At 69.7% G+C, this 55,647-nt stretch carries 52 protein-coding genes and 1 pseudogene (1 of these 53 only partly in view); 24 read left to right on the forward strand and 29 right to left on the reverse strand.

Annotation, left to right across the window (positions count from 1 at the left end):
- The first annotated feature begins 179 nt into the window (after positions 1 to 179).
- Together QZW52_RS00005 and vapC are read left to right on the forward strand one after the other, a co-directional pair.
- The gene (locus QZW52_RS00005; RefSeq protein ID WP_293993793.1) at positions 180 to 410 is read left to right on the forward strand and encodes an antitoxin; all 231 of its coding nucleotides are present in this window, start codon (positions 180 to 182) and stop codon (positions 408 to 410) included.
- A 3-nt stretch (positions 411 to 413) separates the two neighbouring features.
- Complete coding sequence (vapC, locus tag QZW52_RS00010; protein ID WP_293993794.1) at positions 414 to 833, forward strand: type II toxin-antitoxin system tRNA(fMet)-specific endonuclease VapC; 420 nt, start codon at positions 414 to 416, stop codon at positions 831 to 833.
- Here the strand turns inward: vapC and QZW52_RS00015 are convergent.
- From QZW52_RS00015 to QZW52_RS00025, 3 genes are read right to left on the reverse strand one after another with little or no spacing between them, the layout of a single operon-like run.
- Complete coding sequence (locus QZW52_RS00015) at positions 823 to 1,143, reverse strand: type II toxin-antitoxin system PemK/MazF family toxin (RefSeq protein WP_293993920.1); 321 nt, start codon at positions 1,141 to 1,143, stop codon at positions 823 to 825. The two genes, vapC and QZW52_RS00015, sit on opposite strands and share 11 nt — an antisense overlap.
- Positions 1,137 to 1,403: an AbrB/MazE/SpoVT family DNA-binding domain-containing protein gene (locus tag QZW52_RS00020; RefSeq protein ID WP_293993795.1), complete on the reverse strand. Its 267-nt coding sequence runs from the start codon at positions 1,401 to 1,403 to the stop codon at positions 1,137 to 1,139. Before QZW52_RS00020 ends, QZW52_RS00015 begins: the two co-directional genes overlap by 7 nt.
- A 57-nt stretch (positions 1,404 to 1,460) precedes the next feature.
- Positions 1,461 to 4,103, reverse strand: coding sequence for a tetratricopeptide repeat protein (locus QZW52_RS00025; RefSeq protein ID WP_293993796.1), 2,643 nt, complete (start codon positions 4,101 to 4,103; stop codon positions 1,461 to 1,463).
- A gap of 136 nt (positions 4,104 to 4,239) precedes the next feature.
- On the opposite strand from QZW52_RS00025, the gene araD reads away from it, so the two are divergent.
- From araD to QZW52_RS00095, 14 genes are all read left to right on the forward strand, one after another.
- A complete protein-coding gene (gene araD, locus QZW52_RS00030; RefSeq protein WP_293993797.1) occupies positions 4,240 to 5,982 on the forward strand; it encodes an L-arabinonate dehydratase in 1,743 nt (580 codons plus the stop codon).
- A 27-nt stretch (positions 5,983 to 6,009) separates the two neighbouring features.
- Positions 6,010 to 6,720 carry a ribonuclease activity regulator RraA gene (locus QZW52_RS00035; RefSeq protein WP_293993798.1) on the forward strand — a complete coding sequence of 237 codons (711 nt, stop codon included), beginning with the start codon at positions 6,010 to 6,012 and terminating at the stop codon, positions 6,718 to 6,720.
- 155 nt (positions 6,721 to 6,875) lie between these two features.
- Positions 6,876 to 7,373 (forward strand): Pvc16 family protein, encoded by a 498-nt coding sequence (locus tag QZW52_RS00040; RefSeq protein WP_293993799.1) that lies wholly within the window; start codon positions 6,876 to 6,878, stop codon positions 7,371 to 7,373.
- A gap of 18 nt (positions 7,374 to 7,391) precedes the next feature.
- A complete protein-coding gene (locus QZW52_RS00045; protein ID WP_293993800.1) occupies positions 7,392 to 8,591 on the forward strand; it encodes a phage tail sheath family protein in 1,200 nt (399 codons plus the stop codon).
- Between the two features lie 12 nt (positions 8,592 to 8,603).
- Positions 8,604 to 9,083, forward strand: a complete 480-nt coding sequence (locus QZW52_RS00050) for a phage tail protein (protein WP_293993801.1) — start codon at positions 8,604 to 8,606, stop codon at positions 9,081 to 9,083.
- Between the two features lie 13 nt (positions 9,084 to 9,096).
- Positions 9,097 to 10,026: a hypothetical protein gene (locus tag QZW52_RS00055; RefSeq protein WP_293993802.1), complete on the forward strand. Its 930-nt coding sequence runs from the start codon at positions 9,097 to 9,099 to the stop codon at positions 10,024 to 10,026.
- A 4-nt stretch (positions 10,027 to 10,030) separates the two neighbouring features.
- A complete protein-coding gene (locus QZW52_RS00060; protein WP_293993803.1) occupies positions 10,031 to 10,765 on the forward strand; it encodes a CIS tube protein in 735 nt (244 codons plus the stop codon).
- Between the two features lie 2 nt (positions 10,766 to 10,767).
- On the forward strand, positions 10,768 to 12,228 hold the full coding sequence (locus tag QZW52_RS00065; RefSeq protein ID WP_293993804.1) for a phage baseplate assembly protein V: 1,461 nt from the start codon (positions 10,768 to 10,770) through the stop codon (positions 12,226 to 12,228).
- A 14-nt stretch (positions 12,229 to 12,242) separates the two neighbouring features.
- Positions 12,243 to 12,581, forward strand: coding sequence for a hypothetical protein (locus tag QZW52_RS00070; RefSeq protein ID WP_293993805.1), 339 nt, complete (start codon positions 12,243 to 12,245; stop codon positions 12,579 to 12,581).
- Positions 12,578 to 13,009, forward strand: a complete 432-nt coding sequence (locus QZW52_RS00075) for a GPW/gp25 family protein (RefSeq protein WP_293993806.1) — start codon at positions 12,578 to 12,580, stop codon at positions 13,007 to 13,009. The genes QZW52_RS00070 and QZW52_RS00075 overlap by 4 nt, the downstream gene beginning before the upstream one ends.
- Position 13,010: 1 nt before the next feature.
- On the forward strand, positions 13,011 to 15,620 hold the full coding sequence (locus QZW52_RS00080; RefSeq protein ID WP_293993807.1) for a baseplate J/gp47 family protein: 2,610 nt from the start codon (positions 13,011 to 13,013) through the stop codon (positions 15,618 to 15,620).
- Positions 15,601 to 16,146 (forward strand): phage tail protein, encoded by a 546-nt coding sequence (locus QZW52_RS00085; protein WP_293993808.1) that lies wholly within the window; start codon positions 15,601 to 15,603, stop codon positions 16,144 to 16,146. The genes QZW52_RS00080 and QZW52_RS00085 overlap by 20 nt, the downstream gene beginning before the upstream one ends.
- Positions 16,143 to 17,018 (forward strand): hypothetical protein, encoded by an 876-nt coding sequence (locus QZW52_RS00090; protein ID WP_293993809.1) that lies wholly within the window; start codon positions 16,143 to 16,145, stop codon positions 17,016 to 17,018. The genes QZW52_RS00085 and QZW52_RS00090 overlap by 4 nt, the downstream gene beginning before the upstream one ends.
- A gap of 13 nt (positions 17,019 to 17,031) precedes the next feature.
- Positions 17,032 to 17,535 (forward strand): hypothetical protein, encoded by a 504-nt coding sequence (locus tag QZW52_RS00095; protein ID WP_293993810.1) that lies wholly within the window; start codon positions 17,032 to 17,034, stop codon positions 17,533 to 17,535.
- Positions 17,536 to 17,550: 15 nt separating this feature from the next.
- Here the strand turns inward: QZW52_RS00095 and QZW52_RS00100 are convergent, their stop codons facing one another.
- Positions 17,551 to 18,243 carry a hypothetical protein gene (locus tag QZW52_RS00100; protein WP_293993811.1) on the reverse strand — a complete coding sequence of 231 codons (693 nt, stop codon included), beginning with the start codon at positions 18,241 to 18,243 and terminating at the stop codon, positions 17,551 to 17,553.
- Between the two features lie 84 nt (positions 18,244 to 18,327).
- On the opposite strand from QZW52_RS00100, the pseudogene msrA reads away from it, so the two are divergent.
- A pseudogene (gene msrA / locus QZW52_RS00105) lies at positions 18,328 to 18,858 on the forward strand (peptide-methionine (S)-S-oxide reductase MsrA); the annotation flags it as partial.
- Between the two features lie 36 nt (positions 18,859 to 18,894).
- Entirely contained in the window at positions 18,895 to 19,335 is a 441-nt protein-coding gene (gene msrB / locus QZW52_RS00110) for a peptide-methionine (R)-S-oxide reductase MsrB (RefSeq protein WP_293993922.1), read from the forward strand.
- Here the strand turns inward: msrB and QZW52_RS00115 are convergent.
- From QZW52_RS00115 to nhaR, 3 genes are all read right to left on the reverse strand, one after another.
- A complete protein-coding gene (locus tag QZW52_RS00115) occupies positions 19,304 to 19,717 on the reverse strand; it encodes a DUF4870 family protein (protein ID WP_293993812.1) in 414 nt (137 codons plus the stop codon). The two genes, msrB and QZW52_RS00115, sit on opposite strands and share 32 nt — an antisense overlap.
- A 66-nt stretch (positions 19,718 to 19,783) precedes the next feature.
- Complete coding sequence (locus QZW52_RS00120; RefSeq protein WP_293993813.1) at positions 19,784 to 20,962, reverse strand: acyl-CoA dehydrogenase family protein; 1,179 nt, start codon at positions 20,960 to 20,962, stop codon at positions 19,784 to 19,786.
- A 79-nt stretch (positions 20,963 to 21,041) separates the two neighbouring features.
- A complete protein-coding gene (gene nhaR / locus QZW52_RS00125) occupies positions 21,042 to 21,959 on the reverse strand; it encodes a transcriptional activator NhaR (RefSeq protein WP_293993924.1) in 918 nt (305 codons plus the stop codon).
- A gap of 100 nt (positions 21,960 to 22,059) precedes the next feature.
- On the opposite strand from nhaR, the gene QZW52_RS00130 reads away from it, so the two are divergent.
- A complete protein-coding gene (locus QZW52_RS00130; protein ID WP_293993814.1) occupies positions 22,060 to 22,884 on the forward strand; it encodes a TerC family protein in 825 nt (274 codons plus the stop codon).
- Here the strand turns inward: QZW52_RS00130 and QZW52_RS00135 are convergent.
- From QZW52_RS00135 to ilvD, 5 genes are all read right to left on the reverse strand, one after another.
- Positions 22,827 to 23,084, reverse strand: coding sequence for a Txe/YoeB family addiction module toxin (locus QZW52_RS00135; RefSeq protein ID WP_293993815.1), 258 nt, complete (start codon positions 23,082 to 23,084; stop codon positions 22,827 to 22,829). The genes QZW52_RS00130 and QZW52_RS00135 overlap by 58 nt on opposite strands.
- A 5-nt stretch (positions 23,085 to 23,089) precedes the next feature.
- Positions 23,090 to 23,347, reverse strand: coding sequence for a type II toxin-antitoxin system Phd/YefM family antitoxin (locus QZW52_RS00140; RefSeq protein ID WP_293993816.1), 258 nt, complete (start codon positions 23,345 to 23,347; stop codon positions 23,090 to 23,092).
- 53 nt (positions 23,348 to 23,400) lie between these two features.
- Positions 23,401 to 23,808, reverse strand: a complete 408-nt coding sequence (locus QZW52_RS00145) for a type II toxin-antitoxin system VapC family toxin (RefSeq protein WP_293993817.1) — start codon at positions 23,806 to 23,808, stop codon at positions 23,401 to 23,403.
- Positions 23,805 to 24,059: a type II toxin-antitoxin system VapB family antitoxin gene (locus QZW52_RS00150; protein ID WP_293993818.1), complete on the reverse strand. Its 255-nt coding sequence runs from the start codon at positions 24,057 to 24,059 to the stop codon at positions 23,805 to 23,807. The genes QZW52_RS00145 and QZW52_RS00150 overlap by 4 nt, the downstream gene beginning before the upstream one ends.
- 77 nt (positions 24,060 to 24,136) lie before the next feature.
- Positions 24,137 to 25,996, reverse strand: a complete 1,860-nt coding sequence (gene ilvD, locus QZW52_RS00155) for a dihydroxy-acid dehydratase (RefSeq protein ID WP_293993819.1) — start codon at positions 25,994 to 25,996, stop codon at positions 24,137 to 24,139.
- Between the two features lie 71 nt (positions 25,997 to 26,067).
- On the opposite strand from ilvD, the gene QZW52_RS00160 reads away from it, so the two are divergent.
- Positions 26,068 to 27,153: a DMT family transporter gene (locus tag QZW52_RS00160; protein ID WP_293993820.1), complete on the forward strand. Its 1,086-nt coding sequence runs from the start codon at positions 26,068 to 26,070 to the stop codon at positions 27,151 to 27,153.
- 41 nt (positions 27,154 to 27,194) lie between these two features.
- On the opposite strand, the gene QZW52_RS00165 is transcribed toward QZW52_RS00160, so the two are convergent.
- From QZW52_RS00165 to QZW52_RS00235, 15 genes are all read right to left on the reverse strand, one after another.
- Positions 27,195 to 28,211, reverse strand: a complete 1,017-nt coding sequence (locus QZW52_RS00165; protein WP_293993821.1) for a hypothetical protein — start codon at positions 28,209 to 28,211, stop codon at positions 27,195 to 27,197.
- Complete coding sequence (locus QZW52_RS00170; RefSeq protein WP_293993822.1) at positions 28,208 to 29,854, reverse strand: alpha-amylase family glycosyl hydrolase; 1,647 nt, start codon at positions 29,852 to 29,854, stop codon at positions 28,208 to 28,210. Before QZW52_RS00170 ends, QZW52_RS00165 begins: the two co-directional genes overlap by 4 nt.
- 16 nt (positions 29,855 to 29,870) lie before the next feature.
- Complete coding sequence (locus QZW52_RS00175; RefSeq protein WP_293993823.1) at positions 29,871 to 31,553, reverse strand: alpha-amylase family glycosyl hydrolase; 1,683 nt, start codon at positions 31,551 to 31,553, stop codon at positions 29,871 to 29,873.
- Positions 31,540 to 33,153, reverse strand: coding sequence for an alpha-amylase family glycosyl hydrolase (locus QZW52_RS00180; protein WP_293993824.1), 1,614 nt, complete (start codon positions 33,151 to 33,153; stop codon positions 31,540 to 31,542). Before QZW52_RS00180 ends, QZW52_RS00175 begins: the two co-directional genes overlap by 14 nt.
- Positions 33,154 to 33,176: 23 nt before the next feature.
- The gene (locus QZW52_RS00185; protein ID WP_293993825.1) at positions 33,177 to 33,626 is read right to left on the reverse strand and encodes a pullulanase-associated domain-containing protein; all 450 of its coding nucleotides are present in this window, start codon (positions 33,624 to 33,626) and stop codon (positions 33,177 to 33,179) included.
- 35 nt (positions 33,627 to 33,661) lie between these two features.
- A complete protein-coding gene (gene malG, locus QZW52_RS00190; RefSeq protein WP_293993826.1) occupies positions 33,662 to 34,552 on the reverse strand; it encodes a maltose ABC transporter permease MalG in 891 nt (296 codons plus the stop codon).
- Between the two features lie 27 nt (positions 34,553 to 34,579).
- Positions 34,580 to 36,112, reverse strand: coding sequence for a maltose ABC transporter permease MalF (gene malF, locus QZW52_RS00195; protein ID WP_293993827.1), 1,533 nt, complete (start codon positions 36,110 to 36,112; stop codon positions 34,580 to 34,582).
- Positions 36,113 to 36,142: 30 nt separating this feature from the next.
- Complete coding sequence (gene malE, locus QZW52_RS00200) at positions 36,143 to 37,345, reverse strand: maltose/maltodextrin ABC transporter substrate-binding protein MalE (RefSeq protein WP_293993828.1); 1,203 nt, start codon at positions 37,343 to 37,345, stop codon at positions 36,143 to 36,145.
- 42 nt (positions 37,346 to 37,387) lie between these two features.
- Positions 37,388 to 38,485, reverse strand: coding sequence for an ABC transporter ATP-binding protein (locus tag QZW52_RS00205; RefSeq protein ID WP_293993829.1), 1,098 nt, complete (start codon positions 38,483 to 38,485; stop codon positions 37,388 to 37,390).
- Positions 38,478 to 40,184: an alpha-amylase family glycosyl hydrolase gene (locus tag QZW52_RS00210; RefSeq protein ID WP_293993830.1), complete on the reverse strand. Its 1,707-nt coding sequence runs from the start codon at positions 40,182 to 40,184 to the stop codon at positions 38,478 to 38,480. Before QZW52_RS00210 ends, QZW52_RS00205 begins: the two co-directional genes overlap by 8 nt.
- 25 nt (positions 40,185 to 40,209) lie before the next feature.
- The gene (locus tag QZW52_RS00215) at positions 40,210 to 41,460 is read right to left on the reverse strand and encodes a maltoporin (protein ID WP_293993831.1); all 1,251 of its coding nucleotides are present in this window, start codon (positions 41,458 to 41,460) and stop codon (positions 40,210 to 40,212) included.
- Positions 41,461 to 41,622: 162 nt separating this feature from the next.
- Complete coding sequence (locus tag QZW52_RS00220; RefSeq protein ID WP_293993832.1) at positions 41,623 to 42,729, reverse strand: LacI family DNA-binding transcriptional regulator; 1,107 nt, start codon at positions 42,727 to 42,729, stop codon at positions 41,623 to 41,625.
- Between the two features lie 52 nt (positions 42,730 to 42,781).
- Positions 42,782 to 43,876, reverse strand: a complete 1,095-nt coding sequence (locus QZW52_RS00225) for a LacI family DNA-binding transcriptional regulator (RefSeq protein ID WP_293993833.1) — start codon at positions 43,874 to 43,876, stop codon at positions 42,782 to 42,784.
- Positions 43,877 to 43,894: 18 nt separating this feature from the next.
- Positions 43,895 to 44,734 carry a TIM barrel protein gene (locus QZW52_RS00230; RefSeq protein ID WP_293993834.1) on the reverse strand — a complete coding sequence of 280 codons (840 nt, stop codon included), beginning with the start codon at positions 44,732 to 44,734 and terminating at the stop codon, positions 43,895 to 43,897.
- A 110-nt stretch (positions 44,735 to 44,844) separates the two neighbouring features.
- Complete coding sequence (locus QZW52_RS00235) at positions 44,845 to 45,477, reverse strand: hypothetical protein (RefSeq protein ID WP_293993835.1); 633 nt, start codon at positions 45,475 to 45,477, stop codon at positions 44,845 to 44,847.
- A 192-nt stretch (positions 45,478 to 45,669) separates the two neighbouring features.
- Here QZW52_RS00235 and QZW52_RS00240 point away from each other — a divergent pair, with 192 nt between their 5' ends.
- Together QZW52_RS00240 and QZW52_RS00245 are read left to right on the forward strand one after the other, a co-directional pair.
- Positions 45,670 to 46,251: an SCO family protein gene (locus tag QZW52_RS00240; RefSeq protein ID WP_293993836.1), complete on the forward strand. Its 582-nt coding sequence runs from the start codon at positions 45,670 to 45,672 to the stop codon at positions 46,249 to 46,251.
- Positions 46,252 to 46,304: 53 nt separating this feature from the next.
- Positions 46,305 to 48,218, forward strand: coding sequence for a multicopper oxidase family protein (locus QZW52_RS00245; protein WP_293993837.1), 1,914 nt, complete (start codon positions 46,305 to 46,307; stop codon positions 48,216 to 48,218).
- 21 nt (positions 48,219 to 48,239) lie between these two features.
- On the opposite strand, the gene QZW52_RS00250 is transcribed toward QZW52_RS00245, so the two are convergent.
- Positions 48,240 to 49,862: a c-type cytochrome gene (locus QZW52_RS00250; protein WP_293993838.1), complete on the reverse strand. Its 1,623-nt coding sequence runs from the start codon at positions 49,860 to 49,862 to the stop codon at positions 48,240 to 48,242.
- Between the two features lie 158 nt (positions 49,863 to 50,020).
- On the opposite strand from QZW52_RS00250, the gene iolG reads away from it, so the two are divergent.
- Positions 50,021 to 51,016 (forward strand): inositol 2-dehydrogenase, encoded by a 996-nt coding sequence (gene iolG, locus QZW52_RS00255; RefSeq protein WP_293993839.1) that lies wholly within the window; start codon positions 50,021 to 50,023, stop codon positions 51,014 to 51,016.
- Complete coding sequence (locus QZW52_RS00260; RefSeq protein ID WP_293993840.1) at positions 51,016 to 52,050, forward strand: Gfo/Idh/MocA family oxidoreductase; 1,035 nt, start codon at positions 51,016 to 51,018, stop codon at positions 52,048 to 52,050. The genes iolG and QZW52_RS00260 overlap by 1 nt, the downstream gene beginning before the upstream one ends.
- A gap of 31 nt (positions 52,051 to 52,081) precedes the next feature.
- On the opposite strand, the gene QZW52_RS00265 is transcribed toward QZW52_RS00260, so the two are convergent.
- On the reverse strand, positions 52,082 to 55,647 hold the 3' portion of the coding sequence (locus tag QZW52_RS00265) for a cellulose biosynthesis protein BcsC (protein WP_293993841.1). It continues 589 nt past the right edge of the window; the window shows 3,566 of its 4,155 coding nt (coding positions 590-4,155); the start codon falls outside the window, past its right edge; it ends in the stop codon at positions 52,082 to 52,084.

The following is a 55,647-nucleotide window of genomic DNA, read 5'->3' on the forward strand; positions in this document are numbered from 1 at the left end:
TTCCCAGGTGAGGTAGTCGGCGGCGGTCATCGTGGGGTGGCGGGCGGGGTGTCCCATGAGGCGGCTCCGGGGGCGGTGGGTGAGGTCTGGCCTTGGCAACGGGGGGATTCTCGCTTACCGGCTGTGCTGTGCGCAGGGCGGCAATGTATATACTTATTGTATAAACAAGGAGCTTGCCCATGCCCTATGCCCGCGTGTTCCAGTCCGGCAACAGCCAAGCTGTCCGGCTGCCGAAGGAGTTCCGCTTTGAAGTCGATGAAGTCGAGATCCTGCGGCAGGGCGATGACGTGATCCTGCGCCGGCCACAGCGATCCGCCGCCGCGATCTTCGACGCGCTCGCCCGGCTGCCCAGCGATTTCATGGCCGATGGGCGCGGGGACGAGCCGCCGCAGGCCCGCGAGGAGTGGTGAGCGATGGGGACTGCGGTGCGCTATCTGCTCGACACGAATATCTGCATCTACATCAACCGGCACCAGCCGCCCGAGGTCCGCGAACGCTTCGCTCGGCATGGGGCTGGCGAGCTGGCGATGTCGGTGGTGACCTGGGGCGAGTTGCGCTTCGGGGCGGAGAAAAGCCAGGCGCGTGAGCGTTCGCTGGCGGTGCTGGACGAACTGGCGCGGCTGATCCAGGTGGTGCCGCTGCCGACGCAGGCGGGCGAGCACTACGGCCGCGTCCGCGCCACCTTGCAGCGCAGCGGCCAGCCGATCGGCAACAACGACCTGTGGATCGCCGCGCACGCGCTCGCCGAGGGGTGGACGCTGGTGACGAACAACGAGCGGGAGTTTGTGCGGGTGGAGGGGCTGGTGGTGGAAAACTGGGTCGCTACTCGGTGAACACTTCTTGCAGTGTGCTCAGCACGGCTGCCAGCGTCTTGACCGGTACAGCCCCCATGCGCTTGACCAACCGCGTCTTGTCCACTGATCGAAGCTGATCCAGCAGCACCAACCCGATTTTGCCGGCGTGGAGGATGGGGATGCGGAACGGTGCGGCGAAGCCCTTGGAGGTCATGGGTGCGATGAGCACGGTTCGCAAGGCGTCGTTCATCTCGGGCGGCGAGACGATCACGCAGGGGCGGGATTTCTTGATTTCGCTGCCGACGGTCGGGTCGAGGTTGACCAGCCAGATCTCGCCGCGCTTCACCAGACGATCTCCGTGTCGTCGCCCTCGTTGCCGAACTCGCCCATGACCAGCGTGTCCTCGCCGCGTTCGGCGATGGCGCGGGCGGCTTCGGCCCAGCCTGCGCGGACAGGGCGGCGGGGCTTGCGCAGCACGAGCGTGCCGTTCTCGACCGAGATTTCCACGGCGGACTCGTCGATCAGGCCGACCTGGGCGAGCAGCGGCTTGGGGATGACGATGCCTTGGGAGTTGCCGATCTGGCGGAGGGTGACGTGGGTGGGTTTCATGGTGGCAACATTGTTATTCCGTGATGAGGGTGCGTCAAGGCTGCTCGTGGGAATGGCTCAGCCCGGATTCGCCTCGCCGACCACGTCCCGCACCATCCTGGCGATCTGCCGCTGCGCCGCCCCCAGTTGCTCCGGGTCTTGGACTAGCAGCCAGGCCAAATCGCTGAAGAACAGCGAACTGGCCTCCTCGACAGCTTGCAGTTTCCGCAGCATCTGAAACAAATTCCACGCCGCAGTGGTGGTTGTGGGATGTTGCTCGCCAAAGACATGCAGGCTCCTGCCGTGACCCTGACCAGCCCAATGCCGAGCGCAGCCGAAGTCACTCTGGGCAAAGCAGATCGTGCTGAGGTTAATCATGGCGGTGATCGTGTTGGGATTGTCATTGCTAAGAAGTCGCCAGCTCATTTCGAGCACCTGTTCAGCGCAGCGCCGAGCAGCGTCGAGATCGCCCTGAGCTTGAAGGATTTGACCAAGATTGCCTAATGTCACAAGCGTGTGCGGGTGATCCTTGGGGAGGATTCGCCGCCTCGCGCTGAGCACCTGTTCTGCGAGCTGCCGGGCGCCGATGAGATTGCCCTGCGCTTGAAGAATCGTGGCGAGGTTGTTCATGTTGGTGAGCGTGCAGGAATGATCCGGGCCAAGCGTCCGGCGGCTCATTTCAAGCGCCTGTTCAGCCAAAAATCGAGCATTACTGAAATCCCCCGAGTCTTGTAAGACTTGGCCTAGAGCCTCCATAGCGATGATTGTGTCTAGATGACTTTCGCCGAGGATGTGCCTTCTTGCGCTCAGTACCTGCTTCGCCAAGTACCGAGCCTCGCTGAAATTGCCCTGAGCCCTGAGTGTTTGACTGAGGTTGTGCATGGCGGTAAGCGTAGTTGGATGGTCTGCACCGAGGGCCTGCCGCCTTGTGTTCTGCTCCCGAAGAAAGGCGTCACAAGCCAGCCTGTAGTCCCCTCGTTCGTGGTCATGCCGCCCCACCCAGCTCAGTACGGTAGCCATCCGTGCATCTTGAGCTTCCATGCTGACCTGCCGCGCATGGGCTACCCAGTCCTTCAGCGCCTCATGCGTCCGGATGTCCACCACCAGCGGCATCTTGGTCAACAGAACCTCAACCGCCGCCCCCCGCAGCGCCTCGACCCGCTCCGGCCGCCCGTCATGAAACCGCACCGTCCGCACCACCAGCGTGTGGACCGTGAACGCCCCATCCCCCGCCGCGCCGGCCTCATCCGCCAGACTCGTGTCAACCAGTTGCGCCGCCGCCGGATCGGCCACGTCCTGCGCGTCATCGTCGCCCAGCCCATCGGCCAGCCCGATCGTCCGCCACTGCAAGTCCCTCGGAATCGGCGCCGCCGCCAGCACCGACGCCAGCCGCAGCAGATCCCGCGCCGGCTCGTTCAGCTCGCGCAGGCTCGCCAGCAGCGTGGCGGCGATGCTGCGCTCGTGGCCGTTGGGCAGTGCCTCGCGGAATTGCGTCGCGGCGAACTCCAGCGCGTCGCGGTCGGGCTGGCGCAGGTTCTCCAGCACCTTGGCATAACCGCGCCGCCGGATCAGCGCCGCCGTCACGTCGATCGCCAGCGCGTGGCAGCCGAGTTCGGCGCAGATCGCCCGCGCCGTCGCCGCGTCCTCGTCGGACAGCGCCTGTCCGCGTGTCAGCAGCCGCAGTGCTTCGTCCGGTTCGAGCTGCTGCAGGTCGATCGGCTTGACCGACTCGATCAGTCGCGCCCGCGTCGTGATCAGCGTCCGCCCGAGTTCATGCGGCGCGAGCCACGGTGCCAGCGCGTCGGTGCGCTCGATGGGCGGCAAGTCATCGACGACCCACAGGAACGGCTGCCCGATCCCCTGGAAATGCCGGCGCAGCAGCCCGCGCACCTGCGGCGTCTCCAGCCCGTGCGGGTCCAGCCCGAGTTCCATCGCGATCGTGCGAACCTGGCTGTCGCGCTGCGCCTCTCGAAGGGCCGGATCCATCTCGCGGTCGCTGTCCGAGTAGCCATACGCCCGCAGCCAGAACACCCCGCCCGGATACGCCGCCCCAAACCGCAGCGCGTATTCCTCCGCCAGCAGGCTCTTGCCCATCCCGCCCGAGCCGCGCACCTGCAACACCCCCGGCCGCCCCGCGCCGCCGACGCCGGTGAGCATCGCCGCCTGCTCGGCCTGCAAGGTCGCGTGCAGCGCCCACATCTCGCGCAGCCGCCCGACGAAGCGCAACGAGCCGAGGCCCGCCGAGCCATGCCACGCCGGCCGGGCGAGCTTGCGCAGGCTGCCCAGCGGCTCGACCGGCACGCCCGCCGCGTGATCGGCCAGCCGGGCCGCGATCCGCTCGGCCAGATCCTGCGCCGACAGCGCCGCCGCGTTCAGGTGCAACTGGTCGAACAGCTCGGGCAGCACGATGTGCCCCGGCGACGCCTCTGGATTCACCACCAGCACCCGCCGCCGCGGATCACCGCCCGACGCCTGCGCCGCGCTGTAGGCGGTGGTCAGCTCCCACTGGCAGGCCCGCGAGGCGTTGTAGTCCTTCGAGTACCAGACCAGCAGCGCCCGGGCGTTTGCCAGTCCTTCGTTGATGGCGCGCTGGATGCTGGCGTTGTCGCCGATCTCGTGGGCGTCCTGCCAGACGGTGATGCCGCGTGCTTTCAACGCGGAGACGAGCGGCGCGACCCGCTTGTCTTCGAAGCGGCGGTAGCTCAGGAACAGGTCGTGCATCGTGTGTCTCCCCCTGCAAATCTGCTGATTGGTGCAAATCGGGGCAGCGTGACAGCGCGTGGAATGGCTGTCAATCTGGGGTCCGATGGGGTCATTCCGATTGACGCACTGATATATCAGTGCTCCACTGCCGCCCATGACTTCCCGCCGATCCCCTCGCACACCGGACTCCCTGCGCAGCGCCCGCTGGTTCGCCCCCGACGATTTCCGCTCCTTCGGCCACCGCTCCCGCGTGATGCAGATGGGCTTCGCGCCGATCGACTGGAAGGACAAGCCGGTCATCGCCATCGTCAACACCTGGAGCGACGCGAACCAGTGCCACACGCACTTCAAGCAGCGTGTCGAGGACGTGAAGCGCGGCGTGTTGCAGGCCGGTGGCTTCCCGCTGGAGCTGCCGGCGATCTCGCTGTCGGAGTCGATGGTCAAGCCGACCTCGATGCTCTACCGCAACTTCCTGGCGATGGAAACCGAGGAGCTGCTGCGCTCGCACCCGGTCGATGGCGCGGTGCTGATGGGCGGCTGCGACAAGACGACGCCGGGGCTGGTGATGGGTGCGCTGTCGATGGGCCTGCCGTTTGTCTACCTGCCCGCCGGCCCGATGCTGCGTGGCCACTGGAAGGGCCAGGTGCTCGGCTCCGGCTCCGATGCGTTCAAATATTGGGACGAACGCCGCGCCGGCCGCCTGTCCGACCAGGCGTGGCAGGAGATGGAAGCCGGCATCGCCCGCAGCCACGGCACCTGCATGACGATGGGCACGGCCGCGACGATGATGGGCATCGCCGAGGCGTGCGGCTTCACGCTGCCGGGCGCGTCGTCGATCCCCGCAGCGGACGTGAACCACATCCGCATGAGCGCCGAATGCGGCCGGCGCATCGTCGAGATGGTGTGGGACGACCTGACGCCGGCGCGGATGCTGACGCGGGCGAGCTTCGAGAACGGCATCGCCTGCGCGATGGCGATGGGCTGCTCGACCAACGCGGTGATCCACCTGATCGCGATGTCGCGCCGCGCCGGCCACCCGGTCACGCTCGACGACTTCGACGCCTTCAGCCGCCGCGTGCCGGTGGTCGCCAACATCCGGCCGAGCGGCGACCGCTACCTGATGGAGGACTTCTACTACGCGGGCGGCCTGCCGGCGATGCTGGAACAGATCCGCCCGCACCTGCGCACCGACGCGCTGACCGTCAATGGCCGCACGCTCGGCGAGAACATCGCGGGCGCCGAGACCTACGACGACGACGTGATCCGCCCGGTCACGAACCCGATCTACGCCGAGGGCGCGCTGGCCATCCTGCGCGGCAACCTCGCGCCGGACGGCGTGGCGATCAAGCCGAGCGCCTGTGCCCCGCACCTGCTGCAGCACACCGGCCGGGCGCTGGTGTTCGACGACTACCCGGCGCTGAAGCAGGCCGTCGATGACCCGGACCTCGACGTGACCGGCGACGACATCCTCGTGCTGCGCAACGCCGGCCCGAAAGGTGCGGGGATGCCGGAGTGGGGGATGCTGCCGATCCCGACCAAGTTGCTCAAGGCGGGCGTGACCGACATGCTGCGGCTGTCGGATGCGCGGATGAGTGGCACGAGTTATGGCGGCTGCCTGCTGCACTGCGCGCCCGAGGCGGCGGTGGGCGGGCCGCTGGCGCTGGTGAAAACGGGCGACACGATCACCGTCGATGTGCCCGCCCGCACGATCCACCTCAACATCAGCGACGACGAACTCGCCGCCCGCCGCGCCGCGTGGACACCGCCGCCGCCGCGGTACGAGCGTGGCTACGGCTGGCTGTTCGGCCGCCACGTTCTGCAAGCCGACCAGGGCTGCGACTTCGATTTTCTCGAAACGAGCTTCGGCGCTGCAGTGCCCGAACCCGACATCTTCTGACGCTGACGCTCAACCGGACAGACGACCATGAACCCCGATACCCGTGCCAAGCTGCTGACCGTCAGCACCGCCACGCTCTGCACCGCCCTGTTCAAGCGCGGCCTGCGCAACCAGTTCATCCAGGACGTGCGCCCGCTCAACCCCGGCTTGCCGAACATGGTCGGCCCGGCCTACACGATGCGCTACATCCCGGCGCGGGAAGACCTGAACCCGATCGGCGTGTTCCTCGACCCGAAGCACCCGCAGCGCGTCGGTGTCGAGGAGTGCCCCGAAGGCGCCGTGATGGTGATCGACAGCCGCAAGGACGCCCGCGCTGCGTCGGCGGGCGGCATCCTCGTCGCCCGGCTGATGCAGCGCGGCGTCGCTGGCATCGTCACCGACGGCGGTTTCCGCGACTCGCCGGACATTGCCAAATACACGATGCCGGCGTATCACCACCGCCCGAGCGCGCCGACCAACCTGACGCTGCACCAGGCGCTGGACCTGAACGTGCCGATCGGTTGCGGCGACGTGGCGGTGTGGCCCGGTGACACCGTGGTCGGTGATGCGGAGGGCGTGGTCGTTATCCCGGCGCATCTGGCCGACGAGATCGCGGCGGAAGCGGTGGAGATGACCGCGTTCGAGGACTTCGTGCAGGAAGAGGTGATGAAGGGCCGCCCGATCATCGGCCTGTACCCGCCGACGCTGGAGCAGAGTCGGCTCGACTTCGCGGCGTGGCGCTTGGCCCGCGGGCGTTGAGCTGGCACGAACTGCTCCAGTGCTTTCGTTTCCGGTCTGACTTCACAAATTGCCAAGGAACGCGCATATTCAAGGTTCTTTCTTATTTCAGATGAGGATCCGGTGCGCCACGCCATGTCAGGTCGTTGCGCCCCACAGATCTGGCAGGGAGACCCATGTCACGCACCGCACTGCCCGACGCCACGGCACCTCGCCGCCCGCGCGAGGCCATCGACGCGCTGGACCGGCTGGCCGAATGGGCCGGTGCCGCGCTGGGGCCTGAGGTCGGCATCAGCTTCCAGCCTCCCGCCGCCGTGCCCGCTGACCAGCGTCTGGTCAACCTGCACGCCCTCGCGCTGACCCCGTACCCCACCTCGCGCGATTTGCGCGCCCCCCAGGTTCGCTTCGATCTGCGGGTGCTGGTGACGGCCTGGGCCCCGGATTCGCTGGCCGCGCACCAGGACCTCTGCGACTTGGCCTTCGCCGCGACCGATGCGCCGACATTCCAGCTCGACCTCGACGCGCTGACCGACCTGCCCTGGGCGGCCCTGGGCGTCGGGCCACGTCCAGCCCTGCTGCTGCGCGTGCCGCTGCAGCGACAGTGGACGCTGGCAACGGCGCCGCGCGTGCGCGAACCGCTGGTGGTCAGCGCCACTTCCGTGATGCCGCGGTGAACAAGCAGGAGAACGAACATGGCAACCTCTTATCTGGCCCCTGGTGTCTACGTCGAGGAAGTCGCCTCGGGCGGACGGCCGATCGAGGCCGTGGGGACCAGCACGGCCGGTTTCGTCGGCGTCGCACCTGACAGCACCGCGCACCCCAACGAGGTGATGGCGATCAACAACTGGTCGGAATTCCTGCGCCAGTTCGTCAAGCCGGAGACCACGCAGTACAACGCGCTGGCGCAGGCGGTCTACGGCTTCTTCATCAATGGCGGCAGCCGCTGCTACGTCGTCAACGTGGGGGCGCAGGGCGCGATCGTGGGCGATGCGCGCGGCCGGCGCGGACTGGATTTGCTGGAGAGTGTCGATGACGTGGCGATCGTGGCCATTCCGGGCTACACCGACCCGGCCTCGCACGATGCGGTGCTCTCGCACTGCGAGAAGCTGCGTGACCGCTTCGCCGTGCTCGACACCCCACCCCTGCGCGATGGCAACTCGGTCGCGCAACTGACCACGGTGGCGCAGATCGCCGCAGGCGGTGGCAGCGGTCCGACGGATGACATCGGCCGCGCACGCGCATCCAATTACGGCGCGCAGTACTGCCCCCATCTGCTGGTGCGCAGCGCCCTCGACGCCACGCAGACCGTCGAGACGGGGCCGAGCGGCTATGTGGCCGGCATCTACGCCCGCACCGACGCGCTGCGCGGGGTGTTCAAGGCGCCGGCCAACGAGCAGGTCCGCGGCGCGGTGGGGGTCACCTACCGCATCACGCACCAGGAGCAGGAGGTGCTGAACCCGGTCGGTGTCAACTGCATCCGCTTCTTCCACAGCGAGGGCATTCGGGTGTGGGGCGCGCGCACGCTGGCCGCCGATGCGCAGTGGAAGTACGTGCCCGTCCGGCGGCTGTTCAACATGATCGAGGAGTCGATCGCCCTGCACACGCGCTGGGTCGTCTTCGAGCCGAACGACCAGACGCTGTGGAACCTGATCAAGCGCGAATGCACCGCCTTCCTCACCCGCCTGTGGCGCGCCGGGGCACTCACGGGCCGCACCCCGGCCGAGGCATTCTTCGTCAAGTGCGACGCCGAGACCAATCCGCCCGACGAGATCGACGCCGGCCGGGTGGTGATCCTGATCGGCGTGGCGCCCGTCAAGCCGGCGGAGTTCGTGATCTTCCGCATCGGCCAGGGTGTGGAAGGCGCGCAGGCCCAGACGGAAGCCAAGGCATAAGGAGAGCAGACCATGGCAGACAACGCACAAGCCCCCGGGGGGGTGGAGGGTGGTGGCATCGGCGCCGGGCGGGACGATCCGCTGCGGTCGTTCCACTTCGTGGTCGAGGTGCAGGGCGTCGCACAAGGTCGCTTCGTCGAGTGCAGCAGCCTGGGCGTGCGGGTCAACGTGATCCGCCAGCGCGAAGGCGGCAACAAGGCCATCACGCACCTGATTCCCGGCTCGGTGGACTATGCGCCCGTGACGCTGCGCTACGGGCTGACCCGGTCGCGCGAGCTGTGGGACTGGATGCAGAAGATCGTGCAGGGCACCGTGGAGCGGCGCAACGTGTCGATCGTCATGCTGCAGCCCGACGGCAGCACCGAGGCGATGCGCTGGAACCTGTTCGACTGCTGGCCCTCGGAGTGGGTCTCGGCCGCACTCGACGCCAGTGGCAACACGCTGGCCATCGAGAGCATGACGCTGGTGTTCGAGTCGCTCGAACGTGCCTGAGCGGGCCGCGGCCATGGCCATGGAACTCCCGCGTCGCCTGCTGGACCGCCTGGGACGGCAACTGGAGCGGCTGGGACAGCGGCTGCGTCGGCGTGTCGCGCCTGTGCCGACCCCCGGTCCGGAGCCGCTGCCGCCCGAGGACGCCCACGCCGTCTGGCGGGCGCAGGTCGCCCACCTGTCCCCCGAGGCATGGAGTGTCGTGGCGGCACCGGTCTTGGCCGACGGCTGTGCGCCGATCCCTTTGGCGCCTGGCTCCAACCGCGTGTCTGCCTGGCCGTCTCGTGCCCCGTTGCCGTTGCCTGCCTTGCCGACCTGGCAGACCGTGCCCTCCGCCGTGCCGTCCGTGCCATCCAGGGAGCGTCCTGCTCCCCAGGCACAGATCGACGTGGCGCAACAGCCATCGCCCGCGTTCCCCTTGCATCCGACGACAGAGGAGGGCGTGCGCTGGCCTGCACCACTGCCCCTGCCGCCAGTCTCCGAGCCGGCTGCCGCACGGCCGGTCATGGACGATCCGGTCGTGCCCACGCCTGCTGCTCCCGACTGGCGGCCTGCTGGGGCGGGCAGTGACGTCGGTCATGCCCTGCCGCTGCCTGTCATCGCCCATGCCAAGGCGGTGTCCCGGCCCCTTGCGTGGCCCGAGCCGGATCCTGTGCCCGTGCCTGCCTCCCGCGGGACTGAGACCTTCACCCCTGCGCCGGCTCGGCCGACACCCGCGCCTGCGCCGTGGCCACGGCTGGCGCCGGCCGATGCGCCGCACGCGCCGCAGTGGTGGCCCCGTGACGTGTCGCAGACGCCCGCCCACACCTGGCCGCCCGCGGCGGCGGGGCACCGCTGGCCGAGTCTGCCGCCCCGGATCGAGGTGCAGGCCGACGCCGCACCGGACCTGCCCGGACGGCTGATCGCGCACCGCCACGCCCGGCTGACCGCCGAGCAGAGGGGCTAGCGGTATGGAACGGGTGGCCTTCCTCCTTGAACGCTCGGGTGAACGGATCGAGTGCCTGATCAACCCCGACACCTTCACCGTCACGCGGCAGGCCGGTCTGCGGCCGCAGTCCACGCTGTCGGGGGTGGTCGGGGGGCGCAGCCAGGGCGACCATCCGCTGCTGGCCACGGGTGGCGGCAGCACCGAGCTGCACCTGGAACTGCTGTTCGACATGTCCAAGGTGCCGCGCGCCCAGCCGGACGATTCCGTGCAGACGCTGACCGGGCCGCTGTGGGCCCTGGCCGAGAACAGCGACGCGCCGAACGGGGCCGGCCGGCCGCCGCAGGTGCTGTTCTGCTGGGGCAAGGCGTGGAGCCTGCCGGTCGTGGTGGCGGCGGTGGCCGAACGGTTCGAGCAGTTCACCGCTGGCGGCGTGCCACGCCGTTCGTGGATGACCCTGCGGCTGCTGCGGCGTCCCGACGACGGGCCGTCGGCCGCCGCGCCGGTGGCGGGAGACCGGCCGCTGCCCGGGTTCGACCAGGTGGCGCCCGAGGCTCTGCAGGTACACGAGCTGGCGGGTGAACTGCAGGGCGGCGGCGACCGCACGGGCCAGGTCGAGCGGCTCGATGCGCTGGCCCATCGCCTCTATGGCGATGCCTCGCTGTGGCGCTGGATTGCCGCGTTCAATGACATCGCCGATCCGGCGCGCATGGCACCCGGCACCCGGCTGCTGCTGCCCCCTGTGGTGCCGGAGCCTTGACGGTGGCCGCCGCCCTGCACATGCCCCGCGGCATCGAGATCCGCCTCGACGGTCAGGCGCTGCCGGAACGCGCGCTCGGCAGTGTCGTGGCCGTGCTGGTGCAGCAGCATCTCTCGCAGCCGAGCGCCTGCGAGCTGAGCCTGGTCGGCCCGGACGCCGCTGCACTTGCGCCGCGTCTCGCACCGGGCCAGTCGCTGCGCCTGAGCCAGACCGGTGCCACCGCCGCGTGGTTCGAGGGACAGGTCACGGCACTGGAGCATGTGCATGCCGCCGATGGCCGCTACACCCTGGTGGTGCGGGCCTACGACGCGCTGTGCGTGCTGCGCCAGCGCCACCGCGCCCGGGTGCATGTGGACATCACCCTGCCCGAACTGGCCCGCGAACTGGTGGCCGACCTCGGCCTGTCGGTCCAGGCGGAGGTGCCGGGTCCGGTCTGGCCGCGCGTGGTGCAGACGGGCAGTGACTTCGACCTGCTCGCCGACCTGGCCCGGCGCTGCGGCCTCCACCTGCACGTGCAGGCCGGCGTGTTGCAGTTGCTGCCGGCGCAAGGCGGTGGTGACACGGTCGAGCTGGGTCTGCATGACCACCTGCTCGACGCCGCGATCGAGCACAACGACCACGGCACCTGTGCCCGGGTGCAGGCACATGGCTGGAATCCGTGGCGCGGGGCGGCCTGGCAGGCGCAGGCCGGGGGCACGGGCACGGGTGCGGTGCCGGGCGATGCCGTTCGCCTCCTGCTGGGCCTGGCGGCGCAGGACATGGCCGGTGGTGAAGCGGCGGCGCAGGCCGAGCTGGACGCCCGCCAAGGGGTCGCGCGGGTGCTGCGGGCCACCGCACGGGGCGATGTGCGGCTGCGCCCCGGGGTGCCGGTGCGGGTGACCGGTCTCCTGCCCGGGGTCGAGACGGCGTTCGTGCTGGCCAGCGTGCGCCACACGCTGGACGCGCAGCGCGGCTTCCTGTCGGAACTGTCGAGCGAGCGGCCCGCCCCGCAGGCCCGCACCCCCTCGCTCGCGATGACACCCGGTCGCGTCACCCAGGTCGATGACCCGGAGCGCCTGGGCCGCATCAAGGTGGCACTGCCCGCATACGCCGAACTCGAGAGCGACTGGCTGCAGTGGATGGCGCCCGGCGCCGGTCGGGCCAAGGGGCTGGTGGCGCCGCCGGACATCGGCGACCTGGTGGTGGTGCTGCTGGACCCGTCCGATCCGGCGCAGGCGGTGGTGATCGGCAGTCTGTGGGGGGAGTCGGGGTTGCCGGCGGGGTTCAGCTTCCTGTCGCCCGGCGGGCAGCGCATCCACCTTGACGACACAGCGCAGCGGCTGCGGCTCGAAAGCGCCGATGGCAGTTGCCTGGAACTCGCGCCCGGGCGCACCCTGCTGCAGTCCAGCGGCCCGATGACGCTCGAAGCCCCCGGGCAGCGGCTCACCCTCCGGGCGCAGTTCATCGATTTCGAACGCACCTGAAGGAGGGCCGCACCATGTACTGGATCACCGAAGACGCGCATGTGGTCTGCAACCACAAGCTGGGCAAGGTGCAGAACCGGCCGTCGCAGGACCTGGTCACCATCGCGCGGCGGCGCGTGCTGGTGGCGACCGATCCGGAGCACTGCACCATCGGCGGCTGCCCCAACCTCGGACCCGGCATCCAGCCCTGCCTGACCACGCTGCAGGTGCAGCGCGGCTACTCCGACTGGATCCGCATCGACGGCCGCCCCCTGTGCCTGGACACCCTGGCCGGATTCACCAACGGCACGCCCCCCGGCGCGGTGCTGTACGTGGTGGACCAGCCGGGGCAGACCTGGGTCTGTCAGCCATGAGCGCGCGGTACAGCGCGCTGCGCTTCGCCTTCCGGGAGACGTCTGCGCCGCTGGAACGGGCCGGGCTGGTCGTGAGTCCGCGCGGCGGATTGGACCTGGCGGCCGACGCCGACGCCGTGCGGCAGGCGATCCTGATGCTCGTCGCCACCCGTCCGGGCGAGCGCGTGATGCGACCCGACTATGGCTGCCACCTGTTCCGCCTGGCCTTTGCCCCCAACGACGACACCACCGCCGGTCTGGCCATCCATTACGTGCGGCGCGCCCTCCAGCGTTGGGAGCCGCGCGTCGAGACCGTGCGACTCGATGCCGGCGCGCACCCCGAGCAGGAAGGGCGGCTGGACATCGACCTGCAATACCGCCTGCGCGGCAGCGTGCACACCGAACGGCTCGCACTCGTGTTCGACCTTGGCAACGGACGGGTGACCTGACATGCCGATCCCCTCGCCCCTGCTCGATGACCGCGGTTTCGAGGACATGCTGGCCGACGCCAAGGCGCTGATCCGGCGTGCCGACTGCGGCTGGACGGACCTGTCGCCCGGCGATCCCGGCACCGTGCTGCTCGAAGCGTTCACCTACCTGACCAGCATCCTCCTGTACCGCGTCAACCGGGTGCCGGAGAAGGTCTACGTCGAGCTGCTGCGCCTGGTCGGCGTGAAGATGGCGCCGCCCACGGCCGCGCGCGCGCTGCTGCGGTTCTCCGTGGCCAAGCCGCAGGACAGCGACCTGGTGCTGCCCGCCGGCACGCGGGTGACGATCGGGCGGGTCACCGGCAGCGGCGGCCCGCCCCCGGTGTTCACCACCGTGGAGCCCGCCACCCTCCTGGCGGGCCAGACCGCCGTCGAGGGCGTGCTGGCCTGCCACTGCCAGTCGATCCAGGGCGAGCTGGCCGGGGTCGGCACCGGGCTGCCCCGCCAGTCGGTGCAGGCCGCCCATGCGCCGATCGTCGCGCCGATGGCAGACCGGCTGGATCTTCTGGTAGGGGTCGAGGCCACACCGGACGAACTCGACGAGCGCGCCCCCGCCGTGTCGTGCGATGGCCGCAGCTTCCGCCTCTGGCGGGAGGCCGAGTATTTCGGCGAACACGGCCCCGACGCCTTCAGCTACGTCGTGGACCGGCTGGCCGGTCGCATCGACTTCGCGCCCGCCGTCCAGGCCGTGCGCGACGACGGCAGCCTCGAACCCCGCGCCGCCACGCTGGCGCGGGTGCCCGCACCGGGGCGCCAGATCCGCCTGTGGTACCGCACCGGCGGCGGCCAGTCGGGCAATCTGGCGGCCCACACGCTTGGGGTGATGCGCGACGCGGTGCGCGGCGTGCAGGTCACCAACCCCGAGCCGGCCACCGGCGGCACCGACGCCGAGACGCTGGCCAATGCCCTGCTGCGTGGACCGCAGGAGATGCACTCGCTGCGCCGCGCCGTGAATGCCCGCGATTTCGAGACCCTGGCCTTGCGCGCCAGCGGCACGGCGGCACGCGCCAAAGCCTTCGCCAAGGCGCAACTGTGGCGCCACGCCACGCCGGGCACGGTGGAGGTGCTGCTGGTGCCGCGCCTGGGGACGGAGTCCGAGCGGGGCCACGGCCGCGTCACCGTCCAGGCGCTGCAGGCACTGGAAACCGAGGACGCACGGACGCAGATCCGCGACCAGCTCGAACTGCGCCGCCCGCTGGGCATCACCTGCCTGGTCCACTGGGTGCGCTACAAGGAGGTCAGCGTGTGTGCCCGCGTCGTGGTGCATCGGGGCGAGGATCCGCAGGCCGTGCGCGAGCGCGTGGCGGCCCGGCTGCACGAGATGGTCAACCCGCTGCCCTCGTCGCCCAGCCGGCGTGGGTGGCGGTTCGGCGAGCCGCTGCGGGTGTCGCACGTGTACGACGTGGCCCTGGGCGAGCCGGGGGTCAGCTATGTCGATCGGGTGCGGCTGCGGGTCGGCGAAGTGCCCGACCAGAACGTGCTGGCACTGGCCATCGACCCTTTCCAGCCCGCCACCTGGTATGCCGGCAGCGGGGCGATCCTGTTCCGCTCGCTCAATGGCGGTGACGGCTGGGAAGCGGCAGGGCGCTTCCTGAACCAGGCCGTGCAGACCGTGGTGCCCCATCCGGCCCGGCCGGGCTTGCTCGCGTTGGGCACGCGGCTGACCGACGGCAGCGCGCAGGTGCATGTGTCCTGGGACTGTGGCGAGTCGTGGCCGGCGGAGGTCCGCACCAGCTTCGCCTTCGCCGTGCAGGGCCTGGCGTGGCAGTTGCGCGACGCCGTCCCGGTGCTGCTGATCGCGACCACCAAGGGACTGTACGAGTGGAGCATGGTGCCCGCGGCCACGCCGGTCCAGCTCACCGTGGACGCGGCGCAACCCGCGCTGGGCTACTACGCCGTGGCGGCCTTCGTGGACGGGCGTGGTGGCAGCAACGTGGCGGTGGCGGCGATGCAGTCGGGGGGCGTCTACCTGTCGCGCATGGGTGGCCGGTCGGAGACGTTCACGCGCATCCTCGACCCCGGCGAAGACGTGCGGGTGCTGTCGCCGGAACGTGCGGGCATGCGCAGCTTCCTCTGGGCCGGGATCACCATCGCCGGCAACGAGCAGGGCAAGGGCGCCCTGCGCTGGGAACTGCCGTCGTCGCCGCAGCAGATGCAGTCGCCCGAAGGCTGGCGCGCGATGTCGGCCAACTGGCAGGGGGGCAGTTGCCGCGTGCTGGCCATTGCAGGCGGGATGGTCTACGCGGGCACGCACTTCGCTGGCCTGGCGGTGCTCGATCCGGCACATGCCGACCAGGGCTGGGTCACTTCGCACTTGCAATGCGGGTTGCCGATGCGGGGGGCCGAGCGCCTGTTTGCTCCGGTGCCTGCGCTGGCGGTGGCCGAACCCGATGGCCCGGTGATGGCCGGCGGCGAGCGCGGCGTGTTCCGCAGCCGGGACCAGGGCGTGGTGTTCGAGAGTGCGTCGCGCCGCGAGTTTCCCGACAAGGTGGCGCTGCCCCCGAGCTGGCTGTTCTGCTCGGGCACCCACGAGATCGAAGCGGTGAACGCCGATGACGCCGAACGAGATTGAGGCGCTGTTGCCGGAGGTGCTGCGCAGTGCGTTGACCGACGACGGGCCGCTGCGCGCGCTGGTGGCCGTGATGTCGCAACTGCATGCGCCGGTGGAGTCGCTGCTCGGCGACATCGACACCGTCTTCCGTCCCGGTGCCACGGACGATGCCTTCGTGCCCGTGCTCGCGCAGTGGGCTGGCATGGACCGGCTGCTGGTCCCGCCACTGCCCGCGGACGCGGTCTCCACCGGCAACGGCCGCCTGCGTGCGCTGTTGATGCGGGCGGCCTGGCTCTCGCAGTGGCGTGGCACGCGGGCCGGGCTGGTGGCCTTTCTCGAAACGGCCTGCGGCGTGCAGGGTGTCGAGATCGACGAACACGTCATCGGCCCGGACGGCCAACCGATGCCATTTCACCTGCGCGTGCAGGTGCCTGCGTCGATGCTGGCCCACCGGCCGCTGATCGAGCGCATCCTGGAGGCCGAGAAACCGGCCTACGCGACCTGCGAACTTGTCTTCAAGACCCACTCCGAGGAGCCATCCCGATGACACGACTGTTCGACATCACCACCACCCAGGACGCGCTCGAACTCGACCGCCAAGGCCAGGGCAAGGTCGTGTTCACCGTGACCAACGTGACACGGCAGCCCCAGCGTTGCGGCTTGCGGCCCCGGGGACTCGATGCAGGCAAGGCCGCCTGGCTCCGTCTGGTGGGGGAGGCCGAGCGCGATTTCGTGCCCGGCATGGTCCACCAGGTGGAAGTCGGCATCGCGGTTCCTCCCGGTACGCCGCTGGAGAAATTCCGGCTGAGGCTGGATGCCTATTCGGTGGCCAACCCGGATGACGACTTCACGGAAGGCCCGCTGGTCCAGGTGCTTCCACCGTCGGTGGCCCCCGTGGCACCCGGCGGTGGCGGGCGCATGCCGTGGTGGGTCTGGCTGGCGATCGCGCTGGTCGTGCTGGCGGTCGGCGGGCTGGTGGCTTATCTGGTGAACCGCAAGGCCCCTCCTGTCGACAGCCCGGTGGCCCCAGCCTCGGCACCCGCTTCAACCCCCACCCCGCCGCCGCCTCCACCTCCACCGCCGCTGGTCGAGTTCGACAACCCGCGGATCGATGTGGGTGGCCGCCAGGTGGGCCTGGACGTGTGCCGCGAATGGGGCGCCAACTGCGGGCAGGCGGCGGCCAACGCCTTCTGCCAACAGCAGGGCCACAGCGCGGCCCACAGCTTCAAGGTGACGCAGGACGCACCACCGACCGCCATCATCAGCACGAAGCAGATTTGCGACGCCCCCGGCTGTGACCGCATCAACTGGATCCAGTGCGGGCCGCGCCTGACCAGACCGATCCACCTGTCGGCCGAGACCTTGATGCAACTGGAGGGGATGCGGCGCAGGGGCAAGCACATCTCCTTGCCTGAGTGAGGAGCGGCACGGCATGGGTCGCAACCAGAAACTTGCCTTGGCCTTCGGGGTGCTGCTGCTGCTGGCGCTGGCGGCGTGGATGGCGCTGCGCGGCAGTCCGTCCGGCCGGTGCGGGCCTGACACCCCCCGCTGCGACACCAGCGCGCACCTCCAGCCAGAGGGTTGGATGCGTGCGCTGGGGGGGCTGCTGGAGACCCCCGCCCAGCGAGCGCCAGTGCGCCAGGGGCGGCAACTGCGTGTCGCCGGCAGTGGATTCGCGTCCTTCGATGTCGCGCCGGCGGTAGACGGTCAACCCGCGCTGCGCACGCTGCGGCTGCGGCTGGTGGCGGGCGGACCGGCCACCCTGCGGCTGCGCAACCTGGAGCCGCAGGGGCAGGGGATGGCCGAACAGGAACGCGACCAGTCCTTGCCCGATGGGGGCCGCAGCGATCCGCGTGCCCTGTCGTATGCCATCGGCAAGGCGGGCGCGCGCCTCGCCATCCTGTGCCAGTCACCCTGCACGCTGGTCGCCGAGTAGACCGCGCCGGAACACTCAGCCCAGCGCCCGCCCGACCGACCGCAGTGACAGCAGGACCGCATGGATGGCCCACAGCACGGCGACCACCGCCACCACGATGGCGCCGACCAGGTCGGTGACGCTGACCAGCGGGCCTGGCACCATGCCCTGCAGGAAGGCCACCAGCAAGCCGGCGACGACCGACGTGCTCCACAGCAGCACGAGGCCCTTGAGGAGCAGGAAACGCGGGTGGGCGAGCAGCAGACAGAGGCCGCAACCCAGTTTCATCAGCAGCAGCATGGCCAGCACCAGCGACGCTGCGGAGCGGTCGAAATGGCCCCAGACCGCCAGATACGCCAGGGTGCCGAACGGAGGGGCGAGCAGCAGGGCCAGCATCACGCCCAGCAACTGCAGGCCCGTGACCACCAGCGCCAGGGCCCCCAGCAGCACCAGCAACGACACCACCAATGTGACGATGCCTTGTGCGCGGCCATGCAACTCCTGGGAGAGCAGGAACTGCATCCCCATCAGCCCGAGGGTCAGCATCAGCAGGGCATCGACCAGCACGATCGACTGCACGCCCCAGCCATCGGCCTGGTGCTGCATTCCCGGCACCGACACCACCTGCGCGGGGCCGAGCAACAGGGCAGAACCCATCTCCAGCAACACCGTCAACACCACCAGCACCAGGGCCAGCACGAAGAAGGGCTTGCGAATGGCATCGGACATGTGAAGATCCTCGCAGTCGCTGACGTTGGCCTGTGCGCGTCATGCGTTGCCGATTATGGCCCTGCCCGATGAGGAACCCGCACCATGACGACCACCCCGCCCCCCCCGACCACTTCCGCCCCCACCGAAACCGCCATCCTTGCCGGCGGCTGTTTCTGGGGCATGCAGGAGCTGATCCGCCACCTGCCCGGCGTGCTGACCACCCGCGTGGGCTACAGCGGCGGCGACGTGCCAAACGCCACCTACCGCCACCACGGCACCCACGCCGAAGCGATCGAGGTGGTGTTCGATCCGGCGCGGCTGTCCTACCGCGACCTGCTCGAAGTCTTTTTCCAGATCCACGACCCCACCACGCCCAACCGCCAGGGCAACGACCGCGGCACCGCCTACCGCTCTGGCCTCTACTACACCAGCGAGGCCCAGCACCAGACGGTCCGCCAGACCATCGCCGAGGTCGAAGCCTCCGGCCGCTGGCCGGGCCGCGTCGTCACCGAGGTGCAGCCCGCTGGCCCGTTCTGGCAGGCCGAGCCGGAGCACCAGGACTATCTGCAGCAGTACCCCGATGGCTACACCTGCCACTACGTCCGCCCGCACTGGCGCTTGCCGAAAGTTGGTCAGCCGGAGCCGCCGCGCCTGATCGACTGGGCCGAGGTGTTGCGCCGGGGCCGTGGCCACAACCTTCCACCGACGCACCGCGTCGAGCGCACCGAGGCCGAGTGGCGCGCCCGGCTCACCCCCGAGCAGTTCCACGTCACCCGCCGCCACGGCACCGAGCGGCCCTTCAGCTCCGCAATGTGCAGCCGCTTCGAGCCGGCGCGTTACCACTGCGTCTGCTGCGACACGCCGCTGTTCGACGCCAGCGTCAAGTTCGAGAGCGGCACGGGCTGGCCGTCGTTCACCCAGCCTGTGGAATCGGCGGTGGTGGCGTACCAGCTCGACACGTCCTACGGCATGGAGCGCGTCGAGACCACCTGCGCGGTCTGCGACGCCCACCTCGGCCACGTCTTTCCCGATGGACCGGTGCCGTCCGGGCTGCGTTACTGCATCAACGCGGTGGCGCTCACTCTGCCGGCATCGCCTGCCCATCCTTGAGCCGCAGCCAGCCACGGGCGATCCGGTAGATCGCCCACACGCCTAGCAGAAACATGCCCAGCGGCAGCGTGGCGAATCCGATCAGCAGCGCCATGAGCGGCACCGACACCACCAGCACCAGCAGCGACCAGGCCAGCGCGATCCAGAACGTGCGGATCACCCAGTCGATGTGCGAGGACATCCAGGTGTTGGCGACCTTGCTGCGCTCGATGTAGCTCAGCACCACCGCGATGATCGACGGCCAGCCAAACAGGAAGGAGCCGACCACCGTGGCCGCGCCGAACGCCCCCAGGCCGAGACCCAGTGCGTGCAGCGCATAGATGATGTGCAACATGCGCTGCGAGCTGCGCAGCGCGTCGTCCTGGAGGATCACGTTGTTCATGGCTGGAGTCTCCGATGCCGGCGAGGGGCTGATGGGGTGTGAAAACTTTAACGCAATTGGCCGGGTTCAGCGGTGGACATCGAACAGCGCGGCCCCTTTCTTCAGCACGCTCTTGGCGATCACCGTGCGGTGGATTTCGGACGTGCCGTCGAAGATGCGGTAGATGCGGGCGTCGCGGTAGTAACGCTCGATCGGCAGCTCCTTGCAGAAGCCCATGCCACCGAAGAGTTGCACGGCCCGGTCCACCACCCGCCCGAGCATCTCGGCCGCGTGGACCTTCACCATCGCGATCTGCTCGCGGGCGTCGAAGCCCTGGTCGAGCATCCACGCCGCCTGGTAGACCATCCAGCGCGCCGCGTTGATCTCGATGACGCTGTCGGCGATCTGCTGCTGGACCATCTGGAAGTCGCCGATGCGGGTGCCGAACTGCTGGCGCTCGCGGGCGTAGTCCACCATCAGTTCGCACACATGGCTGGCCTTGCCCACTGCCCGCGCCCCGACCTGCGCCAGCCGCACCACGTTGAGCGCGCCCATCGCCAGCTTGAAGCCCTGGCCCTCGCCGCCCAGCAGGGACAGCGGCTCCAGCGGCACGTTGTCGAAGAAGAGTTCGACGTGTGGCGTGCCGCGCAGGCCCATCATCTGCTGGTCCTTGCCGACGGTGAAACCGGGCAGGCCCTTGTCCACCATGAACATCGAAATCTCCTTGCCGCCCGCCTCACCGGTCTTGGCCGAGACGAGGAAGAAGTCGCTCCACAGGCCATCGCTGATGAAGTGCTTGCTGCCGTTGAGCACCCAGCCGCCATCGGCGGATCCGGTGCGTTTCGCGTGGGCGCGGATGCCGGCGGCGTCGGATCCCGCGCCCGGCTCGGTGATGGCAATGGCGCAGGTGCGCGCGCCCGCCACGGTCGGCGTCAGCCAGCGTTCGACCTGCGCGCCCTGGCAGTGCAGCAGGGGTTCATAGACGTTGCCGAAGGCGCGGCGGATCAGATAGTCGCTGGTGTGGCCGAACTGCTCCTCGCACAGGATGCGGTCCAGGTTCGACAGCCCGCCGCCGCCGAGCGCCTCGGGCATGTTCAGCGCGTACAGGCCGAGCGAGCGGGCCTTGTCGTGGAGGGCGCGGGCGGTGGTGTCGTCGAGCCTGCCGTCGTGTTCCAGCCGGTCCTCCAGCGGGCGGAGTTCTTCGCGGATGAAACGGCGCACCGTCTCGATCACCATTTTCTGTTCGTCGTTGAGGTCGAAGTGCATGGGACAGGTGGCGCTCGCCGCCACTGGAGCGATGAAGAGTCCGCATTGTGGCGCGCCGATCGACCACCGCCCCCGTGCGTCAGCGGCCCTGTCCCGCCCCGGCCTGGGCGAGGAACTGCCCCCGCGCCGCCGCCGTGATCGCCACGACGCAGGGATGCGTGATGCGCCGCTCCACCGAGATGGCGAAGAACGCCTCCACCAATGTGTCCGAACGCCCGAGCACCTCGACGCCGTACTGCGTGCAGGTCTGCAGCTCCAGCACCGTCGGCGACATGAACACGCCCCGGCCCTCGGCGCCAAATGCCTTCAGCAGCGCCGCATCGTCGAATTCACCCACGCGCTGCGGGCGGATGCCTTGTTCGACGAGCCAGCCGTCCAGCCGTTGCCGCATCGCCGACGCCGCGCCCTGGATCAGCATCGGCGCGCCGTCGAGGCATTGCGGGAACGCACCTTGCAACGTGGCTTTCAGTGCAGGGGTGGCGAAGAAGCTCATCGCCGTCGTGCCCAGCGGGTGGCTGTAGGCTTTCACGCTCAGGTTCGGTGCCATCACCTCGTCGGCGATCACCAGGTCGAGCCGGTGGACCGCCAGTTGTGCGAGCAGATCGGCCAGCGTGCCTTCATGGCAGAGCAACCGCACCGGCTCCGGCCCGTCGAGCGCCGGCTCCAGCAAGCGGTAGGCGATCGACTTGGGCACCTGGTCGGCGATGCCCACACGGAATTCTGGTCGCATCTGGCCGCGCCGCGCTGGTCCGATCGCCGCTTCCAGTTCGGCCCCCAGCGCGAAGATCTGGTCCGCATACCCCAGTGCCGCGCGGCCGTCGTCCGTCAGCTCCAGCCCGCGCCCGCGCTTGCGGAACAGCGCGCAGCCGAGGCTGCCTTCCAGCAACTTGATCTGTGCCGACAGCGTCTGCGGCGTCGTGTGGAGCTGTTCGCTGGCGCGCATCACGCCGCCGGCCTTGGCCGTCGCCCAGAAGTAGTGGAGGTGGCGGAAGTTCAGCATGGTGCGTACATGGCGGGAAAACACTTCCATTTTTGCGAAGTAATCCTTCGGATCAAACGACTGTACGCGAAGTATCTCGGTCCTTAGAGTGCGGCCCATGGACACCTTCAACTTCCTCCTCGATCCCAACCTCTGGATCGCCTTCGCGATGTTGACCACCCTGGAAATCGTCCTGGGCATCGACAACATCATCTTCATCTCCATCCTCGTCGGCCGATTGCCGCCCGAGCAGCGTGACCTGGCGCGGCGACTCGGCCTCGGCTTCGCGATGGTGTCGCGGCTGATGCTGCTGTTCTCGCTGAGCTGGGTGATGGGTCTGAAGGAGGATCTGTTCACCGTGCTGGGCAACGGCATCAGCGGGCGTGACCTCGTGCTGCTCGGCGGCGGTCTGTTCCTGCTCTACAAGGCGTCGCACGAGATCTTCGTCGAGGTCGAGGCCCGCGAAGACGATGGCCCGCCGCCCCCGGTGACCGACGCTGCTGCACTCAAGACCGCCAGCCAGCGTGCGCTGTGGGCGACGATTGGCCAGATCGGCGTGATCGACATCGTCTTCTCGCTCGACTCGGTGATCACCGCGGTCGGCATGGTGGACCAGATCGGCGTGATGGTGGCGGCCGTGGTCGCGTCGGTGGGCGTGATGCTCTTCGCCGCCAAGCCGATCGGCGACTTCGTGGACGCGCACCCGTCGGTCAAGGTGCTGGCGCTGGCCTTCCTGGTGATGGTGGGCATGGCGCTGACCGGCGAGGCACTGGATGTCCACATCCCCAAGGGCTACCTGTACGCGGCGATGGCGTTCTCGCTGGGGGTGGAGGCGCTCAATATCCGGGCACGGGGCAAGCGGTTGAAGCTGCGGGAGGCTGCGCGTCAGTCGTCATGCCCCCGCAACTGCGCCAGCACCACCTCGTCCCCCAGTACCTTGTAGACCACCCGGTGCTCGTCGTCGATGCGGCGTGACCAGTAACCGCTGAAGTTGAATTTCAGCGGCTCCGGCTTGCCGATGCCATCGAAGGGATCGCGCTGGATGTCGCGGATCAGGGCGTTGATCCGGCGCAGCGTGGCCTTGTCGGTCTGCTGCCAGTAGAGGTAGTCATCCCAGGCTTGCGGGTGAAACGACAGGATCATCACCGTCAGTCCTCGATCAGCTCGCGGCGAACGAGGTTGCGGCGCGCTTCGATGTCCTCGATGGCCTTCATCAAGCGCATCGCGTTCTTCGGATGCCGCAGCAGGTGCGCGGTCTCCATCAGCGATTCGTACTCCCGCAGCGACATCAGCACCCCCGGCTCGGCCTTCTGGCGGGTGATGATGGTCACGTCACAGTCGTTGTGGACACGGTCGAGTTCGCTGGCAAGGTTGTTGCGGGCGTCGGTGTAGGTGATGGCGCGCATGGCGGGTTCCTGGGGATGAAGCTGTACAGATCATTGCACAGATTGGCACGCTGTCAGTCCCGCCAGACCGGCTCAATGTCCGTCTGTGCAAAGTCCTCACCCTTGTAGAGCAGCGGCAGGCCACGCCCCTTGGCCAGTGCGTAGCTGAACACATCACCGAAGTTCAGCCCGGCGGAATGGCCGCTGCCCTTGCCGTAGGTCACGAAGGCGGCGTAGGCGGTCGCGATGGCGGTGTCGTCCGGGGCCACGGTCTCGAACATCGGCAGCCGCAGGATTTCGTCGATCAGGATGACCGCCCGCTGTCCCCGCCGACCCTGCACCACCATGCGGGTTTCGAGCACGGTCGGCGTGCTGATGAACACCCGTTCCGCCTGCTGGATGAGCTGAACGAATGTGGCGCGCTCCGGCTCCGCAAAGGCAATCGCCACCAGCGCCGACGTGTCGATGACCATGCGGCTCATGCCGGCAGCCCCAGATCGTCCCAGCCCAGTGCCTCACCCGCCTGGGGCAGGTCCGGGATGCGGTCCATCTGGGCCAGCAGTGCGGCGAACCGATCCTGCGGCCCGGCGGTGCCCGCGATAGGCCGGCTGTCCACGTCACGCAGCAGTTGGTCCACGGCCCTCTCGACGGCGGCGGTCTTGTTCAAGCCCGTGACGAGCGCCAGACGTTCCACCTTGTGGACGACGACGGGGTTGGCGATTTGCAGCGGCATGGCAGGGTCTCCGGGCAGGCATGTAGCAGATGTTGATCATCAATATACATGCTGCACCGGAGACCTGCCCGATCGTCTCAACCCTCCAGCTTCGACAGATCCCGCACCGCCCCCTTGTCCGCCGACATCGCCAGCAGCGCATACGCCTTCAGCGCCGCCGACACCTTGCGCGGACGCGGCAGCACCGGCTTCCAGCCCTTCGCGTCCTGCTCGGCGCGGCGCAAGGCCAGTTCCTCGTCCGACAGCAGCACGTTGATCGAGCGGTTCTTGATGTCGATCAGGATGCGGTCGCCCTGGCGCACCAGCCCGATCGCGCCACCGGCCGCCGCTTCCGGCGACACATGGCCGATCGACAGCCCCGACGTGCCGCCCGAGAAGCGCCCGTCCGTCAGCAGCGCGCATGCCTTGCCCAGCCCCTTGGACTTGATGTAGCTGGTCGGGTAGAGCATCTCCTGCATCCCCGGCCCGCCCTTCGGCCCTTCGTAGCGCACCACCACGATGTCGCCCGCCTTCACCTTGTCGGCCAGGATGTCGGCCACCGCCTCGTCCTGCGACTCGGTGACATAGGCCGACCCCTCGAACACCATCAGGCTGTCGTCCACGCCAGCCGTCTTCACCACGCAGCCATCCAGCGCGATGTTGCCGTGCAGCACCGCCAGACCGCCCTCCTGCGAGAACGCATGTTCGCCCGAGCGGATGCAGCCCTCGGCGCGGTCGAGGTCCAGGCTCGGCCAGCGGGTGTCCTGGCTGAACGCGACCTGCGTCGGGATGCCCGCAGGCCCCGCCTTGTAGAAATGCTGCACCGCGGCGCTCGGGTTGCGGGCGATGTCCCACTGGTCGAGCGCGTCCTTCATCGTCGGCGCGTGGATGGTCGGCACGTCGGTGTGCAGTCGGCCGGCGCGGTCGAGTTCACCCAGGATGGCCATGATGCCGCCCGCACGGTGGACATCCTCGATGTGGTACTTCTGCGTGTTCGGCGCCACCTTGCAGAGCTGCGGCACGGTGCGCGAGAGGCGGTCGATGTCGGCCAGCGTGAAGTCGATCTCGGCTTCGCTGGCGATGGCCAGGATGTGCAGGATGGTGTTGGTCGAGCCGCCCATCGCGATGTCGAGCGTGATCGCGTTCTCGAACGCCTTGAAGCCCATCGAGCGCGGCAGCACCGAGGCGTCCTCGTCCTCGTAGTACCGCTTGCACAGGTCCACCGCCATCCGGCCGGCGCGCTTGAAGAGCTGCTCGCGGTCGGCGTGCGTGGCCAGCACGGTGCCGTTGCCCGGCAGCGCCAGCCCCAGCGCCTCGGCCAGACAGTTCATCGAGTTCGCCGTGAACATGCCCGAGCAGGAGCCGCAGGTCGGGCAGGCCGAGCGTTCCACCTGGGCGACGACTTCGTCCGACACGTTCGGGTCGGCGGCCATCACCATCGCGTCCACGAGGTCGAGCTTCTTGAACTCCATGACGTGCGTGGTCGGGTTGGCGAGCTTGGTCTTGCCGGCTTCCATCGGGCCGCCGCTGACGAACACCACCGGGATGTTCAGCCGCATCGCCGCCATCAGCATCCCCGGCGTGATCTTGTCGCAGTTGGAGATGCACACCAGCGCGTCGGCGCAGTGGGCGTTGACCATGAACTCGACCGAATCGGCGATCAGGTCGCGGCTGGGCAGCGAGTACAGCATCCCGTCGTGGCCCATGGCGATGCCGTCATCGACCGCGATGGTGTTGAACTCCTTGGCCACGCCGCCCACCGCCTCGATCTCGCGGGCGACGAGCTGGCCGAGATCCTTCAGGTGGACGTGGCCGGGCACGAACTGGGTGAAGGAGTTGGCGATGGCGATGATCGGCTTGCTGAAGTCGCCGTCCTTCATGCCGGTGGCACGCCACAGGGCGCGGGCACCGGCCATGTTGCGGCCGGCGGTGGAGGTCTTGGAGCGGTAGGCGGGCATGGGGAACTCTCTTGCGGAAGTCGGTGGGTTCGGACAGGTCGCTGATTTTCGCCCATGCGATCATTCCTGCCATGTCGAAGTCTGTTTTCTCTCGCGGGTCGGGGTTGGGATCGCGTCGCCCGGTGTTGCTGGGTGGCGGGCTGGCGCTGCTGGCGGCCGTGCTGTTCGGTGTCAGCACGCCGCTGCTGCAGCGGCTGGGGGTGGGCGTCGGCAGCCTGACCACGGCGGCGCTGCTGTACGCGGGGGCGGCGGTGACTGGGGTGCTGCTGCGCCAGCCGGTCGAGCGCGAGGCCCGGGTGCGGCGGGGTGACCTCGGGCCGCTGCTGGCGATGGCGCTGTCGGGCGCGGTGATCGGGCCGGTGGCGCTGGCCTGGGGCGTGCAGCACACCAGCGCCACGGCGGCGTCCCTGATGCTGACGCTGGAGGCGGTGTTCACCGCGGTGCTGGCGTGGCGCTGGTATGGCGAGGCGGTCGATCGCCGGGTGCTGGCCGCGATGGCGCTGCTGACGCTGGGGGCTGTGGCGCTGGTGCTGGACCAGGCCGACGCGGGCCGGGCGGCCGGATGGGGTCTGCTGGCGGTGCTGCTGGCGACGGCCGCCTGGGGCGTGGACAACACGGTGTCGCGCCGGCTGGCCGACCGCGATCCGGGGCAGGTCGTGATGCTCAAGGGTCTGCTGGGGGCGACCGCGACCGCGGGGCTGGCGGTGGTGATGGGCGAACCGGTGCCGCAGTGGCCGACCGCGCTGGGGCTGTTCCTGGTCGGGGCGACGGGGTACGGGCTGAGCCTGCGCTTCTACCTGCTGGCGCAGCGCACCTTCGGGGCCGCCCGGACGGGCTCGGTGTTCACCTTCGCGCCGCTGATCGGGGCGCTGCTGGCCTTCCTGATGGGCGAGCGCGGTGGCGGGGTCGGTCTTGGGCTGGCGGTGGTGCTGATGGTCGCCGGCCTGGTGCTGCACCTCGCCGAACACCATGAACATGCCCATGTGCATGACCCGCTCGACCATGAGCACGCCCACACCCACGGCGACGGACACCACCTCCACCACCACGACCCGATGCCGGTCGGCCCGCACAGCCACCGGCACCACCACGCACCGATGCACCACCTGCACCCGCACGCCCCGGATGAGCACCACCAGCACGCCCATGCCCACTGAGCACGACGCTGCTGACTCGGCGTGCTGGCGCTTGCGTTGGGTCAATCGCGGCTGAAGGCCGGCGCTGGGGGTGCCCGGCGCTGACCGCCGCCGCCGACACTGCGCGGCGCGTGGTTGATGACCACCTGCAGCCGCTCGACCAGCGTGCGCAGCGCCTCGGGGCGGATGCGGGCCGCGCTGTCGTGGACCTCCGGCTCGCCCTGGAAAGCGACCGGGCCACCTTCGCGCACCGTGTCGGTGAGGCAGGCGCCGAAGTCCTGCAGCGCCCGGGCGAGCACGGTTTCCGGCCCGGCTTGCAGGCCGAGCGTGTCCAGCGCCAGATCGGGCGGCAGCGCCAGCAGGCTGCCGAGGTGCAGGTTCCCGGCCGTGCCGTAGCGCCGCCCGTCGCCATCGTCGGCGGACGCGGCCGGCCAGACCCAGGCGTTGCCCTGCGGCCCGAGCCGGTTGAGCGCCTGCGGCGGCACGGCCAGCGCGAGCACATGGCCGAGGCCGCGTTCCAGCTCGCCTTGGCGGATCAGGCCACCGAGCGCCGAACCGCCGCTGGCCCGCACCCCATGCCACGCGCTGTCCAGCCCCATGCCGGTCAGCGCATTGACGACGACCGCCTCCGCCACGATGCGATCCGACCCGACGCGCTCCGCCCGCCACAGCTCGACCACGCTGCGCCGCGGCACGTCGATCAGCAGCAGCGAGCCATCGGCCATCGGGTCCGGCTGTGCCTGCGGCGGCACACGCTGCACCCGCACGGGTCGGCTCTGGCCACGCAGGTGCAGCGCCACGGTCGGGTCGTCGGCCTGGGCGATGAAGACCGGGTGGCTCCACTGGCGGGTGTTGAGCCGGGCGCCAGCGGTCGGGTCGAAACCGGGGCTGCGGATCGCCGTGTAGCGAGCGCCATCGCCGAGCGGCGTGTTCCATGGGCTGTCCGAGGCGAACGGCCACAGCGCCGGGTCGCGGGTCGGGCGGGTGTTGTCTGCCGTGCCGGGTGCATGGCCACAGCCAGCGCCCGCACCCAGCAGCGCCGCGCCAGACGCCGACAGCAGCCAGTGGCGGCGGTTCATCGCGCTTGCACCGGCACCGCCTGCAGCACCGCGAATGAGCCAGCCGGCAGCGTCACCTTGGCGCGGCCTTGGGCGTCGAGCATCACGTCCTCGGCGCCAGCGGGCCAGCGGCGGCGCAGCGTCATCCCGGCGGGCAGGTCGGCGAGGTCGAGCGTCGCGGCCCGGTTGCCGTAGTTGAAGCCGACCCAGACCGTGTCCGTGCCCTTGCCGGTGGTGAGCACGCGGCGGAACTGCATCCGCGTGTCCTGCGCCTGTGCCCCGGCGTAGCGGCCGTGCATCAGCGCAGGCAGCGACTTGCGCAGCGCGATCACCGCTTTGTAGTGCGCCCGCAGCGAGTGCGGGTCGGCGAGCTGCGCGGCGGCGTTGCGCTGCGCCACGTTGGCCGACAGCGCCCGGAATGGCTCGCCCGTCGTGAAGCCCGCCGTTTTCGGATCGGCGGTCCAGCTCATCGGCGTGCGCAGCTTGTGGTCGCCCTTGAGGTCGCGGGCGCCGGCCATGCCGATCTCTTCGCCGTAGTAGAGGAACGGCGTGCCCGGCAGCAGCAGGTAGGTGGCGGCGGCGAGCTTCATGTGCCGCTCGTCGCCGCCCACCTGGTCGTGCAGCCGGTCGCCCGCGAAGGCGTCGTGGTTGGAGGCGAAGGTCGCCATCGACGGCGGCGCGGTGGTGAAGTAGGCCGAGGCGTCGCGCACCGAGTCCGGATCGCCCGCCGCCGCGCCGACGACGTTGAAGTTCTGGGTGAACGCGAACGACGCACCGCACACGTCCGGCGACGCCAGCGCGATCGGCCCGCCCGGCGCCTCGCAGACCATGTAGCGGTTCGGGTAGCCCATCACCACCTGCCGCACCCGGCCCATGAGCTTCAGGTTCTCGGGCTGCATCTCCCAGGCGTCCGGGCCGTTCTCGACGAGGTTGCCCACCGCGTCGAAGCGGAAGCCGTCCACGCCCCGGTTGAGCCAGAAGCGCAGGTTGTCGAGGTGCCAGTCCACCACCTTCGGGTTCTTCAGGTTGAAGTCGGGCATCTGGTTCCAGAAGCCGGCGAAGTAGGCGCCGCTGTCGGTCTCGTACCAGGGCGTCTGGTTGTAGATCTGCCAGCCGTCGGGCTTGGTGGGCTGCCAGACGTACCAGTCGCGCCACGGGTTCGGCCGGGCGGCACTGTCGCTGGCGATGAACGCGGGGTGCTCGGCGGCGCTGTGGTTGAGGAGGTAGTCGATCACGACACCGATGCCGCGCGCGTGGGCCTGCTTCAGCAGTTCATCGAAGTCGGCGAGCGTGCCGTACTCGGACTCGATGGCGCGGTAGTGCTTCGTCGCGTAGCCGTGGTCCTTGTCCTGGCTGTCCATCACCGGCATCAGCCACAGGCCGGTGATGCCGAGGTCTTTCAGGTAGTCGAGCCGCGAGGTCAGTCCCTTCAGGTCGCCGATGCCGTCGCCGTCGCTGTCCTGGTAGCCCCGGACGTAGATTTCCATGAAGGCGCCGTGCTGCCAGTCGGCGGGCAGGGGGCTGGCGATCTGCGCGGCGCTGGCTTTCGGCACCCGGCGGGTGTGGGTGTCGGGGACGGTGGGCGGTGCGGCCAGCGCCGCAGCGGCGGCCAGCAGCAGGCCGGCGAGGGTGGTCGTTCGGATCAAGGGCCGGATCAAGGACATGGCTTCGGTTCAGACCTCAGAAATTGACGTTGGCCTGCAGCACCGCGAACGAGCGTGCCGGTAGCGTCACCGTGGCGCGGCCCTGTGCGTCGAGCGTCACGTCCCCGGTGCCCGCAGGCCAGCGGCGGCTCAGCGTCATCCCGGCCGGCAGGTCGGCGAGGTCGATCGTCGCTGCCCGGTCGCCATAGTTGAAGCCGACCCAGACCGTGTCGGTGCCCACGGCGGTGGTCAGCACGCGGCGGAACTGCATCCGCGTGTCCTGCGCCAGCGCGCCGCCGTACTGGCCCAGCGTCAGCGCGGGCAGCGACTGGCGCAGCGCGATCACGTCGCGGTAGAACGACCGCAGCGAGGCCGGGTCGCTGCGCTGTGCCGCCACATTCGCGCTGGCGACGTTGGCCGACAGCTCGCGGAACGGGCGCCCGGTGGTGAAGCCGGCGTTGGTCGTGCTGCCGGTCCAGCTCATCGGCGTGCGCAGGGCCGGGTCGCCGCTCAGGCCGCTGGCGCCCGCCATGCCGATTTCCTCGCCGTAGTAGACGAAGGCGGTGGGCGACGACAGCAAGTAGGTCGCCGCCGCGAGCCGCATCTTGGCTGCATCGCCGCCGAGCTGGTCCCACAGCCGCTCGCCCGCGAAGCCGTCGTGGTTGGATGCGAAGCCGGCCAGCGTGTCGGACGCGGTGGTGCGGTAGGCGGCAACGCGGGCGATGGCCGCCGTGTCGCCCTTGGCAGCAGAAACGATGTCGTATTGCTGCCCGAACGCGAAGGCACTGCCGCAGGAGTCGGCCTCGGCGTAGCGGCGCGGCTGCCCCGGCGCCTCGCAGACGAGGAAGCGCCGCGAATAACCGGCGAGCACGCCTTGCACCGCCGCCATCAGCGCGTGGTTGTCCGGCTGGTTTTCCCAGGCGGCCGGGCCGTTCTCGACAAGGTTGCTGACCGCATCGAAGCGAAACCCGTCCACGCCCCGGTTCAGCCAGAAGCGCAGGTTGTCCCGGTGCCACTCGGCGACGCGGGCGTTCTTCAGGTTGAAGTCCGGCATCTGGCTCCAGAACCCGGCGAAGTAGCTGCCGAGGCCGCTGCCGCCGTTGGTTCCGGCGCCGTACCACGGGTTGCTGCCGTAGATGTTCCAGCCGGAAGGGGTCGAGTTCTGCCACACATACCAGTCGCGCCACGGGTTGTCCGCCGCGCTGCGCGAGTTGGCGAACAGCGGGTGGGCGGCGGCGCTGTGGTTCATCACGTAGTCGATGACGACGCCGATGCCACGGGCGTGCGCCTGCTTCAGCAGCTCGTCGAGATCGGCGAGCGTGCCGTACTCGGGCGCCACGGCGCGGTAGTCGGTGACGGCGTAACCGTGGTCACGGTCCTGGCTCGGGTGGATCGGCATCAGCCACAGGCCGGTGATGCCGAGTTCCTTCAGGTCGTCGAGGCGCGAGGTCAGCCCCTTGAGGTCGCCGATGCCGTCGCCGTTGCTGTCCTGGTAGGCGCGGACGAAGATTTCCATGAAGACGCCGCGCTGCCAGTGGGCGGGCAGGGCGCTGCCGGGATCGGACGCTGCGACGGCGCTGACGCTGGCGGTGTCGATGGCCGGCGGGATGGCGGGCGTGTCGCTGCCACCTCCACCGCCGCAGCCGGCCAGCAGGGCGAGCGACAACAGCGCGGCGTGGGCGTGGGCGCTGCTGGCGCCGTGCCGGTTACTTCGCAGCATCGACGGCATACACGGCGAACGATTGCGGCCCGAGCTTGACCCGCGCCTGTCCTTGCGCATTGCTGCGCGTGGCACGACCTGCAGCAGGCCACAGCGGACGCAGCGCCTGTTTCGCGGGCAGACCGGCGACGGTCGTGGCGGCGGCCTGCAAGCCGTAGTTGAGGACGACCACCGTGCGCTCGCCCGCGTGGACGCGCTGGAAGCTGATCACCCAGCCGGTCGATGTCGGCGCCTCGTAGCGGCCCTGCTGCAGCGACGGCCGGCTGTTGCGCAGCGCGATCACAGCTTTGTAGAACGATAGGATCGAATTCGGATCGCCAACCTGCGCCGCGACGTTATGCGTCGTCACGTTGCCCGACAGGGCGCGGAACGGCTCGGCCGTCGTGAAGCCACCCGTCTGCGCGTCCGCCGTCCAGCTCATCGGCGTGCGCAGTTTGTGGTCGCCGCTCAGACCCTTGCCGCCAGCTATACCGATCTCCTCGCCGTAGTAGAGGAAGGGCGTGCCGGGTTGCAGCAGGTAGGTCGCGGCCACGAGGCGGTAGGCGTTTTCATCGCCGCGCATCCGGTCCCACAGCCGGGCGCCCGCGAAACCGTCGTGGTTTGAAGCGAAGGTGGCCATCGTCGCCGGGGCGGTCTCGAAGTAGCTGGCGACCTGCTCCAGCATCGCCGGGCTGCCGAGCGCACCGCCGACGAGCTTGTTCTGGTGCCCGAAGGCGAAGGAGCAGCCGCAGGAATCGGGTTGGCCGAACGCCAGCGGGTCGCCCGGTGCCTCGCAGACCATGTAGCGGTTCGTGTAGCTGTCCACCAGCCGGCGCACGCCGCGCATGATCGCGTGGTTCTCGGGCTGGCCTTCCCACGCGAGCGGGCCGTGTTCGACGAGGTTGCCTACGGCGTCGAAGCGGAAGCCGTCCACGCCCCGGTTGAGCCAGAAGCGCAGGTTGTCGTGGTGCCAGTCGAGCACCTTCGGGTTCTTCAGGTTGAAGTCCGGCATCTCGCTGTAGAAGCCGGCGAAGTACCAGCCGTGGTCGGATTCGTACCAGGGCGTGTTGCCGTAGATGTGCCAGCCGGCCGGCTTGTCCTTCTCCCACACGTACCAGTCGCGCCACGGGCTTTTGGGCGACGACTCGGCGTGGCGGAACAGCGGGTGGTCGGCGGCGCTGTGGTTGATGACGTAGTCGATGATCACGCCGATGCCGCGTGCATGCGCCTGTTTCAGCAGCTCGTCGAAGTCGGCGAGCGTGCCGTAGTCCTTCTCGATGTCGCGGTAGTCGCTGGTCGAGTAGCCGTGGTCGGCGTCCTGGCTGCGCATCACCGGCATCAGCCAGATCCCGCGGATGCCCAGCGACTTCAGGTGGTCCAGCCGCGAGATGACACCGCGCAGGTCGCCGATGCCGTCGCCGTTGCTGTCCTGGTAGCCCCGGACGTAGATTTCCATGAAGGGGCCGTGTTTCCAGTCCGGTGACAGCGTGCTGCCCGGATCGGCGGCGGCGACGGGGGAGGTGTCGGTCGGGACGGGTGGCGCCGCCTCGACCGCACTGACCGCGCCCACGGCGAGGCTGGTGCTGAGGAGCAGGCGGGTCGAGAGGCGGCGCAGGGTCATGGCGGGCTGAGGCTGGGCGGGGCTTACTTGCAGGGTTTTTCTTCGCGGGCCTTCTTCGCCTCGTCCAGCGAGGTGTAGCTGCGGCGGTCGCCGTCCAGCACCCAGATTTCCTTGATTGCCTTGCCGTCGAACTTCATGTCCCGGCCGCCCTGTTCCTTCGAGTCGCCCTTGTGGATGATGTAGTTGACGGTGCCTGTGCTGCCGAACTCCGAGATGTCGGCGTGCCAGTGGACGCCGAAGTCGGTGTTGCCGGTCGGCGGCATCGGCTTCTGCCAGTCCACGCCGGGCAGCGGGATGCCGGGGTTCTTCCAGATGTGCAGGCCCCAGCCCTCGAAGTTCTTGTCGCAGCGGCTGTAGTTGATGGCGATCTTGCCTTCGCCGGGGTTGGACGTGGCGTGGGCGGGCAGCATCGCGGCCAGGGCCAGCGTCAGGCCGGCGAGCAGTCGGGTGGCCGTGTGGGTGCGGGTGTGCATGAGCGTCTCCTTCGAGGTGGGTGGCGTGGTGAAAATCAACCCTTGATGCCGCCGGCGGTGAGCCCGGCGATCATCCATTTCTGGGCCAGCAGGAAGACGGCGGTGATCGGCAGACCGGACAGGATCGCGATCGCGGCGAAGTCGCCCCAGCGGAAGTTGTGCTCGTGGGCGAGCATCTTGGTGCCCACCGCCAGCGTCAGCATCTCCTCGCGGTGCAGCAGCACGGAGGCGACCGGGTATTCGATGACCGTGCCGATGAAGGCGAGCAGGAACACGACCACCAGGATCGGCAGCGCCATCGGCAGCAGCACCAGCCGGAACGACTGCCACGGCGTCGCACCGTCCACCTTGGCGGCTTCCTCGACCTCCATCGGGATGGTTTCGTAGTAGCCCTTGATGGTCCAGATGTGCATCGCGATCCCGCCCGAATACGCCAGCAGCAGCGCCCAGTGCGTGTCCAGCCCGAAGGCGGGGAAGGCGGCGCCGATGCGGTCGAAGATGGCGTAGATCGCCACCAGCGCCAGCACCGACGGGAACATCTGCATCAGCATCATCCCGGTCAGCACCTGCTGGCGACCCCGGAACTTCATGCGCGCCACGGCGTAGGCGCCGGTGGTGGAGAACAGCAGCGTGACGCAGGCCGACAGCGTGGCGATCTTCACCGAGTTCCACAGCCACTTCAGCACCGGCAGCTCCGGCTCGATCAGCGTGCCGTCCGGGCCGGGGTAGGGCAGGCCGAGGGCGAACTTCCAGTGTTCGAGGCTGAGGGTGTCGGGGATCAGGCTGCCGGTGGCGAAGTTGCCGGGCCGCAGCGACACCGACAGCACGATCAGGAACGGCGACACCACGAGGAGGCACAGCGCGATCAGGAAGACGTGCGCGGCGATGACGCGCCAGCGTTGGGACTTGTCGAGGACGATGGCCATGGGGAAAGGCTCCTGTTCCGTTCCGGTTCAGCGGCTCGACTGCTCGGCCAGCTTCGTGAACCGCATCTGCACCAGCGTGATGGCGGCGACGATGAAGAAGATCACCGTCGAGATGGCCGAGGCGAGGCCGAACTGCTGCCCCGAGTCCTGGAAGGCCATGCGGAAGGTGTAGGACACCAGCAGGTCGGTGGAGCCGGCCGGCACGCTGATGTCGAGGAAGTCCGGCCGCCCGCCCGTCAGCAGCGTGATCAGCACGAAGTTGTTGAAGTTGAACGCGAACGACGAGATCAGCAGCGGCGTCAGCGGCTTGAGGATCAGCGGCAGCGTGATCTGGGTGAAGTTGGTGATCGGACCTGCACCGGCCACCGCCGAGGCTTCGTACAGGTCGGCCGGGATCGACTTGATGAGTCCCATGCAGACGATCATCATGTAAGGGAAGCCCAGCCAGGTGTTGACGATCAGGATCATCGCCTTGGCCAGGAACGGGTCCGAGAACCACGCCGGCTTGACCCCGAACAGCGCGTTCAGCACCAGGTTCACCTCGCCCATGTTCTGGTTGAACATCCCCTTGAAGATCAGGATCGAGATGAATCCGGGCACCGCGTAGGGCAGGAACAGCGCCAGCCGGTACGCGCCCTTGAAGCGCAGGCTGTCCCAGTTCAGCAGCACCGCCAGCAGCATCCCCAGCGACGCGGCGAACAGCACGGTCAGCCCCGAGAACGCCACCGTCCACAGGAAGATGCGCCCGAACGGCTCGCGGAACTTGCTGTCCGTGAAGATGCGGGCGTAGTGCGCCAGACCGACACCGACCTTGAAGCCTGGCGCCACCGGCTCGCCCGCCGCTGTCTCGAAGAAGCCAGTCTTGAAGTTGGGCGTGAGCACCACGTCGTCGCGCAGGCTCTTCAGCGTGCCGTCGGGCTGCGCGGCGTAGAGCGGCTGCACCGGGCTGAACTGGCGCAGCGAGGCCATGCGCACCTTGACGCCGTCGGGCGTGACCAGCGTCAGCGGCTTGAGCAGCTTCTGGCGGGCGATCACCTCGGTCAGCGGCGCGGCGTCGGCGCTGGCCGTGGCTTCGTCGGCTGCGCTCAGGCGGATCTCTGCGGCGGTGCCGTCCAAGGTCAGCGGCGGCGAGGCGAAGACCTTCTTCTCGTCGTCCTGGTCCTGCAGGCGCAGGCGGAACGTGCCCTCCGAGCCGATCAACGCGAACGAGAACACCCCGCCCTCGGCCTGGTAGGTTTCATCCACCAGATACTGCCGCGCCCGCTCGAAGTCGAGCAGGTTGCGCGAGCTGTAGTTGGTGAAACCGATCGACACCGTGTAGAGCATCGGGAAGACCACGAACACCGCCGCCGCCGCGATGCCGGGGAAGAGGTAGCGCAGCGCCATCGTCTTCGCCGAGGTGTAGGTCCACGCCGCCAGCGCGACCAGCACCAGCAGCATCCCCGCCAGCAGCGTCTCGCCGACGGCGTACATCAGCGTGACGAGGTAGAGCGCGCCCAGCACCAGCACGGCCAGCAGCGCGGGGCCGGTCCAGCGGCGAACGAAGTGATCGAGTCTCATGCGGGGCCGATGCTCACGGGGTCACGTCGATCACTTGCTCAGGATGCGCTTGGCGGCGGCGTCCATCGCTTCCTTGGGCGACTGGCGGCCGTCCATGAGGTTGCCCAGCGACGAGACCATGGCCGACCAGAAGCGGCCCATCTCGGGGTTGTTGGGCATCGGGGCGCCGTCCTGCGCCGAGGCCATCGTCGCGGCGATGTGCGGGTTGGACTTCACCTCCTCGAAGAACGCCTTGCTGGCGGGCACGGCGATCGACTCGGCGTCGTTGAGCGCCTTCAGCCCCTTGGGCGTGAGCATGTAGTTCTCGATGAACTCGACCGCCAGGTCCTTGTTCGGCGACGCCTTGTTGATCATCGCGCCCTTGACGCCGACGAAGGGCGCCGCCTTGTGGCCGTTGACCGCCGGGATCTTCGCCACGCCGTAGTCGATGTTGGCCTTCTTCAGGTTGTCCCACGACCACGGGCCGTTGATCATCATCGCGACCTTGCCCTGCGCCATCGCGCCTTCCATCTCGGCGTAGCCAGATTCGAGCGGCATGTATTTCTCGCGCAGCAGCTTGTTCAGCAGCTCGACACCGGCCACCGCGCCCGCGTTGTTCACGCCCACGTCGGTGCCGTCGTAGGTGCCGTCCGCCTTCTGCTTGAACGCATACCCGCCGCCTGCGGCCAGCAGCGGCCAGGTGAAGTAGGTGTTGGTGTAGTCCCAGAGGATGGCGCGCTTGCCCTGCGGCTGGAGCTGCTTGTCGAGCGCGAGCACGTCCTCGAAGGTCTTCGGCGGCGTCTTGACCAGCGCCTTGTTGTAGACCAGCGAGATCGCCTCGATCGAGTACGGGTAGCCCCAGGTCTTGCCGCCGATGCTGAACGCCTTCCACGCCAGCGGGTCGATGTCCGCCTGCACCTTCTTGCTCGGCGTCACCGGGACGATCAGGCCGCCCGCGATCCATTCGCCTGCGCGGTCGTGTGCCCAGATCCAGATGTCGGGGCCTTTGCCGCCGGCTGCGGCCTGCTGGAACTTGCCGGGGCCGTCTTCGGGCGCCTCGACGGTGACGGGGATGCCGGTCTTGGCGGTGAACTCGGCGGCGACCTTCTGCATGCCCTTGGCGCCGTCGGTGCTGTACCAGATCAGCAGCTTGCCGGGTTCGGCGGCGAGCGCGGCCGGAGCAGTGAACGCACCCGCAGCGAGCAGGGCGGCGCCGAGGGTGGACAGCGCGAAGGTGGAGCGGGTGGAGGGCATGGCGGTTCCTTGGAGCTTGAATCGATGACGGGATCGGCGGGATCAGGTCCGGCGCGGCAGGGCCAGCCCTTGCGCGTCGAAGAGGTGGCAGCGGTGTGGCGGCAGCACGAGGTGCGCCGTGTCGCCGCTGTTCAGCGGATTTTCAGGATCGGTGCGGGACACGACGGTCTGCGGCACGCCGGCCACCTGCAGGTAGAGATAGGTCACGTCGCCGAGGTGCTCGGCGGCCTGCACTGTGCCGCGGACCTCGTTGTCGCCGGCTTGCGTGCTGGCTTGCAGATGCTCCGGCCGCACGCCCAGCGTCACCGCCGCGCCGCGCTGCAGCCGGCTGGCATCGACGTGCGCCGTGACGAGGTGGCCGCTGTCGAGGCGGACCTCGGCGCGCTCGGCGGTGGCGGATTCGAGCTTGCCGGGCATGAAATTCATCGTCGGCGAGCCGATGAAGCCCGCCACGAACAGGTTGGCCGGCTGGTGGTAGAGCTGCATCGGCGTGCCGACCTGCTCGATCACGCCGGCGTGGAACACGGCGATCCGGCTGGCCAGCGTCATCGCCTCGACCTGGTCGTGGGTGACGTAGACCATCGTGGTCTGGAGTTCGCGGTGCAGCCGGGCCAGCTCGACGCGCATCTGCACCCGCAGCGCGGCGTCCAGGTTCGACAGCGGCTCGTCGAACAGGAACACCCCCGGCTTGCGCACGATGGCGCGGCCGATCGCGACCCGCTGGCGCTGGCCGCCGGAGAGGTCTTTGGGCTTGCGCGCCAGCAGCGGCTCGATCTTGAGGATCTGCGCGGCGCGCTGCACGGCGGTGTCGATTTCGGACTGGTTCATCCCGGCCAGCTTCAGCCCGAACGCCATGTTCTTGGCCACCGACATGTGCGGGTAGAGCGCGTAGCTCTGGAACACCATCGCGATGCTGCGTTTCGAGGGCGGGATGTCGTTGACGCGCTGGCCGCCGATGTGCAGCTCGCCCGAGGTGATCTCCTCCAGCCCGGCGATGCAGCGCAGCATGGTCGATTTGCCGCAGCCGGACGGCCCGACGAAGACCATGAACTCGCCATCGGCCACGTCCAGGTCGATGCCGTGCAGGATCTCCGTCTGGTCGAAGGACTTGCGCAGCGCCTTGAAGTGCAGATCAGCCATGGGGTGCGCCTTCCAGTGCGCCGAAGTAGATGCCGTGGACGGGCAAGGAGAACTGGTGGCCCGTGCGGCGCGCGCGTTGGGCATCGGGCAGGCCCGGCACGGTCATGGGGACGCTGGCCGGCGCGTTGTCCAGCGTGATCTGGACCGGCGCCGTGCCCAGGTTGAGCACGATCAGCAGCGACGGGCCGAGGTTGCGGGCCGGCGCCTCGCGCACCAGCGCCATCACCGGCTCGGGCGCGTCCAGGAAGCGGATGCCGCCCTTGACCAGCGCCGGGAACGAGCGCCGCCAGGGCAGCAGGCTGCGCATGTAGTGCAGCGGTGCGTTCGGGTCGGCTTCGCTGGCGTCCACGGCCAGCCGGCGGTGGGCCTCGGGCACCGGCAGCCACGGTGTCACGTCCTGCCCGCCGCTGAAGCCGGCGTGTGGCGCGTCGGCCTCCCACGGGATCGGCGTGCGGCAGCCGTCGCGGCCCTTGTACTCGGGCCAGAAGGCGATGCCCGGTGGATCGACCAGCGCCTCGAAGGGCAGGTCGGCCTGTGGCAGCGCGAGTTCGTCTCCTTGGTACCAGCACACGCTGCCGCGCAGGCTCGCCAGCATGGTCAGCATCACGCGCACGAAGGACTGTGGCGATTCGGTGCCTTTCCAGCGCGTGAGCACGCGGTCGGCGTCGTGGTTGCCGATGGTCCAGCAGGCCCAGCCGCCCTGGCCGGGTGCTGCCGCCGCGGCCTCGAACTGCTCGACCTGCTTGCGCAGGTGCGCGACGCTCGCGTCCGGCGACAGCATCGAGAAGCTGTAGGTCATGTGCAGCCGCTTGTCGCCGGCGGTGTAGTCGAGCATCGTCGCCAGCGCGTCCGCATCGCCTACCTCGCCGACGGAGGTGGCCCCATAGACGTTCAGCAGCGCCCGCACTTCCTCCAGGAACTGCACGTTCTCCGGGCGGTTCTTGTCGTGGACGTGTACCTGCATGTCATACGGGTTGTGCGCGTAGGCGACCGCATCGGGTGCGTCCGGGCGCAGCGCCGCGTTCGGCCGCAGCGCAAGGTCGTGGAAGTAGTAGTTGGTCGTGTCGAAGCGGAATCCGTCCACGCCACGGTCCAGCCAGAACCGGATGTCGTCCAGCACCGCGGCGCGCACGGCCGGGTTGTGGAAGTTCAGGTCCGGTTGCGCGGCCAGGAAGTTGTGCAGGTAGAACTGCCGGCGCCGCGTGTCCCACTGCCACGACGAGCCGCCGAACACGCTCAGCCAGTTGTTGGGGGGCGAGCCGTCCGGCTGCGCGTCCGCCCAGACGTACCAGTCGGCGCGCGGGTTGTCGCGGCTCGACCGGCTTTCCCGGAACCAGGCGTGGGTGTCCGCGGTGTGGGACACCACCTGGTCGATGAGCACCTTCAACCCCAGGGCGTGGGCCTGCGCCACCAGCCGGTCGAAGTCGTCCAGCGTGCCGAACAGCGGATCGACGGCGCGGTAGTCCTCGACGTCGTAGCCGAAGTCCTTCATCGGCGACTTGAAGAACGGCGAGATCCAGACCGCGTCCACGCCCAGCCCGGCGAGGTAGCCGAGCCGGTCGAGGAGGCCCGGCAGATCCCCCACGCCATCGCCGCTGTGGTCGGCGAAGCTGCGCGGGTAGACCTGGTACAGCACCGCGCCGCGCCACCAGTCGGCGTCGGGCGGGCTGCGTTCTTCCCTGAGGTTGGTCGTGTTCATGCGGTGCTGACTGGGCTGACCGTGCTTACCACCACACCTCGGCCTGGAAGCCGTAGGTCGTGCCGCTCTTCTTGGTGCCGAAGACGCCGTTGGCCTGGGTGCCGGCCGCGTCGTTCCACTTGGCGTGCGTCACGAAGGCCCGCAGCGCCGGACGCGCCCAGAAGCCGCTCTGCAGCGTGAGCTGCTGCGCCACGGTGACCTTGGCGATCTTGGGCTTGCTGCCGCCGTCGGTCTTGCCCTGGTCGTAGCCGATCTCGACGGCGGTGCTGTGCAGGTCGCTGTAGTTGTACTGCGGGCGGATGCCGACGCTGGCCCAGACGTTGTCGTTGTCGCCGCCGAAGTTGGCGCGGCCGTAGCTGGCGGTCACGACGCCGCTGACCTTGGTGCCGGCCGGCGAGAAGTAGAAGTGGTCATGGAGGCGCCACGACTTGCCCTTGGCCACGCCGCCGCCCTGGTAGGACGGCAGCCACTCGAAGCCGCTGCCGAGCTTCTCGCCGATGACCAGGCTGGCCTTGTTCCAGCCGCCCACCAGGCCGGTCTGGGTGTGCTGCAGGAACAGCATCGTGCCCTTGCCGGTTTCCTTGGTGGCGTCCTTGGAGGCGGTGCTGCCGCTGAGCAGGACGAGTTCGCCTTCGAGCTTGCCGTTCGGGTTGACGTTCACGTCGTAGAAGCGGGCCGAGACGCGCTTGCCGACGATGTCATCGACCGCGTTGGCGTTGCCGCCGTTCTGGAAGTAGGCCAGCGACACCTTGGCCGCGCCGAGGTTGATCTCCTCGATGCCGGCGCCGGTGCCGTTGTTGCCCCAGTAGTAGTAGTCGCTCATGTGGATGTCGTGGCGGTTGTAGAACCGCTTGCCCACCCAGAGCTTGGCGCCGTCGAGCGCCGGGCTGCCGTCGAAGAAACCGCCGGCCTCGATGTACGCCTGCTCGCTGGCGATGTTGAAGTTCTTGTTGTCGGTCGTGTCTTCCCAGGGCTGCTTGCCCTTTTCCTTGAACGACAGGGTCTGGTGGAACTTGGCCCAGGCGCCGTCGGACTTGCCGAAGGGCACCGAGGTGGTGATGCTGGCGAAGTTGTCGCACTCATTGCCGAGGCGGTACTTCGAGCGGATCGGCCAGGTGCCTTCGCCGAAGCACTGCAGGTTGCCGCCCGCGGTGGTGCCGCCGACCTGGCTGCGCACGTAGCCGTGAACGTCGATGCCATCGGCGCGGACGGCCGTGGCGGTGAACAGGCTGCCGATGGCCAGGGCCAAGGGCAGCAGTGCCTTGTTGCTTTGCATGTCGATGCTCCTCGTGGGTGTTTGCCGGTGTTCGTGCGAACTAAATCGATTCAGATGACGCATGGTTGCCATTCTGAATCGGTTCAGACGATCGTCAAGTTGTGCAAAGTCAGGTTTTTCCCTAGGTGAGGGAAAACCTGATCCGGCCGCAATCCCGGCAGATCAGGTGTCGCGCACCACCAGCTCGACCCCCAGCAGGGAGGGGCGCAGCCCGTCCAGCAGGGCCTGGACGGCCAGCACACCCTTGCGGTGCGCGTCCTGGCGGACGGTGGTGAGTCCGGCGGCGTGTGCGGCCGGGATGTCGTCGAAGCCGACGGCCGCGGCCAGCACCATGTCCTGCCACTGGCGCACTTCGGCCAGCGCGGCCAGGGCCATGCGATCGGTCATTGCCACAATGGCGAGCCGGCTGCCCGACGGCAACGACGGTCGCAGCGCGGCCAGTGCCTGTGCGGAAAATTCCGGGCGCGTGTCGTCCACCTCGATCCAGTCGATCGTGTCGATCGGGCGGCCCATGCGGCGGGCGGCCTGCACGTAGCCGATGCGCCGCTCGATCGCCACCGACGTGCTGCGTGGCTGCACCTTGCGCCCGCTGGCCATCGCGTGCCGGCGCTGCTGGCCGTTGAGCGTGAAGCACACGGCCAGCACGCGGTCGGGCTGCTTCGACAGCGCATACGCCATGGCCTGCTCGGCGCCGTTGCGGTCCTCGATGCCAATGGCTGGCACACCCTCCACCACCGTGTCCACCAGCACCAGCGGCTTGCGCGCGGCCACGACTTCCGGCACGAGGTTGGGGCCGATCTCCGCATGGACGATGAGTGCGTCGGCGGTGGTCTGGAAGGCGGCGGCGAGCTGCAGGTCGCGGCCGAGCTTGGGGATGAGCTGCAGCGACAGCGCCCGCTGGTCGAGTTCATGGCTGACGCCGCGCAGGAAGTCCAGGCTGATCGGGTCGCTGAGCGCGAACTCCAGCCCGTGGTGGTAGACGACGGCCACTTCACGTACCTCGTCGCGCCGCCGCAGCGCACGGGCCGCCGGATCCGGGCCGAAGTAACCCAGCTCGCGCGAGCGGCTGATGATTTCGGTGCGCAGCGTCACCGAGAGCTGGTCCGGGCGGTTGAAGGCGTTGGAGATGGTGGCCGGGCTGACCCCGAGCGCCTTGGCCACGTCGCTGGCGGTCACCTTCGGTCGCGTGGGCGGCTGGGTGGGCACAGGCAGGGTGGTCGGGTCGGGGATTGGATCGGGGGGCGTCGTTGCCGTGCGCTTGGAAGCCATGGGGGGTCGCGTGCTCTGAGACGGGCGCGATTGTCGGCGGCATTGGCGCCCATCAGCCCGCCAGATACGGCCCGCCGCGGATATTTTCAGCGCAGAACAGGCGAAACTCGTTCGGCTCGGCCGGTGCGGGCTGCTCGACATGGCCGCTGGCGTGCAGCAGGTGGTGCAGCGCACTGGCGATCTGCCCGTCCGGATCCTGGTCGATCACGAGGTCGAGCAGACCCAGGCGCAGCAGCGTGCGGTGTTCGTCGCTGAGTTCGTGGCCGACCCAGACCGGGCGCTCGGCCGGCGCGAGCCGCTGCAGTTCGGCCGCGATGCCCGCCGAGCCGGCACCGCTGTGGTACAGGCCGACCAGCGGCACGCCGTCGCGCTGTGCAGCGGCCAATGCGTGGCGCAGCGCGAGCTGGCAGCGGTCCGCGTCGTCGTGGCAGGGCACGGGCGCACCAGGGTCGATCAGGGGATGCCGCTCCGCCAGCACCTCGGCGCAGCCGCGCAGCCGGTCGGCGTGGGCGCGGTAGTCGAGCGTATTCGTCAGCCGCAGCACGCGGCCCGGCCGTTGGGCGAGGCGGCCGATGAAGTGCCCGGCGGTGCGGCCCGCGGCGAGGTTGTCGATGCCGGCGTAGTGCAGCCCCGGCACGTCGCCCATGCCCCCGATCCCGCTCATCAGCGTGACCACCGGCACGCCCAGTTCGATCTGGCGGCGCAGCATGGCGCGCACCGGCGGCGTGTCGTGCAGCGCCACGATCAGGCCGTCGCGGCGGTGGCGCGGCCGGCTGAGGAGGTCTTCCACCTGTGCAGCGTGGGTGGCCTCGACGGTGTGGCGGTGGACCAGGATGCGCCGGTCCAGCATCTGCGCCGAGCGGGTCAGCGCCAGTTCCAGGCGGCGGAAATAGGGGGTCGTGCTGCGCGCCAGCACCACGTCGAAGCGCGTCAGGCCATGGCGCGGATCGGGCAGCACCCGCGGCACGCCGAGCTGGCGCGCCGCGGCGATGACGCGGGCCGTGGTGTCCGCCGAGACACCGCCGTGTTCGTTCAGCACGCGGTTGACGGTGGCCATGCTGACACCGGCGGCGGCAGCAATCTCGGTGAAGCGGGCGCCGCGCTTGCGGCGCACGGCGGGGGCAGGGGGCGGGACAGCGTCAGTCATCCCGCCTTGATGCCACGCTCAGGCGGCGTTGGCAAGGGCGGCGACGCCCGCTTGCAGGTGCGCCATGCTGGCGGCCAGACGCGCTTCGATGTCGGTGGCGGCGGCGATTTCCTCGGCAAACGGCTCGTAGGAGACGAAGCCGGTATAGCCTGCGTCCAGCAGCGTGCGCAGTTGCGGGATATTGCCCAGGCGGTCCTCGCCGCCGACCAGCACGCGGTGGCCGTCGCGCATGTCGGACACGGGCACGGCCGCGTCTTCCACGCCGGAGATGTGGACCAGACCGGTCCACGCGGGGAAGAACAAGCCTTCGCCGGCGAGGTGGTGGTGGAAGGTGTCATGCACGACGCGGAAGGTGCTGTCGGCGCCGATCTCCTCGAAGGCCCGCACGGCCTGCGACTTGCGGCGCACGGCGCATTCCTCGAAACCCAGCGGCTCGACCAGCCCGACCAGGCCGTGGTCGTTGAGGATCGGCTTCAGCGAGGTCAGCGCGTGGACCAGCGCGGCGTGGCGCGCCTCGGCCGTGCGCTTGTCGCCGCGGTTGTTCGTCGGGCACAGCACCAGGGCTTCGGCGCCGCAGTCGCGGGCGTATTGCGCCATGGCGATGGCTTCGGCTTCGCGCTCGGGGGTGAACTGCTCGAAACGCTGCAGCGCGTTGATCGAGCGGATCGTCAGGCCGTGGGCCTTCGCGATGGCGCCGATCTCGGTGGCCGGCACGCCGTCGCCGATCTCGATGTCGGGCAGGTCGTTGCGGATCTCGATGGCCGTTACGCCCAGGCGGCGCGCCATGGCGGCGAAGTCGGCGAAGCGAGCGCGCGGCACGGCCATGCGGTTGAGGGCGAAGTGGAGGGTCTGGGTCATGGGCGGTCTCGGTCTGTCTCGTTCGGTGGGGGGATCAGCTCCGGCACTCTAGGGACGCCTCGCACCGGCTGCAGCAGGCGCGTTGACCATTTTTGATCATTGCCCTGCGCTCAGGGCGTACCGGTGGCCGTGCGCTGGCGGCGCACCGCGACCTGCATGTCCTCGGGAAGCTTGCCGGGCCGGTCGGCGTCGCGCTGCACCAGCAGTTCCGCGGGGGCCAGGGCCGGCGGGAGCGGGCGGTCGCTGGCGCGCTGGGTGCGGGCTTCGGCCATCAGGCGTGCGGTGTCGGCGGCCGAGGTCACGCGCAGGCTGTACGGCGGCGGGCCGTCCTGCAGGCCGAGCGTGATCCCCTCGGCCGTGATCTCGCGCACCCGCAGGCCCGAACCCGCCACGGCCGAGCCGAGGGCTTGCGACTGCAGCCTGCCGTCCAGCAGCAGCGTGGCCAGCGGTGGCTGGGCGCTCGGAGCGGTGCCGACCAGGGCGAGGCCGGGTGGCAGGTTCGCGGGCAGCTCGGCGCCGGAGGGCAGCGTGCCGGGCATCGCCACCACGGGCAGCCCCGGCCCCGCGGGCGTGGCCGTCGGTATGGGTGCCGGGGTGGCGGTGTCGCCTGGCGCGGTGCGGTAGAGGCTGCTCCCGATCCAGACCGCGGCCCCGACCACCACGGCGAGTCCCGCCACGCCCCGCAGGGGCCAGGAGGTGCCGGTGGGCGTGGTGTGGCGTGGGGGTTGTCCTGCTGGCTTCATGGTGATTTCCTGGGGGCTTGACAGCGTTGTCCGTGGTTTCAGTGCTTCGATCAATTTTCAGCGATTGAGACGAATTTCGATCGCCTTAACCCCCTCTATTCCCGCTGCCGGCTTGAGGGGCACGGGGTGTTCAGGGGTTTGCACCGTCCTTTGGTCTTGTTAATATGAATCAAAATGTAAATTTGTAAACAAATGAAGACTTTTTTGTACCTGTTGACCCGCGTGCTGTCTGCTGTTCTGGCCGGTGTGCTGGCCACGGCGGCCCACGCTGAATCCGCCGCACCCTCGGGCGTGCGCCGCACGGAGCAGACCTACCAGGTGCCCGCCGTCAAGCTGCTGGCCGCCGATGGCCGTCCCCGGCTGCTGCGCCCGCTGCTCGACGATGGCCGGCCGGTGGTGATGACCTTCATGTACAGCTCCTGCACCACGGTCTGCCCCGTGACCAGCCAGGTGATCGACGAGTTCGTGCGCGCCCTCGGCAGCGAGGCGCGGCAGGTCAACGTCGTGTCCGTGTCGATCGACCCCGACCATGACACCGCCACCCGGCTGGCCGAACACGCGCGCAGCCGCGGTGCCACTGGCGCCTTCCTCACCGGCGATCCGCAGAGCGCCGAGACCGTGCAACGCGCGTTCGGCGCCTGGCGCGGTGACAAGATGAACCACGACCCGGTGGTCTTCCTGCGCGCGCCGGCCAGCCCGGTCTGGGTGCGGCTGGAGGGACTGGTGAGTCCACAGCGACTGCTGGACGAATACCGCCGACTCAAGCCCGCCTGACCTCCCGATTCCCCTTCCATCCCTGCCAACACACCATGCACGACCACCCTGACATGCCTTCCAGCCGCCGCCGTTTCCTGCGTTTTTCTGCCGGAGCTGCAGCCACCGCAGCCACGGCGGCGGTGTTGCCACTGGTGCCGGGCGTGGCCCGTGCGGCGGTGCAGGGCACCAACACCCGATGGGCCATGACCTCGGACCCGGCGCTGTGGCAACAGGCGTGGGCGCGGCGCTTCACCAACGTGCTGCCCAACCCGCTGGCGGCGGCGTCCATCTACAAGCCCACCGTTGGCGCCACCGACTACACCATCGGCGCGGGGCAGGCCACGGCGGACGTGCTGGGCGTGCCGGGCATCGCCACCACCATCTGGGGCTATGCCAACCAGGAAACTGGCCCGACCTTCCCCGGCCGCACGCTGCAGGTCAGCAAGGGCGTGCCGATCACCGTCCACTGGGTCAACCGGCTCGTCAACGCCAGTGGCCAGGCGCTGCCGCACATCCTGCCCATCGACCAGACGATGACCCTCCAGACGCCGACGACCGGCGTGCCGCTGGCGGTTCACCACCATGGCAGCAACTCGGCGGCCGAGTTCGATGGCGGTCCCGACCAGTGGGCCACCCCGCTGCGCCGCCAGACCGGACCCGGCATCACGGGCAACGCCGTGCAGGTCGGCACCGCCGAGGCCGTCACCTACGTCTACGACAACACCCAGGAAGCCTCGCTGCACTGGTACCACGACCATGCCGAAAGCCTGACCGGCGTGAACGTGCAGGCGGGTCTGGCCGGGCTGTACGTCGTGCGCGACGCCAATGAAAAGGCGCTGCAGTCCGCCTGGAGACTCCCGGCCGCGCAGCACGAGGTGGCGCTGGTGCTGCAGGACCGCACCTTCGACGCCCAGGGCCAGTTCGTCTACGCGTCCAACCCGGCCAACTTCGCGCCGCTGAACCTGCCGCTGTCGGGCGCCTTCCCGCCCGGCAGCCCGAGCCACATGCCCGAGGTGTTCGGCGACGTGATCCTCGTCAACGGCAAGGCGTGGCCCAGCCTGTCGGTGGAGCCGCGGCCCTACCGCCTGCGCCTGCTCAACGCCTCGGACTCGCGCTTCTTCACGCTCAGGAACTCGGCGCCGAGCTGGGTGCCGATGTCCGTCATCGGCACGGATGTCGGTCTGCTCAACAACCCCGTGCCGGTCGGCGCGGCGGGCCTGACCATCGCGCCGGGTGAACGCTACGACGTGGTGATCGACTTCTCGTGGGCCTGGCTCCTCGGGGGGCAGATCGACCTGTTGAACTCGGCGCCCACGCCCTTCCCGGCGGGCGGGCCGCCGTCGGCGGGGGCGGCGACGGTGATGCGCTTCAAGGTGGGTTTGCTGGCCAACCTGCTGGTGCCGAGGGCGGTCATGGGCAGTACCACGGCACTGCGCGGCAGCAACGGCACGGCACTGCTGCCCGCCGCACTGGGCGACACGGCGGCCACGCCCGTGCGCCGCATCCTGCTGGGCGAAGGCTCGGACGAGTACGGCCGCATCAACCCCATGCTCGGCGTCTACGACCCGACCGGCGCCAGCAACCTCGGCACCCAGGGCTTCAACGACCCCGTGACCGAGACGCCCCGCCTGGGCAGCACCGAGGTCTGGGAGTTCTGGAACACGACGCTCGACGCCCACCCGGTCCACCTGCATCTGGTCAAGTTCCGCATCAAGAACCGCCAGGCGTTCGATCCCGCCAACACGCAGCCGACGGCCATGCGCAATGGCTGGACTGGCGTGAAGCTCCTGCCGGGTGCGCCGCTGCTGGGGGCGGCCGTGGCACCGGCGGCTACCGAGAGCGGCTGGAAGGACACGGTGACCTGCCCGCCGGGGCAGGTCACGCGCATCGTCATGACCTTCGACCGGCCAGGCAAGTTCGTCTACCACTGCCACATCCTGTCGCACGAGGACCACGACATGATGCGGTGGTTCCTGGTGGCCTGATCGCCCTGCCGCAGGCGCCGGTCAGCGGTTGGCGTTGAGCACCGGCGACAGCGGCACCAGGGTCTGGTGGAGCGGCGGTGCCCAGCCCTGCATCTGGCCGAACTGGGCGGCGATGCGCTGGCCGGGTCCGAGCGACAGGCGCACGAAGCGGCCCGCCGCTGCCCGGTTGTTCACGCCCGATTCGAGCCGCTCCAGCACATGCTCGACCGACCACGCTCCGCGGCTGCGGCGCAGCGCATCGGTGAAGAAGAAGGCCGCGGCGTAGACCTCGCCCTGCAGCACGGTGGCACTGGCGGGGTCCAGCCCCAGCGTGCGCAGCCACGGTTTCAGGCCGGTGGCGGCGGCGGCGTGGAACTGCGTCGGGGTGTTCTGCACCGAGGCCCAGCGCACCTTCGGCCGCCACACCGCCGGCAGCCCCAGCGCGTCCAGGGCCTCCGGTGGTGCCAGGTGTGCGGACAGCCACAGCGAGGGCCGGCTGTCGTCGCCGGCCGCGCCGCGTGCCGCGAGCAGGGCGCCGACCTGCGGCGTGGCCAGCCAAGCCACCACCAGCTCCTGCGCAGCACCGAGCGGCTCACCCGGCGCCAGCGGCTGCACGCGCAGATCCCGCAGCCGCACGGGCACGGCACTGTCCGTCCGGGTCTGCAGCGCCTGGAACTCCCGCGCCGCTGCGGCCCCCAGTTCGGTGTCGAACCAGAGGTGCAGGCGCGACGGCGGGGTGCCCAGGGTGTCGAGCGCCCGTGCGGCCACGCGCGCTTCGGCGAGAACGCCTTCCGACAGGTAGAGCGTGTGGTGGCGCGGCTGGGCGGCGGTCGTGGGCGGCACCTGGTCGATCAGCGGAAACACGCAGGGCAGCGCCTGCGCTTCGCAGAACGCCTCGACCGGCGCCCATTGCGCCGCCCCGGCACCCGACACCACCGCGTACACCGGCTGCGCCCGCAGGTGCTGCTGCAACTGCGCGGCCCACTCGGCGGGTGGGCCGGTGAGGGTCCAGACATGCAGCGCCACGCGGACCTGGCCAAACGTCTGCTGGCGCGCCCAGGCCGCCAGCGTCGTCTCCACCGCCTCGCGCCGGTCGGCTGGCGCATCGGGCGTGACGATGGTGGCCAGGTGCAGCCGGGTGCCGTCCAATCCGCGGAGCACCGTGTCGCCGACCGGCCCGAGCCGCTCCAGCCAGGCCAGCAGATCGGCCACGGCCGCCTCGTCGAGGTCGTAGCGCGGCATCCAGGAACTCAACGCCTTGCCATCCGGGTCCACGCCGCTGCGCAGCGCGCGCGCCAGGGTCTCGGGGGTGTAGGCCGAACGGGATTCGACCCGCGTGCCGGGTGGTGCGCTGCCCGTGGCGGTGCGTCGGATAGTGAGCGGCTGGCCGGGCGCGAACAGGCTGGCGGCCGTGATCGGCGGAATGCGCAGCAGCCCCTCCTGGTCGCCCAGCCCGCTGCGCCGGTGGCACTGCACGCACGCCGCCGCCGTTCCCGCCATGTCCGGCGATTCCGCGCGGCGGGCCTGCAGGGCGCGGCCATCCTGGAGCCGGCCTTCGACATAGAGCGCCTGGCCGCGGGTGGCATCGGGTGCGGCGTGGGCCAACCCTGCGGCCAGCGCGAGCAGCACCGAGGGCAGGCAGAGCATGCGGTGGTGGGTCTTCATGGGCCGCAGTCTGTGGCGCGGTCCTGTGGCGTGATCGAGTAAAAAGATGTTCTATGGAAAACACCGATGGAAAATTTTTTCCAAAATAAGGAACCCATCGCTATAGTTCACCCCCGATTCACCACCCTGCCGCACCTTCCGTCCGCCTAGGAATTTCCATGAAAAACGTCGCCGTTTTCGGTGCTGGTCGCATCGGCCGCATCCACGCCACCAACCTCGCCAGCCTGCCCGGCGTCAACCTCCAGTTCATCTGTGATCCCTTCGGCGACAGTGCCAGCCAGCTCTCGCAGCAGCTCGGTGCCCAGGTCTCGACCATCGACGCCGTGCTGGCCGACCCGTCGATCGACGTGGTCGCCATCACCTCGCCCACGTCCACGCACTCCGACCTGATCACCCGTGCCGCCGCCGCCGGCAAGCACATCTTCTGCGAGAAGCCGGTGGATCTGTCGGTGCCGCGCGCCATCGCCTGCGGCGAGGCGGTCAAGGCTGCGGGCGTGGCCTGCATGATCGGCTTCCAGCGCCGCTTCGACCCCACCTTCAACGAAGCACGCACCCGCATGGACCGTGGCGACATCGGCAACCCCGAGATGCTGATCATCACCAGCCGCGACCCCGGCGCCCCGCCGGCCGAGTACATCAAGGCATCCGGCGGCATCTTCCGCGACATGCTGATCCACGATCTGGACGTGTTCCGCTGGATCCTGTGCGCCGACGGCGACGAGGCCGAGTGGCTGAGCGCCTCCGGCTCGGTGCTGACCGATCCGGCGATTGCCGAGCTGGGCGACTTCGACAGCACCGCGGTGACGATCCGCACGAAGAAGGGCCGCCTCTGCCAGATCAACACCAGCCGCCGCGCCGCCTATGGGTATGACCAGCGGTTCGAGGTGCTGGGTTCGGCCGGCATGCTGCAGTGCGGCAACCAGACGCCCAGCCAGGTCATCCAGTGGGACGCCAACGGCATCTCCAGCGACAAGCCCGAGCCGTTTTTCCTGCAACGCTACGCCGCGGCCTACAAGCTGGAGCTGGCGCACTTCTTCGAGTGCTTGCAGACCGGCGCGCCGTTCCGCACGACCGTCGCCGACGGCGTGAAGGCGCAGATCCTCGCCGACGCCGCCAGCGAAAGCGCACTCAGCGGCGAGCCGGTTCGCTTCTGATGGCCGCCGCCGCTGCTCGCCTGCGCGTCGGCATTGCCGGCCTCGGTCGCCTGGGCCGCCGTCACGCCGAAGCCCTGGCGTTTTCCACCCGCCACGTCGATCTGGTCGCCGCGTGCAGCCCGGTCGAGGCCGAGCGCGACTTCGCCGGCCGCGAGCTGGGCATCGCCGCGGACCGGCTGTACGCGGATTTCGACGCCTTCATCGCCGATCCCGGTCTGGACGCGGTCGTGCTGGTCACGCCGACCTCGCTGCACGCCGACCAGGCCATCGCCGTGCTGAAAGCCGGCAAGCACGTCTTCATCGAGAAGCCGCTGGCGCTGAACCTGCCCGACTGCGAGCGCGTGCTGGCGGTCGCGGCCGAGCATCCCGCGCAGGTGGCGATGGTTGGTTTCGTGCGGCGCTTCGATCCGAGCTACCGCAACGCGGCGGCGGCGGTCGAGGCGGGCGAGATCGGCCGGCCCTTCCTCGTGCGCTCGCAGACCTGCGACAAGAACGACCCGGACGGCTTCTTTGTCCGCTTCGCCCCGACCTCGGGTGGCATCTTCATGGACTGCAGCGTCCACGACATCGACCTGGCGCGCTGGCTGCTCGGCCGGCCGAAGGCGCTGCGGGCGTTCGCCACCGGCACCATCGCGCTGCACCCCGGACTGGCCGACTGCGGCGATGTGGACAACGGGCTGGCGATCGTCGAGTTCGAGGGCGGGGCGAAGGCGGTGTTCTACGCCTCGCGCACGCTGGCCCACGGGCACGAAACGACGACCGAGGTGATCGGCACGGCCGGCAAGCTGCTGGTGGGCGAACACGCAGCGCGGGACCGGGTGATCCGCAGCGACGCGGGCGGGGTGTCGCACGCGGTGCTTGGTGATTTCTACGAGCGGTTCGAGACGGCGTTCGCGCACGAGATGAGCGCGTTCGTCGCCGCCTGCCGCGGTGTCGAGCCGCTGACGCTCACGCTGTCGGACGCGATGGAGGCGACGCGGATCGGGCTGGCGATCACGCGGTCGCTGCAGTCGGGGATGCCCGAGGCGGTGTGACCCCCGCGACCGGGCACCGCCCGGTCAGCGGTCAGTACCCGGCCGGCCCCCCCGGCATCTGCAGGCCACCGCCCCCCAGCCCGCCCCGCGGCTCCAGGCTCAGGCGCAGGTAGATCGACCCCGTGCTCTGCGTGAACTGCGGTGCGCGTTCCACGCCGAGCCGGGTGCCGATGTCCAGGTGCCGGGTGATCTGGTATTCCAGCGCCCCGCCCAGGTTCAGCACCAGCCCCGCGTCGCTGCGGGCCGTGTAGGCAGCCGACGACACCCGCTGCTGCGCCGCCAGATTTTCCAGCGACGCCTGTGCGGCGGCGTCGGTCGGGAAGTAGGGCGCGGCGTCCTCGCGGTACGCCTGCAAGCCCGCCGAGCCTTGCAAGCCCCAGCTCAGTCGCCCGCTGCGCCCGATCCAGTTCACCGGCACGGTCAGTGCCAGCAGGTGCTGCGGGCTGAAGTAGCCGCCCTGGCCCCAGGTGTAGCCGCTCAGGTTGCGCCGGTAGTGCTGGTAGCCGAGGTTCATGCCGATGTCGATCTGCGAGTCGGGCAGCCGCTGCGCGTGCCAGAAGCTGCCGGCGCCCAGTTCGAGGCGGCTGTTGCTGGCGACGCGCTGGCCCGTCAGCGCATGGGCGCCGCCATAGCCGTAGACGCCGACATCGGCCTGCTCCCAGGCCACCTGCGCCTGCGCCCCGGTGGCGCGCACGCCGCCCCAGACCCGGCCCGTGCGGGCATCGGTCGTGCCGGCAAACGACAGCACGCTGTCCGTGACGGCCCGCCGCGAGGCGTCCACCGTCAGCGTCAGGTTCTGGGCGAACTCGTCGATGTAGCGCATCCCGCCCACGACATCCACCACCGAGAAACCGATCGGCGTGGTGCCGACATCCACCGCCAGCTTGCGCGTCTTCAGTCCGACTGCCACGCCGACCCCGGCGTCGCTCTGCGTCGGGGCCACCAGCACGCCGGTGGTGTCCAGCCCGAGCGTGCCGCTGCGGGCGCGCGCAGTCTGGCTGACCTGTCCGGCGCTGAGCACCACGGGCGTCACCTTCACGCTGACCTGTCCGACCGCCTCGATGGTCTTGCGGCCTTCGATCGGTGTCTGCACGAGGTCGAGCCGGCCCAGCCCGGACTCGCCGCTGCGGGCCTTGATCGCGCCGGCGAACTCGACGCTGGTGCGCCCGCGCTCGACCTGCACCTCGGCGAGTTCGTCCGCCAGGGTCTTGGGCGGGCGGGCCTGCGCTGCAGAAACCGGCAGAGCGGCGCTTGGCAGCGGTGCCGCGGCCAGCATGGGTACCGCTGCGGCGGTCACCACGGACGCTGGTGCCGGTGCCGGCTCGCGCCAGCGCAGCGAACGGCTGACGGCACTGTCCGCCGCCGGGCGGCTGGTGGGCTGGCCGGCGCCGGTGGGCGGCAGTTGGTCCAGGTTCGCCAACCCTTGGCCCAGACCTGTCCCCGGCCCATTCGGGTTGAACCCGCTGGAGGGCACCCGGTTCGGCACCCCCCCGACCGCCAGCAGCGTGCGCGAGCGGCCGTCCGCCGCGTGGGCCGCGAACGGGTTGCCGGCGAGGCGGGCCTGTCCCCACTGGAGCGGATTCGGCTGCTCGGCGGCGATGGCGGCGCGCAGGTACTCGGCCGCCTTGGTGAACTGGCCGCGGGCGCGGTGGTGGCGGGCGTACTGGGCGAGCACGGCGGGGCTGTTCGGCGCCAGCCGTGCGGCCTCCTGGAGCGCCATGGTGGCGGAGTCGTGGTCCTTCTGGCCATCGGCGGCACCGGCCAGGCCGAGCCAGGCGTCGAGCAGGTTGGGCTGTTTCTGCAGCACCGATTCGAACAGCGCCCGTGCCTGGGCATCGTCACCCCCCGCGCTGTAGAGCCGTGCCAGCGCCATCTGCAGGCGCGGTTCCTGCGGACGCTCCTGCAGCACCGGCGCCAGCGCCTCCCAGGCGTTGTAGAGGTCGCCGCCTTCACGCAGTTGGTCCGCCTGGCGCAGGGCCAGGGCGATGCGCAGCTCGTCGAAGTCGCGCCGCTGGCCGGCGGTCAGTGGCTGGCCGGCGAGCTGGCGCAGCACACCGGCCAGCTCCGCATCCTGCCGCGTCTGCAGCAGCAGCGCCGCGTGGCGCAAGCGCAAACCCGCACCGGCCTGCGGCTGCGCGGCCAGGGTGGCGCGGATGAGCTGCCCGGCACGGACCTCGTCGCCCAGGTCCAGCCGCGCGCCAGCGACGGCGCCGACGAGGTCAGGGTCTTGCCCGGCCGCCGTTTCGGCTTCCACCAGCAGCGCCTCGGCCTGCCAGCGTTGACCGGCACGGGCCTGTGCCACGGCGTCGGCGGCCTGGGCCTGGATGGCGAGCCGGCGTTGCAGGCGGCCCATCTCGGTGGTGCGGGCGCGGGCGGGCACCTGCTCCAGGCTTTGCAGGGCACCGAGCCAGTCCTTCAGCTCCGTCTGCAGCAGGGCGCGGGCCAGCAGGGCCTCGCCCGGGTGTGCCGCCGGGACCACGAAGGCATCGACCTGCGCACTGGCCGCCTCCGGGTGGTTCTGGCGCATGAGCAACTGGCCCAGCGACAGCCGCACCCACGGCGACGCCGGAGCCAGTGCCACGGCCTGCTCCAGCAATGCCTGCGCGCCGGCCAGATCGCCGCGCTGCTGGGCCAGGTCGGCCTGCAGCCGCATCTGGCCGGCCTTGAGCCCGTTCTCGCCACCCAGGCGGGCGAGCACTTCAGTGTCCATGCGCTGCACCAGCGCCCGCTGCGGCTCCGTGCGGCCGGCGGCGCCGAGGACGTGGTGCAGCCCGGCGTTGGCGCGCAGGTGGCGGGCGTCGGTCTGCAGCGCCGCGCGGTAGGCGGCGTCGGCGGTGAGGAACTGGCCCTGCTCGGCCAGCAGGTCGCCGAGCAGCACCTGGCCCTCCGGCTCTTTCGGGTCGGTCTCGACGGCGCCCTTGGCGAGGCGCGTGGCGCGGTCGAGGTCGCCGACCTGGCGGGCGGCCTGGCCGTCGTGGACCGCCTGCCAGTGCATGGCGGAGCGGTAGACCGGCTGCCAGCGGGTGCCGTTGGTGGCGGCGCTGGCGCGGCCGAGCAGCTCGCCGGCCTCGGCGAAGCGGTCCTCGCGCATCCGCACGATGCCCAGGCCGGCGAGCGCGTCGGTGTCCTCCGGGCGCTGGCGCAGGGCGGCGTCGAACCGCAGGGCGGCGGTCGGGGTGTCGCCGTTGTCCAGCGCGGTGAAGCCCTGGCGGGCGAGTGGCGACAGGGCGGGCGCGGCTGGCTTGCGCGGGGTGGCCTTGCTGTCTGTGCGGGCGGTTGCGGTGGCACGGCCCGTACCGGGTGCCGTGCCTTTGGGCAGCTCGCCGAGCCGGGTGCGCAGCTCGGCGTCGTCGCCGACGGTGGCGAGGTACTGGCGCAACAGCGGTGCATCGGCGGCGCGGGTGTCCAGCCACACGAGTGCCTGCCGCCACGCGGCGCGGGCTTCCTTCTGCACGGCGGCGGGGGTGCCGTCCTGGGTGGACAAGGTGGTCAGCCGCTGGATGGCGTCGCGCCGGGTCGGCTCGCGGTAGCTCAGGTGCTTGGCGTGGGCGAGGGCCGGGCCGGCCTGTCCGGGGGCGGATTGCGCCAGGCGCTCCA

The sequence above is a fragment of the Sphaerotilus sp. genome (genome assembly GCF_013299175.1).
Lineage (GTDB): Bacteria > Pseudomonadota > Gammaproteobacteria > Burkholderiales > Burkholderiaceae_C > Sphaerotilus.

Bases quoted from the DNA above. Each gene is read 5' to 3' on its own strand.
- QZW52_RS00005 (WP_293993793.1), top strand. From the start codon at position 180: ATGCCCTATGCCCGCGTGTTCCAGTCCGGCAACAGCCAAGCTGTCCGG.
- vapC (WP_293993794.1), top strand. From the start codon at position 414: ATGGGGACTGCGGTGCGCTATCTGCTCGACACGAATATCTGCATCTAC.
- QZW52_RS00020 (WP_293993795.1), bottom strand. From the start codon at position 1,403: ATGAAACCCACCCACGTCACCCTCCGCCAGATCGGCAACTCCCAAGGC.
- QZW52_RS00025 (WP_293993796.1), bottom strand. From the start codon at position 4,103: ATGCACGACCTGTTCCTGAGCTACCGCCGCTTCGAAGACAAGCGGGTC.
- araD (WP_293993797.1), top strand. From the start codon at position 4,240: ATGACTTCCCGCCGATCCCCTCGCACACCGGACTCCCTGCGCAGCGCC.
- QZW52_RS00035 (WP_293993798.1), top strand. From the start codon at position 6,010: ATGAACCCCGATACCCGTGCCAAGCTGCTGACCGTCAGCACCGCCACG.
- QZW52_RS00040 (WP_293993799.1), top strand. From the start codon at position 6,876: ATGTCACGCACCGCACTGCCCGACGCCACGGCACCTCGCCGCCCGCGC.
- QZW52_RS00045 (WP_293993800.1), top strand. From the start codon at position 7,392: ATGGCAACCTCTTATCTGGCCCCTGGTGTCTACGTCGAGGAAGTCGCC.
- QZW52_RS00050 (WP_293993801.1), top strand. From the start codon at position 8,604: ATGGCAGACAACGCACAAGCCCCCGGGGGGGTGGAGGGTGGTGGCATC.
- QZW52_RS00055 (WP_293993802.1), top strand. From the start codon at position 9,097: ATGGCCATGGAACTCCCGCGTCGCCTGCTGGACCGCCTGGGACGGCAA.
- QZW52_RS00060 (WP_293993803.1), top strand. From the start codon at position 10,031: ATGGAACGGGTGGCCTTCCTCCTTGAACGCTCGGGTGAACGGATCGAG.
- QZW52_RS00070 (WP_293993805.1), top strand. From the start codon at position 12,243: ATGTACTGGATCACCGAAGACGCGCATGTGGTCTGCAACCACAAGCTG.
- QZW52_RS00075 (WP_293993806.1), top strand. From the start codon at position 12,578: ATGAGCGCGCGGTACAGCGCGCTGCGCTTCGCCTTCCGGGAGACGTCT.
- QZW52_RS00080 (WP_293993807.1), top strand. From the start codon at position 13,011: ATGCCGATCCCCTCGCCCCTGCTCGATGACCGCGGTTTCGAGGACATG.
- QZW52_RS00085 (WP_293993808.1), top strand. From the start codon at position 15,601: ATGACGCCGAACGAGATTGAGGCGCTGTTGCCGGAGGTGCTGCGCAGT.
- QZW52_RS00090 (WP_293993809.1), top strand. From the start codon at position 16,143: ATGACACGACTGTTCGACATCACCACCACCCAGGACGCGCTCGAACTC.
- QZW52_RS00095 (WP_293993810.1), top strand. From the start codon at position 17,032: ATGGGTCGCAACCAGAAACTTGCCTTGGCCTTCGGGGTGCTGCTGCTG.
- QZW52_RS00100 (WP_293993811.1), bottom strand. From the start codon at position 18,243: ATGTCCGATGCCATTCGCAAGCCCTTCTTCGTGCTGGCCCTGGTGCTG.
- QZW52_RS00115 (WP_293993812.1), bottom strand. From the start codon at position 19,717: ATGAACAACGTGATCCTCCAGGACGACGCGCTGCGCAGCTCGCAGCGC.
- QZW52_RS00120 (WP_293993813.1), bottom strand. From the start codon at position 20,962: ATGCACTTCGACCTCAACGACGAACAGAAAATGGTGATCGAGACGGTG.
- QZW52_RS00130 (WP_293993814.1), top strand. From the start codon at position 22,060: ATGGACACCTTCAACTTCCTCCTCGATCCCAACCTCTGGATCGCCTTC.
- QZW52_RS00135 (WP_293993815.1), bottom strand. From the start codon at position 23,084: ATGATCCTGTCGTTTCACCCGCAAGCCTGGGATGACTACCTCTACTGG.
- QZW52_RS00140 (WP_293993816.1), bottom strand. From the start codon at position 23,347: ATGCGCGCCATCACCTACACCGACGCCCGCAACAACCTTGCCAGCGAA.
- QZW52_RS00145 (WP_293993817.1), bottom strand. From the start codon at position 23,808: ATGAGCCGCATGGTCATCGACACGTCGGCGCTGGTGGCGATTGCCTTT.
- QZW52_RS00150 (WP_293993818.1), bottom strand. From the start codon at position 24,059: ATGCCGCTGCAAATCGCCAACCCCGTCGTCGTCCACAAGGTGGAACGT.
- ilvD (WP_293993819.1), bottom strand. From the start codon at position 25,996: ATGCCCGCCTACCGCTCCAAGACCTCCACCGCCGGCCGCAACATGGCC.
- QZW52_RS00160 (WP_293993820.1), top strand. From the start codon at position 26,068: ATGTCGAAGTCTGTTTTCTCTCGCGGGTCGGGGTTGGGATCGCGTCGC.
- QZW52_RS00165 (WP_293993821.1), bottom strand. From the start codon at position 28,211: ATGAACCGCCGCCACTGGCTGCTGTCGGCGTCTGGCGCGGCGCTGCTG.
- QZW52_RS00170 (WP_293993822.1), bottom strand. From the start codon at position 29,854: ATGTCCTTGATCCGGCCCTTGATCCGAACGACCACCCTCGCCGGCCTG.
- QZW52_RS00175 (WP_293993823.1), bottom strand. From the start codon at position 31,553: ATGCTGCGAAGTAACCGGCACGGCGCCAGCAGCGCCCACGCCCACGCC.
- QZW52_RS00180 (WP_293993824.1), bottom strand. From the start codon at position 33,153: ATGACCCTGCGCCGCCTCTCGACCCGCCTGCTCCTCAGCACCAGCCTC.
- QZW52_RS00185 (WP_293993825.1), bottom strand. From the start codon at position 33,626: ATGCACACCCGCACCCACACGGCCACCCGACTGCTCGCCGGCCTGACG.
- malG (WP_293993826.1), bottom strand. From the start codon at position 34,552: ATGGCCATCGTCCTCGACAAGTCCCAACGCTGGCGCGTCATCGCCGCG.
- malF (WP_293993827.1), bottom strand. From the start codon at position 36,112: ATGAGACTCGATCACTTCGTTCGCCGCTGGACCGGCCCCGCGCTGCTG.
- malE (WP_293993828.1), bottom strand. From the start codon at position 37,345: ATGCCCTCCACCCGCTCCACCTTCGCGCTGTCCACCCTCGGCGCCGCC.
- QZW52_RS00205 (WP_293993829.1), bottom strand. From the start codon at position 38,485: ATGGCTGATCTGCACTTCAAGGCGCTGCGCAAGTCCTTCGACCAGACG.
- QZW52_RS00210 (WP_293993830.1), bottom strand. From the start codon at position 40,184: ATGAACACGACCAACCTCAGGGAAGAACGCAGCCCGCCCGACGCCGAC.
- QZW52_RS00215 (WP_293993831.1), bottom strand. From the start codon at position 41,460: ATGCAAAGCAACAAGGCACTGCTGCCCTTGGCCCTGGCCATCGGCAGC.
- QZW52_RS00220 (WP_293993832.1), bottom strand. From the start codon at position 42,729: ATGGCTTCCAAGCGCACGGCAACGACGCCCCCCGATCCAATCCCCGAC.
- QZW52_RS00225 (WP_293993833.1), bottom strand. From the start codon at position 43,876: ATGACTGACGCTGTCCCGCCCCCTGCCCCCGCCGTGCGCCGCAAGCGC.
- QZW52_RS00230 (WP_293993834.1), bottom strand. From the start codon at position 44,734: ATGACCCAGACCCTCCACTTCGCCCTCAACCGCATGGCCGTGCCGCGC.
- QZW52_RS00235 (WP_293993835.1), bottom strand. From the start codon at position 45,477: ATGAAGCCAGCAGGACAACCCCCACGCCACACCACGCCCACCGGCACC.
- QZW52_RS00240 (WP_293993836.1), top strand. From the start codon at position 45,670: ATGAAGACTTTTTTGTACCTGTTGACCCGCGTGCTGTCTGCTGTTCTG.
- QZW52_RS00245 (WP_293993837.1), top strand. From the start codon at position 46,305: ATGCCTTCCAGCCGCCGCCGTTTCCTGCGTTTTTCTGCCGGAGCTGCA.
- QZW52_RS00250 (WP_293993838.1), bottom strand. From the start codon at position 49,862: ATGAAGACCCACCACCGCATGCTCTGCCTGCCCTCGGTGCTGCTCGCG.
- iolG (WP_293993839.1), top strand. From the start codon at position 50,021: ATGAAAAACGTCGCCGTTTTCGGTGCTGGTCGCATCGGCCGCATCCAC.
- QZW52_RS00260 (WP_293993840.1), top strand. From the start codon at position 51,016: ATGGCCGCCGCCGCTGCTCGCCTGCGCGTCGGCATTGCCGGCCTCGGT.